Raw genomic sequence first — 56711 nt, forward strand, 5'->3', positions numbered from 1 at the left:
TGCATATCGACGACCAAACCTTCACCCTGGCCGTGGCCCCTACCCATTGCTACAGCGTCGCTGAAGCGGTCGACAGCCAACCGGCCCGCGCCTGGGGCCTGAGTGCGCAGCTGTATGCACTGCGCCGCCTGGGTGACGGCGGCTTCGGTGACACCCTGGCATTGGAGCACCTGGCCCGCAGCGCCGCCGAACGCGGCGCCGATGCCTTGGCCATCAGCCCGATGCATGCGATGTTCAGCGCCGACACCGAGCGCTACAGCCCCTACTCACCTTCCAGCCGCCTGTTCCTCAACAGCCTGTATGCCTCGCCCGCCTGCATCCTTGGCGAGCGCGAAGTGCGCAACGCCATCGAGGCACTGGACCTTACGGATGAGCTGCACGCCCTGGAACAGCTCACCTTGATCGACTGGCCCACCGCCGCCCGCGCCAAGCAGCGCCTGTTGCGTGCCTTGTATGAAGATTTCCGCCACGGCCAGCACCCGCAACACGCCGACTTCCTGAGCTTTCGCCAGGCCGGCGGCGAAGCCCTGGAGAACCACTGTCGCTTTGAAGCCGTGCAAGCCTTGCGTGCCGCCGCCGGTGAAGACCTCGACTGGCGCCACTGGCCCGAAGCATGGCGCTCGCCTCAGAGCCCGGCGCTGACGCAATTTGCCGCCGACCATACGAATGAGATCGGCTATTTTGCCTTCTGCCAATGGCTGATCGCACGCAGCCTGGAGCGCGCGCAACAAGCCGCGCGTGGCAGCGGCATGGGCATCGGCCTGATCGCAGACCTGGCGGTCGGTGCCGATGGCGGCGGCAGCCAGGCGTGGAGCCGGCAGGACGAGCTACTCGCCAACCTTACCGTCGGCGCGCCACCGGACATTCTCAACCGCGCGGGTCAAGGCTGGGGCATCTCGGCGTTTTCCCCTGAAGGTCTCAAGCGCAACGGCTTTCGCGCCTTTATCGAAATGCTGCGGGCCAACTTCGCCCACGCCGGCGGCCTGCGCATTGACCATGTGATGGGCCTGCAACGCCTGTGGGTCATCCCCATGGACGCTACGCCGCGCGAAGGCGCGTATTTGTACTACCCGGTGGATGACCTGCTGCGCCTGCTGGCGCTGGAATCCCACCGCCACCAGGCCATCGTGCTCGGTGAAGACCTGGGCACCGTGCCCGATGGCCTGCGCGAAAAACTCAGCGGCCGCTCGATCCTGGGCATGCGCGTCTTACTCTTTGAACAAAACCACGACGGCCACTTCAAGCCGATCCTCGACTGGCCGGACAACGCCCTGGCTACCACCAGCACCCACGACTTGCCAACCCTCAACGGCTGGTGGCACAGCCGCGATATCGAATGGAATATCCAGCTGGGCCTGATCGATGCGCCGACCGTGGAGCAATGGAGCGAACACCGCCTGCGCGAACGCCAGGCGCTGCGCCAGGCCTTGAGCCAGGACCCGCAGAACTTCGTCGATGAAATCCGCAATGACACCGACCATATGCTCGACGCCAGCGTGCGCTACCTGGGCCACACCCGCGCGCCGTTGGTGCTGTTGCCGCTGGAAGACGCGCTGGGCATCGAGGAACAAGCCAACCTGCCCGGCACCACCGACACCCACCCCAATTGGCGCCGCCGCCTGCCGGGTGAAGCCGCCAGCCTGCTCGACAACGACAGCGCCGCCCGCCGCCTGGAGCTGCTGGCCGTGGCGCGCAACCAGGCCCATGAGCGTGACCGATGAACGCATTACCCCTGCGCGCGACCCAGCGCCTGCAATTTCACAAAGGCTTCACCCTGGATGATGCCGTGCCCCTGGTGCCCTACTTCGCCCAACTGGGCATCAGCCACCTGTATGCCTCGCCGCTGCTGGCCGCCCGCGCCGGTTCCATGCACGGCTACGATGTGGTTGACCCGACCCGCGTCAACCCCGAACTTGGCGGCGAGCCGGCCTTGCACAGGCTGGTTGCGGCACTGCGTGAGCATGGGATGGGGCTGATCCTCGATATCGTCTCCAACCATATGGCCGTCGGCGGTGCAGACAACCCGTGGTGGCTGGACCTCTTGGAATGGGGCCGCCTGAGTCCCTACAGTGAGTTTTTCGATATCCAGTGGCACTCGCCGGACCCGCTGCTCAAGGGCCAATTGCTGATGCCGTTTCTGGGCAGCGACTACGGTGAAGCGCTGCAAAGCGGCAACCTGGCGCTCAAGTTCGATGCCGTGCAGGGCGGTTTTTACGTCGAGCATTACGAGCACCGCTTCCCGATTTGCCCGCGTGACTACGCCATGATTCTGGGCGGCGATGAATTGTTGAAGCCCCTGGCCGAGCGTTTCAGCGCCCTTGCCTGCCAGGATGACGCCTACACCGAAGCCGGCTGGCTCAAACACGTGCTGGCCGAACGGGCCACCGAAGCCTCGGTGCTGCACGCCATCGAACGCCAGCTGGCCGAATTTGATGGGCGCCAGCCGGACGGCTTCAATCACTTGCACGCCTTGCTGGAACAACAGGTTTATCGGCTGGCCAGTTGGCGCACCGCAGCGGACGATATCAACTGGCGGCGCTTCTTCGACGTCAACGAACTCGGCGGCCTGCGCGTAGAACGCAGCGCCGTGTTCGAAGCCACCCACGGCAAGATTTTCGAGCTGATCAGCCAAGGGCTGGTAGACGGCTTGCGCATCGACCATATCGACGGGTTGGCTGACCCACGCGGGTATTGCCGCAAGTTGCGCAGGCGCGTGGATTCCCTTTCGCCCAACCGGCATTTGCCGATCTTCGTAGAAAAAATCCTCGGTGAAGGCGAAACCCTGCGCGAAGACTGGCAGGTAGACGGCACCACCGGCTATGAATTCATGAACCAGCTGTCGCTGTTGCAGCACGACCCAACAGGCTTTGCGCCGTTGGCGGAGCTGTGGACGCGCTACAGCGAACGGCCTGCTGCCTTTATCGAAGAAGCCTGGCTGGCCCGCCAGCAGATTCTCAACGGTTCCCTGGCCGGTGACTTCGAGAGTGTGGCCCAGGCCCTGCTGCAAGTGGCTCGCGACGACGTGATGACCCGCGACCTGACCCTGGGCGCAATCCGCCGTGCCTTGCAGGAGCTGATCGTGCACTTCCCGGTGTACCGCACCTACATCAGTGCCCGTGGGCGCAGCGCCCATGATGATGTGTTTTTCCTGCAAGCCTTGGCCGGTGCTCGCAGCACCTTGGGCGAAGGCGACTGGCCGGTGCTCGACCACCTGGAAAAATGGCTGGGCGGCCAGCCGTGGCGCAACCGCCCGGTCGGGCGTGAACGCAAGATGCTCAAGCATGCCTGCGTGCGCTTCCAGCAGCTCACGTCGCCGGCGGCGGCCAAGGCCGTGGAAGACACCGCCTTCTACCGCTCGGCGGTGCTGCTGTCGCGTAACGATGTGGGCTTCAGCACCGAACAGTTCAGTGCACCGCTGGCGGACTTTCATGCGGCCAATCAACAGCGCCTGCAGACCTTCCCCGACAACCTGCTGGCCACCGCCACTCACGACCACAAGCGCGGCGAAGACACGCGAGCGCGCCTGGCAGTACTGAGTGAATGCGCACCTTGGTACGTCGAACAAGTCGAGCATTGGCGCCGCCTCGCCGCACCGTTGCGCGACGATGCACACAGCCCGTCGGCGGGCGATGAACTGATCCTTTACCAAGTGCTGCTCGGCAGTTGGCCGCTGGATAGCAACCCGGACATGCAGGGTTACCAGCAACGCCTGTGGCAATGGCAGCAAAAAGCCCTGCGCGAAGCCAAGTTGCAAAGCAGTTGGAGCGCGCCCAACGAAGCCTATGAACAGGCGGTCGATGCCTTCCTGTCACGCCTGTTGCTCAGCGATGCCGGCACCCCGTTACGCAAGGCCATCGGCAGCGCCGCCCAGGCCATCGCCCCGGCGGGCGCACTGAACGGCCTGGCGCAATCCTTGCTTCGTATCACCGTGCCGGGTGTACCGGATTTGTACCAGGGCGATGAGTTCTGGGACTTCAGCCTGGTAGACCCGGACAACCGCCGCCCGGTGGACTTCAACGCACGGCAACAGGCGTTGAACACACCGCCGGACGTCGGCGAGCTGTTGTCCCATTGGCGCGACGGGCGTATCAAACAGGCGCTGATTGCCCAAGTGCTGGCCGTGCGCAAGGCCAACGCCGAACGCTTCCAACGCGGCAGCTACACGCCGCTGGAAGTGGTAGGCAAGCACGCCGATCACGTCGTCGCATTTTGCCGCACGTATCAAGGCAAACACCTGCTGGTGGTGGTGCCACGCTGGCCCCATCGCCTGCTGGAAAACGGTGAACAACCCCATATCAATGCGCAGGTTTGGGGCGATACGCGGGTGAAATTACCGTTCGCCACCACAACACAAAACTGGAAGGGACTTTTTCATACAGGCGCAGTCACACCAAACAAGGAGCTGTTGATCAGCGCTGCCCTGGGGGATTTCCCGGTCAATGTCTTTATCAATCCCGATGATCAAGAAAGCTGAAAATTTTCTGTGAGGAGTATTGTGATGAGTACTGAAGACAAACGCATACGCGAGTTGGCGCATCAGATCTGGGAATCCGAAGGCAAGCCCCACGGTGAAGATGCACGCCACTGGGAGATGGCGCGCAAATTAGCCGAAGCCGAAGCGCTGACCCCAAGCAAACCCAAAGCTGCGGCCAAACCCAAGACCGCTCCCAAGCCTGCGCCAAAAGCCAAGCCGCCGGCCCCGGCGGCCAGCAAGCCCGCACCGCCAGCGGCCAAAAAGCCTGCGGCGCCGAAAAAGCCCAAGCCTTAACAGCCCACGCGCCTCCTGCCGACACTGTCGCCAGGAGGCCCTTTTTACTTTTCAGTGCGCCAGCTGAGCAACCGTCGGCACGGTAGCGCTCGGCCCGAAAAAAGACCCTTGCAGGAGCAATTTAATGAGCAAACCCGATAACAACCCAGCCACGCCGGAAAACGAGCCGTCGCGGATTCGTGAAGGTTTGCCCTTCCCTCTAGGCGCCACCTGGGATGGCCTGGGTGTCAACTTTGCGCTGTTCTCAGCCAATGCCACCAAGGTCGAGCTGTGCCTGTTCGATGATACCGGCGAGGTCGAGCTTGAACGTATCGAACTGCCCGAATACACCGACGAAATCTTCCACGGCTACCTGCCCGACGCCCATCCCGGGCTGATTTACGGCTACCGCGTGTACGGTGCGTATGACCCGGCCAATGGTCACCGCTTCAACCACAACAAATTGCTGATCGACCCGTATGCCAAACAGCTGGTGGGTGAACTCAAATGGTCCGAGGCACTGTTCGGCTACACCATCGGCCACCCGGACGACGACCTCAGTTTTGACGAGCGCGACAGCGCGCCCTTTGTGCCCAAGTGCAAGGTCATCGACCCTGCGCACACCTGGGGCAACGACCAGCCGGTACGGGTGCCATGGGACCGCACGATCATCTACGAAACCCACCTGCGCGGCATCAGCATGCGCCACCCTTCGGTGGGCGAGTCAGTGCGCGGCACCTGTGCCGGGCTGATGGAAGATGACGTGCTCAAGCATATTCGCCAGCTCGGCGTATCGTCCGTCGAGCTGCTGCCGGTGCATGCCTTCGTCAACGACCAGCACCTGCTGCAAAAAGGCATGACCAACTATTGGGGCTACAACAGCATCGCGTTCTTTGCGCCTGACCCGCGTTACCTGGCCAGCGGCAAGATCGCCGAGTTCAAGGAGATGGTCGCGCACCTGCATGAGCAGAAGCTCGAGGTGATCCTTGATGTGGTCTACAACCATACCGCCGAGGGCAACGAGCGCGGCCCTACCCTGTCGATGCGCGGCATCGACAACGCCTCGTACTACCGGCTGATGCCCGACGACAAGCGCTTCTACATCAACGATTCCGGCACCGGCAATACCCTGGACTTGAGCCACCCCTGCGTGCTGCAAATGGTCACCGACTCCCTGCGCTACTGGGCCACCGAAATGCACGTGGACGGCTTCCGCTTTGACCTGGCGACCATTCTGGGGCGCTACCGCGACGGTTTCGACGAGCGCCACAGCTTCCTTGTGGCCTGCCGCCAGGACCCGGTGCTGCGCCAGCTGAAAATGATTGCCGAACCCTGGGACTGTGGCCCCGGCGGCTACCAAGTGGGCAACTTCCCACCCGGCTGGGTGGAATGGAACGACCGCTTCCGCGACACCGTGCGCGCCTTCTGGAAAGGCGATGACGGCCAGTTGGCGGACTTTGCCGGGCGCATGACCGCCTCGGGCGAGATGTTCAACCACCGTGGGCGCAGGCCTTACAGTTCGGTGAACTTCATCACTGCCCACGATGGTTTCACCCTGCACGATCTGGTGTCGTACAACGACAAGCACAACGAGGCCAACGACGAAAACAACCAGGACGGCAGCAACAACAACCTGTCCTGGAACCACGGCGTCGAAGGCCCCACCGAAGACCCGGAAATCAACACCCTGCGCCTGCGCCAGATGCGCAATTTCTTCGCCACGCTGCTGCTGGCCCAAGGCACACCGATGATCGTGGCCGGTGACGAGTTCGCGCGCACCCAGCACGGCAACAACAATGCCTATTGCCAGGACAGCGAGATCGGCTGGGTTAACTGGGACCTGGACGACGACGGCAAGGCACTGCTCAAGTTCGTCAAACGCCTGATCAAATTGCGCCTGGCCTACCCGATTCTGCGCCGTGGGCGTTTCCTGGTGGGCGACTACAACGAAGATCTCGGCGTAAAAGACGTCACCTGGCTGGCGCCGGATGGCAACGAGATGAGCACCGAACAGTGGCAAGACAGCCATGGCCGCTGCCTGGGCATGCTGATGGATGGCCGCGCCCAGGAAACCGGGATTCGTCGCGCTGGGGGTGATGCGACCCTGTTGCTGGTGGTCAATGCCCACCACGACATGGTGAATTTCCGCCTGCCGCCGGTGCCCCAGGGTGAATTCTGGACCTGCATGCTCGATACCAACGCCCCCGCAGTGCGCGGTCAGGAGCGTTTTGACTTCGAGCACGAGTACGCGGTGACCGGACGCTCACTGCTGCTGTTCGAATTGCAACGCGACGACGAGGTGTGAGATGGCTCTGCATGGATTCCTTCAAGGCAACCGCAGCTACGCCGACACGCAGGCGCTGGGCGTTGCACTGAAGAAGCTTCAGGAAGAAGGCCTGGACCAACTGCCATTGCCCGGCAGCGGCCAGACGTTGGAACGCTTCAGCCGGCTGGCGCAGGTGGCAGGTCATGACCTGCGCCTGTGCAAGCTGTTCGAAGGCCACACCGATGCCCTGGCGATCATCGCCGAGCTCGACAGCCCCTTGCCGCCCGTGGGCAGTGTTTGGGGCATGTGGGCCGCCGAACCGCCGACGGCCAAGGTACGCGTGCGCCGCGACGGCCAGCGCTTGATCGTCGATGGGCGTAAAGCCTGGTGTTCCGGTGCAGCGGTGGTCAGCCATGGTTTGCTGACCGCCTGGGACGAAGACGACAGCCAACAGTTGGTGGCGGTCGAGATGGACCAGCCCGGCGTCACCGTCACCCACGAAGGCTGGAAAGCCGTGGGCATGGCGGCCACCGGCAGTGTCGAAATCATCTTTGATGAGGCCCGCGGCATCGCGGTTGGCGAGCCGGGCGACTACCTGTCACGGCCTGGCTTCTGGCACGGCGGCGTCGGTATCGCCGCGTGCTGGTATGGCGGTGCGCAACGTCTGGCTGAGGTGCTGCGTGCGCATTGCAGCCAGCGTCCCGAACAGCATGCGCTGGCGCACTTGGGCGCGGTCGACAGCGTGCTCAACAGCGCCGCCTGTGTACTGCGCGACGGTGCTGAGCAGATTGACCGCCACCCTCGCGCCAATGCGCGGCAACTGGCCCAACAGGCACGGGCGTGCGTCGAGGATACCGTCGAGCAGGTCATTCATCACGTCGGGCGCGCGGTGGGTGCCGGGCCTTACTGCAAAGATCCGCATTTCGCCCAATTGATGGCGGACTTACCCGTATATGTACGTCAAAGCCACGCCGAGCGTGACCTGGCGGCGCTGGGAAAGCTGGTTGCGGACGACCCCACAGGTAGGTGGCTGTTATGAAACTCAACCCGATCGTTGGCCAGGGCACGCCGTTGCATCAATGGCAGGGTTCAGCCCATATGGCCCAATTGCCGCAAATCAGTGTCGAGCAGTTGGTGCCTGCGGGGCATCGCGCCGTTATTATTGCTCCGCACCCGGACGACGAAGTGCTGGGCTGCGGCGGCCTGCTGCAAGGCCTGGCCTTGCTGGACCGGCAGATCCAACTGATTTCCGTCACCGACGGCAGCGCCAGCCACCCAGGCTCCAGGCGCTGGCCGGTCGAGCGCTTGAGCATCGTGCGCCCGCAGGAGTCGGCCCAGGCCCTGCACCGTCTCGGCCTGCCATTGCACAGTTTGCAGTGGCTGCGCGCAGGCTTTGCCGACAGCCAGGTGGCGGCCCGTGAAGATGAGTTGAGCGCGTTCATAGAGCGGTATCTCAAGCCCACCGATGTGGTGTTCACCACCTGGCGCGAAGACGGGCATTGCGACCATGAAGCCGTTGGCCGCGCCAGCGCCAAAGCGGCGCAGGCGGTAGGTGCGACCCTGTACGAACTGCCCGTTTGGACCTGGCATTGGGCAACGCCCGAAGACAGCCAGGTGCCATGGCAACGAGCGCGCAAAATCGTGCTGACACCTGAAGCGGTGGCGCGCAAACGGCATGCCATTCACGCCTTTGCCAGCCAACTTGAAGGCGACCCGCAAGTGGGTCTGGCACCGGTGCTGGCACCCTATGTGGTGGAGCGTTTGCTGCAACCTTTTGAAGTGGTGTTTGTATGAGTGTGGCCACACCCTATTTTGATCAACTGTTCGCCGGTAATGACGACCCTTGGGCCTTTCGCCAGCGCTGGTACGAACAGCGTAAACGCGCACTCACCCTGGCGGTGCTGACACGGCCCCGCTATCGCTCGATTTTTGAACCCGGCTGCGCCAACGGCGAGCTGAGTGCCGAATTGGCGCCGCGCTGCGAGCGCCTGGTGTGTTGCGACACGGCCGCCGCTGCCGTGGCGCTGGCGCAAACCCGATTGCGGGGGTTCAGCCACGCCCAGGTTCATCAAAGCCGTTTGCCTGAGGAATGGCCGCCCGGCCAGTTCGAACTGATTGTGTTGAGCGAACTCTGCTACTACCTCGATGCCGAGGATTTACAGCGCTTGATCGACTGTGCCCTCAACGCACTGACCGACAACGGCCAACTGCTCGCGTGCCACTGGCGCCCGCGCATCGATGGCTGCCCGCAAACGGCCGAACAGGTGCACGAAATGCTCGCGCAACGCCTGGGCATGGCCCACCTCGTCCAGCATCACGACAGTGACTTTCTACTCGACCTGTGGAGCCGTGACGGCACCTCGGTCGCCACCCATGAGGGCTTGCGATGATCGGCATTCTGATCCCGGTGCATAACGAAGAAGCGCTGCTGGGCGAGTGCCTCAAAGCCGCGATGATTGCCGCCAGCCACCCTGATTTGCTGGGTGAGCCTGTGCAGATCCTGGCCGTGCTCGACAGCTGCAGCGATGGCAGTGCGGCGATTGCCCAGGCGTATCCGGTGCAGTGTTTACACGTGCAGGCACGTAACGTCGGGCAGGTGCGCGGAGTGGGTGCGCGGCACTTGTTAAACCAGGGCGCGCGCTGGATTTCGTGCACCGACGCCGACAGCCGTGTCGCCCCCGACTGGTTGGTGGCGCAACTGGCCTTGGGCGCCGATGCTGTGTGCGGCACAGTGACGGTGGACGACTGGAGCGAAGGCTTCTGCGTGGCAGCCCAAATCCGCTACACCCAAGCCTATGAGGCTCGCGACGGCCATCGCCATATTCACGGTGCCAACCTGGGCGTGAGTGCCGGGGCGTATGTGCAGTCCGGCGGATTCGAACCGTTGGCCTGCCACGAAGATGTGCAACTGGTGCGCAACCTGGAGCGCTGCGGCGCTTCAATCGCCTGGAGTCATACGCCACAGGTAATTACCAGCGCACGCCTGGACTGCCGTGCCCAAGGCGGTTTTGGTGATTACTTGAAGAGTTTGATGCAGGCCACCTGAATATTTCGACCCTGCACGATGTAAAAACGCCGAATCCTTGACTATGCTGAAATCGCCTTGCTGGTCATCCAGGGTTGGATGGCCGCAGTTCATCGCAGCGGAGCCTGTGCTGAGTACAAAAGCGTCGTCCCGTCAACGGGGTACGACCCGGCATCATTCGACAAGGACGTGACACCGATGAAATCTGCCTCATTAAGTGAGGGCCGTCGCGGCCCTGCGCAAATCTGGAACAGTGCGCCACAGTTGGCGCAAATCCCCTTTATCAAGCCCTCCTCCCTGGTGCCACGCGGCGCGCGCGTGGTGGTCATCGCGCCTCACCCCGGCGATGAGGTGTTGGCGTGTGGCGGATTATTGCAACTGCTCAGCACCCTCGACCACCCACTGCAACTGATCTCGATCACCGATGGCAGCGCCAGCCACCCAGGCTCGAATGCCTGGCCGGCAAGCCGCCTGAGTGTGATCCGCCCGCAGGAAAGCGCTGAAGCGCTGCGGCGCCTGGGGATGCCGCTGCACAGCCTTAAGTGGATTCGCGGCGGCTTTTGCGACGACGCCCTGGCCGCCCGCGAGCAGCCCATGAGCCAGTTCATTGCGCGCTATCTGCAACCGGGCGACGTGGTGTTTACCACTTGGCGCCACGACGGCAAGGACGACCATGACGCCGTCGGCCGAGCCAGCGCCAAAGCCTGCCAGCTCACCGGCGCGCGCCTGTATGAACTGCCGATATGGGCCTGGCATTGGCCGCTGCGTGAAGGCTCGGTGATCCCCTGGCATCGCGCGCGCAAGGTGCGCCTGGACAGTTGGAGCGTTGCGCGCAAGCTTCACGCCGCCCATGCGTATGCCAGCCAATTGGTCGGCGACCCGGAGATCGGCCTGGCGCCCATGCTTGCCCAGGAGTTGCTGGAGCGGATGCGTGAGCCCTATGAGATCGTGTTTGCCTAGGCCAGCACTCGCCTGTACCTGTCAGTTCTCACAGTAGCACCCGGCTCACTCTGCGACTAAGGTGCAAAAAGCCTGCACAGCTTGATGTGCAGTCGAGAAAGCCATGCCAACCCCTTGCATTCGCCGGTGTTTTCGTAGAACAGGCAACCCGTCGTGCCTGCTCCGTATCGCGCTCTACCTTCCCATGGCTTGAACCGCACCTGATTGCTCAGGTGCGGGAACTTCCTTCGGACAAGGAGCCGTCATGCGCACACTGCCAGTTTTTCTGACTTACCTGGGTATCACGTTGATGGCGGTGTGGCCGCTGCCGTCGCTTGGCGCCTGCACGATCAACATTACCGCCGGCAATGACACCTCGACCTGCAACAGCGGCGCCGCGCCGGGCTTTACCGACACCGCCGGCAACAACACGCTGAACCTCAGCGGCAGCGGCTCCCTCAACGGTGATGTCACCTTGGGGGCCGGCAACGATCTGGTTGACATCAACGGTGCGACAGCGGCAATCAATGGGATGCTGCACCAGGGCGACGGTGCGAATACGTTTCGTCTGACGCTGGGCGCGGTCACGGGGTCCATTACCCAGGGCGATGGTGTGGATCTGGTGCAGATCAACGGTGGGCACGCGGGGGCGATCATCCAGGGCGGGGGCATTGACAGTTTTGTCATGCGCGATGGCACTGTCGAGTCACTGGCCCAAGGCGACGGCCATGACACATTCGTTATGAGTGGTGGCACCATCAAGGGCGCCTTTGAAGACGGCGATCAAGCATTGATGACCGGCGGCACCATCGGCCGGGTCGACATGAAACTCGATAACAACGTCTTCGATATGCGCGGCGGCACCATCGTCGGCAACCTTGTCACAGGGCTTGGCAGGGACACCATTCTCGTCTCGGGCACCAGCACCATCGGCGGCAACATCAGCACCAGCGCCGGCGTGGATTTGATCCAGGTCAGCGGTGGCAGGGTCAACGGCCAAATCCTCACGAGCTTCGGCGCCGATCAGTTCATTTGGACCGACGGGGGAACAATCAACGGGGCAATTCTCATGGGTGCCGATGATGATTCTGCCCTGCTGAAAAACCTCCGCGAAACCTTGCTGGCCGCCACCCCCCAACTGGACGGCGGCGCGGGTAACGACACCCTCACCTTTGACGCAACGCAAACCAGCGTCCCGAGCCGCTACACCGGCTGGGAGCGGGTGTCTATGGTCAATGGGTCGGCCCTGACACTCGGTGGCACATTCGTATTGGGAGGCAGCGATACCGGTACCGGCGCAATGAGCATTGATGCAACGAGCAGATTGATCGTCACAACGGGCACTCTCGCGCCCTTCACGTCCGGACAATTGGCAACCTTGAACAACGCCGGTCTGATCGATATGAGTACCGACAGTTCCAGCACGACCGACAGCTTGACGGTCAACGGCAATTACATCGGCACGGGCGGTCGGCTGGCGCTGCAAACGATGTTGGGCGCGGATAACTCACCCAGCGACAAACTGGTGGTCAGCCAAGGCACCCTGCTGGGCGCCACGGCGATCAGCATCACCAACCTGGGCGGTGCAGGTGCGCTGACCGTGAAGGATGGCATTGAGGTGGTACAGGCAACCCAGGGCGCAACCAGCAGCGTCGGTGCGTTCTCGCTGGCTGGCCCCGTGTCTGCTGGTGCGTTTGACTATCACTTGTTCAGAGGGGGCGTGACCGCGGGTACGGAACAGAATTACTACCTGCGCTCCACCGTGCCGGCGCAGCCCACGCCGGATGCGGTGATTACCCCGCCCACCCCAGCGCCTGGCACCCCAGCATTGCCGCCCAATCCAGGCAACACCGCAATCCCCCTTTACCGCGCCGAAGTGCCGGTGTACGCCGTGCTGTTTCAAGCTGCCGAGCAAATCGTGCAAGGCATGCTGGGGACTTACCACGAGCGCGTGGGCGATCAGCGCCAGCAGCAACAAACCGGGGTATTCCCCACGGGTTGGGCCAGGGTGTACGGCGGCAACAGTCGCCAGAGTTTCGCGGGAACGGTCAGCCCGACACTGGACAGTTCGCTGTCGGCCTTCCAGGTGGGCAGCGACCTGTACGCCACCACCACGGACAGCGGCCAGACTCACCGGCTTGGCTTCTTTGTGGGCCACAGCCGCCTGCAAGGCGACGTCAAGGGTTTCAACGCTGGCTTCCAAGACAAGGACGCAGGCCGCCTGACCTTGCGCGGCGACAGCCTGGGCGCCTACTGGACACTGATCGGCGCCAACCGCGCCTATCTGGACCTGGTGGTAATGGGCACCCGCTTCACCGGCAACAACGAGTCCGACCGGGGCATCAAGATGAAAACCAAAGGCAGCAATGCATTGGCGTCCGCCGAAGCGGGCTGGCCTTTTACTGTGAGTGCCCAATGGAAACTGGAGCCACAAGCCCAGCTCATCGTCGACCGCACGCGGCTGGACAGCCAGAACGACCGAATCTCCGCCGTCTCCTACGACGCTGACACGCATGTCACCACCCGCCTGGGTGCCCGCTTGCGTGGCAGCTATGAGGTGAGTGGTATGCCCCTGCAGCCATACGTGCGTGCCAACGTCTGGCATGCCCGCGCCGGCACCAACACCGTAAGGTTCGATGATGCTACCGACATAAACACCGAGCAAAAGTCGACCACGCTGGACCTCAACGTCGGCGCCACCTTGACCGTTGCCCAAGGCATCAGCCTGTACGGCCAACTGGGCTACAACCGCAACCTGGACAGCAATGCCCTCAACGGCCGCCAAGGCACGCTGGGGCTTCGAATGGATTTCTGATCCGCGTATGTGTATCGCACTGTATCCAGGGCCCGTTGCGATACACAACGTTTAACCCATGGCACTTGCTGAAACACAGCCGATACAGCACGACGTTCAACTGAGCACCCGGCACACATCAAGCCCCAGGAGGCTCGCCATGCACGCTCAGTTGAAACGCCACCCACTTTTCCTGGCTTTTGCCCTGTTGCCATTCGTGGCCATGGGCATGGCCCATGCCGAGATGCCCGAACCGCAAACCCCGGCACCGCAGCATCAATCGGCGTTCGGGACGCTCAAGCACATCAAGGCCGGCCTGCTGGACGTGGCCTACGCCGAGGTCGGCCCGGCCAATGGCCAAGTGGTGATCCTGTTGCATGGCTGGCCCTACGATATCGACAGCTACGCCAACGTCGCACCGCTGTTGGCCGCCAAGGGCTACCGCGTGTTGGTCCCCTATGCGCGGGGTTATGGCGACACGCGTTTTCTGTCGGATAAAACCTTGCGTAACGGTGAACCGGCGGCGCTGGCTCAGGACGTGATCGATTTCATGGATGCGCTGAAGATCAATCAAGCGGTGCTGGGCGGTTACGACTGGGGCGCGCGCTCAGCAGATATCGTCTCGGCGCTGTGGCCGGAACGGGTCAAGGCATTGGTGTCAGTCAGTGGCTACCTGATCGGCAACCAGGCCGCCGGTAAGAACCCGCTGCCACCCAAAGCTGAGTTGCAGTGGTGGTACCAGTTCTACTTCGCCACCGAACGCGGCGCCGCCGGCTACCAGAAAAACACCCACGATTTCGCCAAGCTGATCTGGCAGACCGCCTCGCCGAAGTGGGCCTTTGACGAGGCCACCTTCGAACGCAGCGCCAAAGGCCTGGACAACCCCGATCACGTGGCCATCACCGTCTTCAACTACCGCTGGCGCCTGGGCCTGGTACAGGGCGAAGCGCAATACGCTGCCCTGGAGCAAACACTTGCGCAGTCGCCGAGCATTGGCGTGCCGACTATCACGCTTGAAGGCGACGCCAACGGTGCGCCGCATCCATTACCCGAGGACTACGCCAAACGCTTTACCGGCAAGTACCAGTTCCGTCTGGTGAGCGGCGGCATCGGCCATAACCTGCCGCAAGAAGCGCCGGCGGCGTTTGCCAAGGCCATAGTGGACGCCGATCACCTGTGAAGCGACGTGAACTGCGTAGCAGCCGTGCCTAAAGTCGCCCAAAGGAATGCCGATACGCTTCTGGCGCCGCCCTTTGGCGTTCCTTTTGCGAGCCGTCATGGCACGCCGCATGCTTTGTTCCTGGCTCGACCACATGGAGTAAGAGTGAATGCCCGAACGCGCCCGCTTCCTGGAGCACTACCGCAAAGCCGACCGCATCATGCTGGCGTTGATCTGGCTGATGTTTTTATTCTCCCTGGGCCTGGCCTTCTGGCACGACACCTGGCTGCAAGCGGTGATCGTCGGCGGCGGCGCCAGCGTGGTGCTCACCCTGCTCTATCGCGCCCTCGGTGGCACCCGTTTGATGCGTTGTTTGCTGGGCGCCGGCCTGATGGTCATGGCGGCGCTGCAGATTAACCAGGCGCAGGGCTTGATCGAAGCGCACTTCGGTATCTTTGCGCTGCTGGCGGTGCTGACGTTTTACCGCGACTGGCTGCCGATCCTCGTCGCGGCGGTGACCATCGCCGTCCACCACGTGGTGTTTCACGCGTTGCAACATCAGGGTTTCCCGGTATTTGTAATGGACCATCATGGCGGTTGGAACATGGTGTTCGTGCACGCCTTCTACGTTGTGATGGAGACGGTCGCCTTGCTCTACCTCGCCATTCATAGCCAGGCCGAGGCGGTCGAAAGCCAGGAGATGCTGGAAAAAATGCTCGCCGTGACCTCCCAGCTCACCGTTGAAACCGCCCAGGGTGAAGGCAAGGTGCATGTGTCCCTGGCCAAGCGTTTCGACCACTTCCTGCAGCAGATCACCCACCTGATCGATGGCGTGACCCGTGACTCCCACGGTCTCGGCCAACTCGGCCAGGCATTGGCCAGCGCCAGCGGCACCCTGGAAACCGGCGCACGCCATCAGTTGACGGAAATCAACCAGATGACCGGCTCCATGCAGCGCATGGAAGACGCCACGGCCCATATCACCCAGCACGTCGAACACGCGGTGGAACACGCAGGCCAGGCCCGCGAACAGATCGTGCGCGGCCAGCAAAGCGTCGGCCGTGCCCAACATGAAATCACCCAACTGGCCTCACGCATCGACGGCACCAACCACACCGTACAAGGCCTGGCCACCCAGGCCGAGCAGATCGGCTCGGTACTCGAAGTGATCAGCAGCATCGCCAACCAGACCAACCTGCTGGCGCTCAACGCCGCCATCGAAGCCGCCCGCGCCGGCGAGCAAGGCCGGGGTTTTGCGGTGGTCGCCGATGAGGTCCGCAGCCTGGCGCAACGCACTGCCGTCTCCACCCAGGAAATCAAACAGATCATCGAAGGCCTGCAACACGGCAGCCGCCAGGCCGTCGAGGCAATGCACGACAGCCAGGCAGGTGTAGCGCGTTGTGTGGAGGACAGCCAACTGGCGGTGGACATGTTGCAGGCCGTGGGCGCCGACATCGCGCATATCGACGAGCTGAACGGGCGAATCGTGATGACCACCCGCGAACAAACCTCGGCCAACCTGGAGATCGTCGGGCGCCTGCAGTCCGTGCAGAACATTGCACAAAACACCGCGGATGATGTGGAAACCCTCGCGCGCAGCAGTGAGCAGTTGCCGCCGATTGCGGTAAGGCTGGATGCGTTGGGGCGCAGGTTTCACCCCTGAAAAACGCCTCAACGTGAGGATGGCTCAGCCTGGCAAAATCCCCAGGTTTTTAGCCCGCATGCGCGCCAAGGCATACACGGTGCGCGTGCGAGGTATCGGTGCCCCGATGCGATCAGCCACTGAAACAAGCGTGCCAAGGATGGCCTCGATCTCCACCGGTTTGTGCCCCTCAACGTCTTGCAGCATCGAGGTTTTCACCTTGCCGAGCTTGCGGGTGATCGCAATGCGTTGCGCGGAATCAATCTGGGGCGCGATGCCCAGTGTGCGTCCCAAATCCAGCAACTCATCCATCATGCCGATGAACAGTGCGTGCAGGAATGGGTCGTCGATCAACTCATCGGTTGCGCAGCCCACCAACAGGCTGACCGGGTTGAAGCAGGCATTGCCCAGCAGCTTCAACCATATTTCTTCGCGCACATTGGCGTGGGCGTGGGCATCAAAACCTGCCTCACGAAAAGCCTCGGTGGTTGCATCTACGCGCGCGCTATTACCACCGGCCGGCTCACCGAACACCATTCGGCTTCCGGACATGTGCTTGATCACACCGGGACTCAGCACGGTACATGAGGCAAATACAACGCAACCGACAACGGCTGCAACGGGCACAGCCTTTTCTATCACGCCACCGGGGTCGACAGCCTCAAGACGCATACCCGCCAAAGCGCCTGCCGACTGCAGGAAATACCACCAGGGTAAGCCGTTGAGTGCAGGAATAACCAGGGTTTGCGGGCCAATCAATGCCTTGGCCTGTTCCACCACACTGGGCAATGCCGGCGCCTTGACGGCAAATATGACCATCTCCTGAATGCCAAGCTCTTCAGGTGCGCAGGTCGCTTTCAGTGGGGCAACCAACACCTCATCGCCCGTGTGCAGCTTCAGCCCATGCTCGCCAATGGCGGCGAGTGTTTCGCCACGCGCGATCACGCTGACGTCGTGGCCGGCGGCGAACAATTTGCACGCTAGGAAACCACCGATTGCTCCAGCACCTACGACCGTGACGCGCATGGGTAAACCTCACTGAGGGAGTGGAACAGAATACTGGCTAAACAGGCCGGAACAAGCCCGTCTCATTGAAAAACAGCCGCACTTGGCTCAAACCCATCAGCCAAGGCAAACATAGCCTCTGTGGCGAGCGGGCTTGCCCCGCGCTGGGTGGCGAAGCCACCCCACTTCAGGCAACGCGGTTAGTCAGTTAGCAAGGCAGGGGCTGCTACGCAGCCCAACGCAGGGCAAGCCTGCTCGCCACAGGTTACTTTTGCAGCGCATCCAGCTTGCGTTTCAGTCGCCTCAGGTTGCTGTTGACGATCAGCTTGTGCGCCGGCCCAACCGGCAACATGTACAGACGCCCAAAGGTGTTATGGGTGAGCACCGATGAGGTGATCGTAAACACCCGCTCACTGATCGACAGGCAAATCATCACATCCAGGTGCCGGTCGCGCTCGGTCAGCACCAACACGTCCGGGGCGCTGTGTTCTACCAGGAAAAAATCCAGTCGCTCGCCCGCTTGTACGCTGATTCGCGGCGAGCCCGAGAACCCACCGATGCGTTTCACACCGAACAACGAAGAAATCCGGTCGCGGATTCGAAAGGCCAACCGCATGAACATGCCAGGTTCGGCGGTCATGATGTTCCACGCCGCCAGTGCAGTGATATCAACGGGCAACACAACCGACCTGCGGTCGTAGTAATCAAGCGCTGTCGGTGCACCCAGCGTGTGAACAATGTTCGTGGTAACCAACTGATTTTCTCCCTGAAAAACGCGGTTTGTGATGAAACAGGGCGATGCCTGAAGGGCGCAGGTTATTTTGCACCGCAACTCAAGTAAAGCGCGGGACAGGCTGGGTATCGTGGTAAGCCAAGATAAACCTGACCTCACGGGCTGCCTTCTTGATTGTGCCCCACGCGCGTTGGGGTTCACGTGCTAATTGCTCAAGCGCCTCAACTGCATTTATCCTCAACGCTTCCATCCGCCCCCACCCAGAGCCGCCATGGACCTCGCCACCCTCGCCCTATTCTTGCCCGCCTGCTTCGCCCTGAACATGGCGCCCGGCCCCAACAACCTGCTGTCCGTGAGCAACTCCACGCACTATGGCTATCGCACTTCTTGCCTTGCGGGTATTGGCCGTTTGCTGGCCTTTGCCGGCATGATCGCCCTCGCCTCTGCCGGCTTGGCGGTGGTGCTGCAGACTTCGGAGCTGTTGTTCTACGGGATCAAGATTCTCGGTGCGGCGTATCTGTTTTATCTGGCGTTCCAGTTGTGGCGGGCTAATCCGCAGAAAGAAGCTGAATCAGCCACGCACAAAGTGGGATTGTGGGCCTTGGCACGTCAGGAGTTCCTGGTGGCGGCTGGCAACCCGAAAGCCATCCTGATCTTCACCGCGTTCCTCCCGCAATTCGTGGTACCCGGCCAACCGATCACCCCCCAATTCGCGCTGCTGGGTGGGATGTTCCTGGGTTTAGAATGGATAGCGATCAGCGCCTATGCCTACATGGGCACGCACATGCGCCGCTGGTTTGCCGAACCCAGCGGCAAGCGCCTATTCAATCGCTGCTGTGCCGGGTTGTTGTCGGCGGCGGCGACGGTGTTGTTGATGGCGCGCAGGGCGTGAGGACAAGCCTGCGCACTCAACGAACAGGGAAAACGCGACATGACCCGAATCGAACTCGCCGACTTTTACCAAGGCTACATCGACTGCCTCAACCGCCAGGACTGGGAGCACCTGGGCCACTTCGTCCACCCGCAGGTGACCTACAACGCCACCACCGTCGGCCTGGCAGGCTACCGCGCGATGCTGGAACGCGACTTTCGTGAGATCCCGGACCTGGTGTTTCGCATCCAGCTGCTGGTAGCCGACCCGCCTACCATCGCCAGCCGGTTGAATTTCAACGTCAGCCCCAAAGGTGAGTTCTTCGAGCTGCCGATCAACGGCAGGACCGTGGCCTTCGATGAAAACGTATTCTACGAGTGCTGCGACGGGAAAATTGCGCAGGTCTGGTCGGTCATCGACAAAGCCGCGATAGCCCAACAGCTGACACCCGATAAACCTTGCTCGACCGTCTAGACTCTCTACACCCAACCACCCCGTGGAGACCCAAGATGAACAAAAACACCCTCTGCCTCTGGTACAACGGCACCGCCCTGGAGGCGGCCACTTTCTACGCCCGGACGTTTCCGAACAGCGCTGTGACGGCCGTGCATCACGCCCCTGGCGACTTTCCGGCGGGCAAGCAAGGCGATGTGTTAACCGTCGACTTCAGCGTGCTGGGCATTCCCTGCCTGGGCCTGAATGGTGGCCCGGCGTTCCCGCACAGCGAGGCGTTTTCGTTTCAGGTGGCGACGGACGACCAGGCCGAAACCGACCGCTATTGGAATGCCATTATCGACAACGGCGGCCAGGCCAGCGCTTGCGGCTGGTGCAAGGACAAATGGGGCGTGTCCTGGCAGATCACCCCGCGCGTCTTGTCTGCGGCGGTGACGCATGCCGACCCGGCCATCGCCAAGCGTGCGTTCGATGCGATGATGACCATGACCAAGATCGACGTGGCCGCCATCGAAGCTGCGATAGCTGGGCGTTGAACGCAACACAGACCAGTGTGGGAGCGGGCTTGCTCGCGAATGCAATCTTTCAGACAGGCAGATATTGACTGACCCACCGCTTTCGCGAGCAAGCCCGCTCCCACACCCGCCCGCAGTCTGGCATTCTTGCGGCCTCAGTCGTCGAACACGAGTCTCAGGCCCATGAACCATGGCGTAAAACTTGAACCGCGCACCATCCCGGTCCCAAGCTCGATCAGCGCCCCAGCCCAGGCGACACTCCAGCGCCTGGTCGGGGCTGATGGCGTGCCGTTGAACGCACTGCACAGCATGCCCGCGCCGCACGACCACGATGGCTGGCGCCAGCTGCAAGCCGTCGTCGACCAGAACTACACCAGCGCCAATGCCGGACAGGCGGACGGCCTGCGCGCCAGCCTGCACACCATCACAGTAGAAAGCGCCACCGTGCACGTGGCCACACCGCCGGGCTACACGCCCTTTGCCTACATCGATCTGCACGGCGGCGCACTGGTGTTCGGTGGCGGCGAAAACTGCCGTATTGCCGCCGGCAAGCAGGCCGACCTGCACAACCTGATGTGCTACGGCATTGATTACCGCATGCCGCCTGATCACCCGTACCCGGCGGCGCTGGATGACTGCGTGGCCACCTACCGCCATGTACTCAAGCACCATGCGCCTGAGCACATCGTGATTGGCGGCCGTTCGGCAGGCGGTAACCTGGCGGCGGCAATGGTCTTGCGCGCCCGTGACGAAGGGTTGCCAATGCCAGCGGCGCTGGTGCTGCTCTCGCCGGAGGTCGACCTGACCGAATCCGGCGATAGTTTCCATGTCAACCGAGACGTCGACGTGGTTCTGCCCATGCCGCTGATGAGCACCAACCTGCTGTATGCCAACGGCGCGGATTTGTCCCACCCGTACCTGTCGCCCCTGTTTGGTGATTTGGCCGGCTTCCCGCCGACCTTCCTGCAAAGCGGTACACGGGATCTGTTCCTGTCCAACACCGTGCGCATGCACCGCGCCTTGCGCCAGGCGCAGGTGCCGGCGCTGCTGCATGTGTTCGAGGCCATGCCCCATGGCGGCTTCATGGGCGCACCGGAAGATGCGGAACTGGCAGCCGAGGTCGCCGCATTTGTGCGCGAGCACCTTCGGCGGAGTTGACATATTCAGTCACATCCCCTGAAGATGGAGATCTTATTCAGGGTGTGCCAGCGCATGTCAGCAACGTCTTTCGTTAACCTTTGTGCCATTGGCTTGATTGCCAAGGCGCAAGGTTGCGTGGCGCACGCCCTAAAATCGAAGAAACAGTCGCTCATGTGACCGGGGCGCGCTGTCCCGTCAGATGAGCTGACAGGACATTGAGCGCGGCGGCCCCCTCCTCCTCCTTCTGCACAATCCCTCTGCCCTTCTGACGGTGACTTTAGCGGTCAACCATCAGGAGAAAGTGCATGTCATCGTTTCAAGGTATCTGGGTTCCCATAGTCACGCCGTTTCAGGATGGCGCCATCGACTTTATCGGCCTGCACCGGCTGGTCGGTCACCTGCTGGAAAAACACGTCGCCGGGATCATGGTCTGCACCACCACGGGCGAAGCCGCGTCGTTGAGCCGTCAGGAGCAGCTCGCCGTGCTCGATGCCGTGCTGCAATGGGTGCCCGCGCAGCAGGTGGTGATGGGCCTGGCGGGCAACAACCAGATAGAACTGCTGCACTTTCAAAGCGAAATTCTCAAGCGCCCGGTAGCCGGTCTGCTGGTGCCCGCGCCCAGCTATATCCGCCCTTCCCAGGCTGGCCTTGAGGCGTTTTTCCGCACGTTGGCGGATGCCTCCAGCGTGCCGATTGTGCTCTACGACATTCCCTACCGCACCGGCGTGACCTTTGAGCAGGCCACGTTGTTGAGCATCGTCAAACACCCGCGAATCAGCGCGATCAAAGATTGTGGCGGCAACCTGGCCAATACCCTGGCGTTGCTGGCCAGTGGTGACGTGAATGTGTTGTGCGGCGAAGACGTCCAGATTTTTAACGCGCTGTGCCTGGGCGCCAGTGGCGCGATTGCGGCCTCGGCGCATCTGCATACCGAGGCCTTTGTGGCGCTGTGCCAGCAAGTACGCGATAACCAATTGGCCGAGGCCAGGACGACGTTTTTCACGTTATTGCCGCTGATCAACACGATGTTCATAGAGCCCAACCCGGCGCCGGTGAAGGCTGGGTTGGCGTTGCAGGGCTTGATCGGCAGCGAACTGCGCGCGCCGATGCAAGCTGCCAGTGCGCGCGTACAACAGGCGTTGGGCGCGCTGCTGTAAACGCCCTGTCGGGTTCATGCGCCAAAAAAAGACATCCAACGGACCGCCCGGTTGCGACCGGCGCGATCCCGGCCTATGTTCCAAGGCACGCCTTTACTTTGCTGCACCACCTCTGTCTGCTCGCAACCAAGGTGAATTCATGCCCAGCCTCCCACGTCCCGCCGTGCTCGAACTGATCGGCAACACGCCGCTGGTCAAGGTCAGCCGTTTCGATACTGGCCCTTGCACGCTGTTTCTCAAGTTGGAATCGCAAAACCCCGGTGGCTCGATCAAGGACCGTATCGGCCTGGCCATGATCGACGCCGCCGAACGTGACGGCCGCCTGCAACCAGGCGGCACCATTATCGAAGCCACCGCCGGCAACACCGGCCTGGGCCTGGCGCTGGTCGGCCGGGCCAAAGGCTACCGTGTGGTGCTGGTGGTGCCCGACAAGATGTCGACTGAAAAGGTCTTGCACCTCAAGGCCATGGGCGCCGAAGTACACATCACCCGTTCCGATGTCGGCAAGGGCCATCCCGAGTACTACCAGGATGTGGCCGCGCGCCTGGCCAAAGACATTCCCGGTTCATTCTTCGCCGACCAGTTCAACAACCCCGCCAACCCGCTGGCCCACGAAACCAGCACCGCCCCGGAAATCTGGGCGCAAACCCAGCATGATCTGGACGCGATTGTGGTCGGTGTCGGCTCGGCCGGCACCCTCACCGGGCTTACGCGCTTCTTCAAACGCGTGCAGCCCGAACTGGAAATGGTGCTGGCCGACCCGGTGGGCTCGGTGATGGCCGAATACAGCCGCAGCGGCAACATGGAAACGCCCGGCTCCTGGGCCGTGGAAGGCATCGGCGAAGACTTTATCCCCTCGATTGCCGACCTCTCCAGTGTGCGCCATGCCTACTCCATCAGCGATGAAGAAAGCTTCGACCACGCCCGTCAGTTACTCAAGGCCGAAGGCATCCTCGGCGGCTCATCCACCGGCACCCTGCTTGCCGCCGCACTGCGTTACTGCCGCGAACAAACCGAGCCAAAACGTGTGGTCACCTTCGTCTGCGACACCGGTACGCGCTACTTGTCCAAGGTCTACAACGACCAATGGATGAACGACGCGGGCCTGTTGCAATACAAACACTACGGCGACCTGCGCGACCTGATCGCGCGGCGCTTCGAAGACGGCCGGGTGATCAGCGTGAGCCCCGACGACAGCTTGCTCACCGCCTTCCAGCGCATGCGCCTGGCGGATGTCTCGCAGCTACCGGTGCTGGTGGACGGCCGTGAATTGGTCGGCGTCATCGACGAATCCGACATCCTGCTGGGCCTGCATCAGGACGCCACACACTTTTCCATGGTGGTGGCAGACGCCATGAGCAAAACCTTGCAAACCCTGGCCCCCAGCGCCAGCCTGGCCCAATTGCAGGCGGAACTGGATCGCGGCCTGGTCGCGATTATTGCCGACACATCCGGCTTCCATGGCCTGATCACCCGCGTCGACCTGCTTAACCACCTACGGAGATCCCTTGCATGAGCCTGCCCGATAAAAGCGCGTTTGCCACCCGTGTGATCCACGCCGGGCAATCCCCCGACCCAACCACGGGCGCGCTGATGCCGCCGATCTACGCCAACTCCACCTATTTGCAAGACAGCCCCGGCGTACACAAGGGGTTTGATTACGGGCGCTCCCACAACCCCACGCGGTTTGCCCTCGAGCGCTGCGTGGCCGACCTGGAGGGCGGCAGTGCGGCGTTTGCGTTTGCTTCGGGGCTGGCGGCGATTTCCACTGTGCTGGAACTGCTGGATGCCGGTGCGCATATTGTCTCCGGCAACGACCTGTATGGCGGCACGTTCCGGCTGTTCGACAAGGTGCGTCAACGCAGTGCCGGGCACCGTTTCAGCTTTGTCGATTTAAGCGACCTGTCGGCCTTTGAAGCCTCACTGCAGAGCGACACACGCATGGTCTGGGTCGAGACCCCGAGCAACCCGCTGCTGAGCCTCACCGACCTCAGCGCCATTGCGCGTATCTGTCGCGATCGCGGCATCATCTGCGTGGCCGATAACACCTTCGCCAGCCCATGGATCCAGCGCCCACTGGAGCTGGGCTTCGACATCGTGGTGCACTCCACCACCAAATACCTCAACGGCCACTCCGACGTGATCGGCGGTATCGCCATCGTCGGCCACAACCCGGAACTCGCCGAGCGCCTGGGCTTTTTGCAAAACTCGGTCGGCGCGATTGCCGGCCCGTTCGATGCGTTCCTGACCCTGCGCGGGGTAAAAACCCTGGCACTGCGCATGGAGCGCCATTGCAGCAACGCACTGGACCTGGCCACCTGGCTGGAACAGCAGCCGCAAGTGTCGCGGGTGTACTACCCAGGCCTGGCCTCGCACCCGCAGCACGCACTGGCGCGCAAGCAGATGCGCGGGTTTGGCGGGATGATTTCGGTGGATTTGAACAGTGACCTGGCGGGTGCCACACGTTTTCTGGAAAACGTGAAAATTTTCGCGTTGGCCGAAAGCCTCGGCGGCGTGGAAAGCCTGATCGAACACCCGGCGATCATGACCCATGCAAGCATTCCTGCGGCGACGCGGGCGCAGTTGGGGATCGGCGATGGGTTGGTGCGGTTGTCGGTGGGGGTTGAGGATGTGGAAGATTTGAGAGCCGATCTGGCTCAGGCGCTGGCCCTGATCTAGACGCCTGTGGGAGCTGGCTTGCCTGCGATACAGACACCTCGGTGTATCAGTTGCACCGCGGTGATGCTATCGCAGGCAAGCCAGCTCCCACACAAGCCAGCTTTCACAAGGGGGATTGTGTCAGGCTGAAGTGACGTTGGCCCGCGCCGAGTGCAGTTTTTTATAGCTCTCAATCAAGCGCAAATGCCGATCCAGGCCTTCCAGCTTCATGCTGGTCGGGGTCAAGCCATAAAACCGCACACTGCCATCGACCGAACCCATCACCGCATCCATCCGCTCGTTACCGAACATTCGGCGGAAGTTGGCCTCGTAATCGGCGAGGTCCAGGTCGTCGTCCAACTGCATCTCCAACACTGCGTTCACAGCCTGGTAGAACAGGCCGCGTTCAGCGGTGTTGTCGTTGTATTGCAGGAACATCTCCACGCACTCCTTGGCCTCCTCATATTGCTGCAAGGCCAGGAAGATCAGCAGTTTCAACTCCAGGATGGTCAACTGGCCCCACGCCGTGTTGTCGTCGAACTCAATGCCGATCAAGGTGGTGATGTCGGTGTAATCGTCCAGCTCGCTTTCGATCAGACGCTCGACCAACGCCTGCAGCGCCTCCTCATCAAGGCTGTGCAGGTTGAGGATATCGGCACGGAAAAACAGCGCCTTGTTGGTGTTGTCCCAGATCAGGTCGTCCACCGGGTAGATTTCCGAGTAGTCCGGCACCAGGATCCGGCAAGCCGTGGCGCCGAGGTGTTCGTACACCGCCATATAGGACTCTTTGCCCATGCCTTCGAGAATGCCGAACAGGGTGGCGGCTTCTTCGGCGTTGGAATTTTCACCTTCGCCCGAGAAGTCCCACTCGACGAACTCATAGTCCGACTGCGCACTGAAGAAGCGCCACGACACCACGCCGCTTGAGTCAATAAAGTGCTCGACAAAGTTGTTCGGCTCGGTCACCGCCTGCCCTTCAAAGGTCGGCTGCGGCAGGTCATTCAAACCTTCAAAACTGCGGCCCTGGAGCAGTTCGGTGAGGCTGCGTTCCAGCGCCACTTCCATGCTTGGGTGTGCGCCGAACGAGGCGAATACGCCGCCGGTGCGAGGGTTCATCAGGGTGACGCACATCACCGGGAACTCGCCGCCCAGGGATGCGTCCTTGACCAGCACCGGGAAGCCCTGGGCCTCCAGGCCTTCGATACCCGCGACAATGCCGGGGTATTTGGCCAGCACTTCTGCGGGCACGTCCGGCAAGGCGAACTCGCCTTCGATGATTTCGCGCTTCACGGCGCGCTCGAAGATCTCCGACAGGCACTGCACCTGGGCTTCAGCCAAGGTATTGCCCGCGCTCATGCCGTTGCTGAGGTAGAGGTTTTCGATCAGGTTGGACGGGAAATACACCACTTCGCCGTCGGACTGGCGCACGAACGGCAGCGCAACAATCCCGCGTTCTTCATTGCCCGAGTTGGTGTCGAACAGGTGCGAGCCACGCAGCTCGCCCTCACGGTTGTAGACCTTCAGGCAGTAGGCATCGAGGATTTCACTCGGCAGCTCGTCCTTGGGCCCAGGCTGGAACCAGCGTTCGTCCGGGTAATGCACGAACGGCGCGTTGGCCAGCTCCTCACCCCAGAACTGGTCGTTGTAGAAGAAGTTGCAGTTAAGCCGCTCGATAAACTCGCCCAGGGCAGACGCCAATGCGCCTTCCTTGGTTGCGCCCTTGCCGTTGGTGAAACACATCGGCGAGTGTGCGTCGCGGATATGCAACGACCACACGTTGGGCACGATATTGCGCCACGAGGCGATTTCAATCTTCATGCCCAGGCCGGCGAGAATGCCGGACATATTGGCGATGGTCTGCTCCAGCGGCAGGTCCTTGCCGGCGATGTAGGTGCCCGCCTCGGAGGTGGAATTGGGCATCAACAATGCCTGCGCATCCGCGTCGAGGTTTTCCACTTCCTCGATCACAAATTCCGGCCCGGCCTGCACGACTTTCTTCACGGTGCAGCGGTCGATGGAACGCAGGATGCCCTGGCGGTCCTTGTCGGAGATGTCCGCTGGCAACTCGACCTGGATCTTGAAGATCTGGTTGTAGCGGTTTTCCGGATCAACGATGTTGTTCTGTGACAGGCGAATATTCTCGGTGGGAATATTGCGTGTTGCGCAGTACAGCTTCACAAAGTACGCCGCGCACAACGCCGACGAAGCCAGGAAGTAATCGAACGGACCCGGGGCCGAACCGTCGCCTTTGTAGCGAATCGGCTGGTCGGCAATCACCGTGAAGTCATCGAACTTGGCTTCAAGCCGAAGGTTGTCGAGAAAGTTGACCTTAATTTCCATGCGGGCACACCAGAATAACGAGCTAAACAAATTGGCCGCCATTATGAAGATTTTCGCCGGGAAGTCTCAGGGTTTTGCGAATCGGCTGCCGATCGGTGCTAACGTCCACCCACCACACTTTGAGCCATCGGCCCATGTCCATTACCGATAACCTCCTCGCCTTTACCTTCGCCGCCACCCTGCTCACGCTCACGCCGGGGCTGGATACCGCGCTGGTGCTGCGCACCGCCACAGTCGAAGGCAAACGCCAGGCGCTGCACGCCACCTTCGGCATCAACGCCGGTTGCTTGCTGTGGGGCGCGGCCGTGGCGTTTGGCCTGGGCGCTTTGATTGCAGTGTCGGAGCTGGCGTACAACCTGCTCAAATATTGCGGCGCGGCTTATCTCGCGTGGCTGGGCCTGAACATGTTGGTGCGCCCACGCCGCTCACTGTCACCCGCCAAAGCCGAGGGCAAACCGGGCGGCAACTGGTTCCTCAAGGGCATGCTGGGCAATGTGCTGAATCCCAAAGTGGGCATCTTCTACGTGTCCTTCCTGCCGCAATTCATCCCCCAAGGCCAGCCGCTGATTGCCTGGACCTTTGGCCTGGTCAGCATTCATGTGCTGCTGGGCCTGCTGTGGTCACTGCTGCTGATTGGCGCCACCCGACCGCTGTCCGGTTTCCTGCGCAGGGAAAAGGTGATCCGGTGGATGGACCGCACCACCGGCATGATCTTCGTGTTGTTCGCCGCGCGCTTGGCATTGAGCAAGCGCTGAACCTTAGCCGAGGCGGATCGACAGTTCGATATCATCGGCAAACGGCACCGACAGATAGCCGTTCCCAGGTTCGCGCACGTGCGCCAGGTATTCAGGGCAGTAGTTGGTGTTGTCAGCCACCACCAGCGCGCCCGGCCGCAGGTGCTTCTCTACCAGGTTCAACACATCGCCATACAGCGACTTGGCGCCATCGAGCAGCAGCAGGTCGACCGTTTGCGGCAGGTTTGCAGCCAATGAGACCAGCGCGTCGCCTTCGCGCACCTCGATCAGGTCGCTGACGCCGCCTTCGATGAAATGTTCGCGCGCCAGGGCAATCTTTGACGGTTCGAATTCGCTGCCGATCAACACGCCGCCGCCGTTGTCGCGCAGCGCGGCAGCCAGGAACAAGGTGGACAACCCGAACGAGGTGCCGAACTCGACAATAGCTTTTGCATGGCTGCTGCGGGCCAGCATATAGAGCAGGTTGCCGGTGTCACGCGATACAGGCAGCCACAGATCCTTGAGCATCGTGTAAAGCTCAAGGTACTCGGTTTTGCTGTACATCAGGCGGTTGCGCTCTTGCGGCGATACAGTATCGATGAGCGGGCTGGTCGCCGCATTGGCTTGGGCGTAGAGGCGTTCGATCAGGGCTGCAAGAGGCGCGGTGGTCAGGGTGGTCATGATTGATTTCCGTCGAATGGGGACTAAGATGCGATTAATTCGTCGCATTAAAAGTATGCGAGTGATTCATCGCCTTCGCTATTCGCGTTCGCCCAGCGCTCGGAACCCGAAATGACCACCCGCCAGACGCCCCGTATTGCCTCGCGCAAACAGCCACAACAAGCACGCTCGACCGAGTTGGTGGCGGCGATTCTCGAAGCCGCTATTCAGGTTTTGGCCAAGGAAGGCGCTACGCGTTTCACCACCGCGCGGGTCGCGGAAAAAGCCGGCGTGAGTGTCGGTTCGGTGTATCAATATTTCCCCAACAAGGCCGCGATCCTGTTTCGATTGCAGAGCGATGAGTGGCAGCAGACCACCCAAATGCTGCGCGACATCCTCGAAAAAACCGAAATAGCGCCGCTGACCCGCCTGCGCACACTGGTGCATGCATTTATTCATTCCGAGTGCGAAGAGGCGCTGATGCGCGGTGCGCTCCACGACGCGGCGCCGCTGTACCGCGATGCACCGGAAGCCGTGCAAGTGCGCGCGGCCGGCCGGCAAGCCTTTGAGACCTTCATGCACGAGTTGCTGCCCGAGGTGCCCGACGCAACCCGCGCACTGGCGTGTGACCTGATCCGCAGCACGCTGGGTTGCGTGGGCAAGGACTTTTCCTTCAGCCCGCGCACCGCTGCCGAAATCGAGGTGTATGCCAATGGCATGGCCGCTATGTTCAGTGCTTATGTGAATACACTCAATCGGCCCTGATTGCTTACGAAGCCGTAGCGCAAGGTTCACACGGCGATTGAAGGCACCAGCGCTCGATGGGAGTATCGGCGACTGTGGGAGCTGGCTTGCCTGCGATGGCGGTGGGTCAGTAACAGATTTATGCACTGATAGACCGCTATCGCAGGCAAGCCAGCTCCCACTTTGGATCGATGTGCATCGTGCAAATGAGCTTCGAACAATAGACCTGTTTAAGCACGCCCAATCGCTGCTATGTTTCGCGCCTGATCCAGCTAAAGGATGTGCCATGGAACCGCTAGCCACAAACGCCGCGTTGTTGATCATCGACATGCAGCAAGGCATGAATGACCCCACGCTGGGGCGCCGCAATAACCCCGACGCCGAGGTGCAGATACAGCACCTGCAGCGTGCATGGCGGCAGTCCAATCGCCCCGTGGTGCATGTAAGGCACATGTCCCGCAGCGAAGGCTCGGTGTTTTGGCCGGGCCAACCGGGCTGTGAGTTCCAGCCGGCACTGGCACCGCTCAAGCATGAGCATGTGGTGGAAAAAAACGTCCCGGATGCGTTCGCCGCCACCGGCCTGGAGCGTTGGCTGCATGTGCGTGGGATCCGGCAATTGGTGATCGTTGGGGTGATCACCAACAACTCTGTCGAGTCTACGGCGCGCTCCGGCGGCAACCTGGGTTTTGAGGTAACAGTGGCGGCGGACGCCTGCTACACCTTTGATCAAGCCGATTTATCGGGCCGCCTCTGGCCTGCCGAGGATGTGCATGCACTGTCGCTGAGCAACCTGGCGATGGATTACGCCAGGGTCACAGCCACTGCCGATATCCTGGCCATGCTTTAAAAAACGCCTGCCTGCGCGAGCATGTCGATAAGCCCTTCTGGCCATACCGTGTCTGCCGTCGAATGCAGCTCCTCGGTGGACCACCAATGGTGATCCGCCATGACCTGGGCTTCTTGCACTGTCCATTCGTCTCGCGACAGGTGCTCGTTTTGCGCCTGCACAACAAAGTACTGCTCAATGGCCAACACCGTTTCACCACTGGGTAGCATCAGCTCAAATCGGCGATCTGCTACCGGCGCTTGTACGTCACTGACCACAATGCCGGTCTCTTCGCGCAGCTCACGGATCGCAGCGGTGTGAAAGGTTTCCCCGGCTTCAACACCGCCGCCGGGCGTCGCCCAGTAATTCCTGCCGGCCAGTGCCCCGTCCTTGTGGACGAACCGGAACAGCAGCACTTTTCGAGCCGGGCTGATCACCAAAAGGCGTGCCGCCTTGCGCTCACGCATTGTCTCTCGTCCTTTCACCAAGCCGCTCTACCAGTCTTACCAGATAACCATCCGGGTCCTGCACCAGAAACTCGCGCTGCCCAACCTCGACCTCGCCTGCCCGGTACCACACGTCTTTGCAGGCCTTGAACACGGGATAGGCCGCCCTCTCCAGCCGTTGAATAACCGGATGTACCGCCACGACATCAATTTGCAGGTTCATGCCGCGCCCGAATGGCCGTTCCAACGCCCCCGTGAGCCATTGACTGGCGAGTGGGTCGACTTGTTCAAGCATCACCTGGGCTCCGTCCAGGTCAAGATACGCGAAGCCGTCTTCCAGGCGCTGATAAGCCACCGTGAACCCCAGACAACCGACCCAGAACTCAAGGCTGCAGTTCAGGTCGGTCACCATCAATTCCGGGACCAGATTATTTCTATGCATCATCCAGCTTCCATGGCGGATTTGAGTAACTGCGCGATCGTGTTGCGCAACTCACCGTGTTGATCTTCAGCGTAAGGTATGGCGGTTTTCCAGTCGTAGAACCACACCGGCATCTTGCGTTTGCCCTCCGGCTCCGAGGCGTAACGCGGGAAAATATGGCAATGCAACTCCGGTTCCGAGTTGCCCAGAATCTCGTAGTTCATGCGCAGGGCACCGGTAGCCGCCAGCACGGCATCGCCAAGGCGCGCCATATCGAGCAGGTAGATTGCACGCGCCTCGGCATCCAGATCATTGAGGCTGGCAACCACCGGGTCGGGCAACAACAAACAATAGCCCGGCAAGAACTGCACATCGCCCATCACCGCCCAGCCTGAGGCCATGCGGCAAATAACCTTATCGTTGGCGCCGTTGCGGGCCAGCGCTACACGTTCCGTGATCAGTGGCATGCATTGTCCTTAATGAGAAGATGTCGACGGCATCTTAACTGTGATAACACTGTGGGGCTCAGCACTTCCAACCTGGCGACCCCCTATGCGAATCACCTGCCTTCATACCGCAGCCAGCAACATTGCCGTCTTCGACGCAGCCGCACAAGCACTGGGAATCGCACCCGCCGTTTTGCAGCATGAAGTGCGTACCGACCTTCTGGCTGCGGCGGAAGAAATGGGTAATCTCACGCCTGAAATTGCGGCCTCAACCGCCAACGCATTACTTTCACTCGCTCAACACGCTGACGTCGTGGTACTCACCTGCTCGACGTTGGGGCCATCGGTTGATGAGCTTGACGAGTGTACCCAGTCATCCATCCTCAGGGCGGACCAAGCCCTCGCTCTCACAGCCGTTCAAGCAGGCGGCAAGGTTGTGGTGTTATGCGCCGTCGAAACCACCCTCGCCCCCACCTCGAGCCTGTTCCACCGCGCAGCGTTGCACTCAGACGCAACCGTTGACGTGCAGCTGGTTCCAGGCGCCTGGGCGCTGTTCAAGGCGGGCGATATTGATGGCTACCTGTCGACCATCGCCAGGGCGGCCGATCAGGCCTATATCGATGGCGCATCCGTGATTGCGCTGGCCCAAGCCTCCATGGCCGGGGCCGCTGCTCTCGTGACGGCAGGGCCGACGCCGCTGACCAGCGCGACCGGCGGCCTGAAGGCTGCCTTGAAGGCAATCAAGGGTTAATCCAAGTGCGCCTTCCGGCAGGTTAATTTCTCAGGACAAAATCAATTGTTGTTGTACACAAAATAAAGCTAAAGCTTTATAACCCTCGGGCCGAGACAGTCAGTGATATCAAATCGCCTCTTCGCCCAGTGGTCGTCTCGATGAAAATAAAAAACAAGCTCGTTCTCGCGTTCGTCTCTGTCGCCTTTATCCCGGTTAGCCTGGTTGCAGTTATCTCCGTCATGAACACGCGGACTCAGGCGGTCGATCAGTTTATTGATGGCAGCACCCGCGAAATACGTCAGATCGATGGCAATATCCGGCAATTCTTCGACGGCACCTTGCAGAACGTCGATCAAATGTCCGCTGATCCTGTATACACTTCAGTGAACACTCTAAAAGATTATCAGCCTGCAAACGCCGCGAGTCAGCCAATGCCCGCCCAGGCGCAGCAGGTAATCGACCAGTTTGCCCGTTTTGGCGCCACCCACCCTTCCGCTGCGATTCTGTCCATTGGCCTCGAAGACGGCACCTACGCCAAATGGCCCGATGACCCACAACTGGCCAAATACGACCCGCGCACCCGCCCCTGGTACAAGGCTGCCATGGCCAGCCCCAACAAGACCGTGCGCACACCCGCTTACTACTACGACAAGGATGATGTGGCGCTGGTGGGCACCGCACGTGCGCTGCTCGATAGCAGCGGCAAGGCCAAGGGCGTGTTCGTGGTCAGCGTGTCGCTGAAGAACCTCACCGAATTGCTCAAGAGCATCAAGCTGGGTGAAAGCGGCTACGTGATGTTGATCGAAGACGGCGTGGTGCTGGTCGACCCGCGCAACGCCGCGCACAACTTCAAGCCGCTCAAGGACCTCGGCGCGCCGTATGCGCACTTGGCCGAGACGCCCCAGGGCTCAACCGAGGTGGTCATCGACGGCGTGCGCTACATGGCCAACGTGTGGACCTCGCCGGGCCTGGGCTGGCGGTATGTGGGGCTGATCGAATACAGCGAAGTCATGGCAGCGGCGACGCGCATGACCTACCTGACCACGGCAATCGTGGCCGTGCTGGTGCTGATCTTCGGGCTGATCGCCGCGGCGTTTTCCAAGGTGATCGTCAAACCGATCGGCCAGGTCAGTACCGGCTTGCAGTCCATCGCCCAGGGTGAAGGCGATTTGCGCCATGAGCTGCAAGTACAGGGCAAGGATGAAACTGCCGAGCTGGCGGGCTGGTTCAATAAATTCCTCGCCGCAATCCGTCAGCTGATCCAGCATATTGGCGCGGCCTCCACCAATCTTCAGGACGCGTCACGGGTCAACAGCGAAGTGGCACACAACATGAACGAAGCCGCCGGGCGCCAGCGTGAGGCGGTGGAATTGGTGTCTACCGCGTTCAATGAAATGGTCGCCACCGCCAACGAAGTCGCACGCTCGTGCAGCGGCGCGGCGGAGTCGGCCGAGAACGGCCATCGCCGTGTGGCCGAAGGCAAACAGCAGATCGAAGTCACCACCGATAACGTCAACCGCCTGGGCCGCCGCCTGACCGAGTCATCCCAGGCCATGGTCGAGCTGGAAGCCGGCAGCCGCAGCATCAACCAGATCCTCGGCACTATTCGCGCCATCGCCGAGCAGACCAACCTGCTGGCCCTCAACGCCGCCATCGAAGCCGCCCGCGCCGGTGATCAGGGCCGTGGTTTTGCCGTGGTGGCCGACGAAGTGCGCGCACTGGCCAAGCGCACCTCCGACTCCACCGGCGAGATCGAGCAGTTGCTCGGCACCCTCGGCAGCAAGACCGAAGAAGTCACCCAGAAGATGAGCAGTTGCCTGGACCTGTCCCGCGCCAGCGTGTCGTCCATCGAAAACGCGCGGGACAGTTTCGAGGGCATCCAGTTGTCGGTAAACGAGATCCGCGACCAGAACCTGCAGATTTCCGCCGCCGCCGAGGAACAACACAGCGTGGCCGAAGAAATCAACCGCCATATCCAGCAGATCTATGACGAGGCAAGGTTGGTGGAGAGCCTGGCCAATGCTGCGCAGGATGATTCGGGGCGGTTATCGAGCCTGTCGCAGGAGCTGAATGGCTTGGTCGGGCGTTTTAAATCCTGATGTGCGCAGCGTAGGTAAAGTGAGCCTGAGTGCCAAATTACCTATCTATACCTGCTGTCTATACCTGCTGTGAAACCATCCAGTCGATAAAGGTTTGCAGTCGCACGCTGAAGGGCTCGCCCACGGCACTCGGGTTTCGCGCCTCGAACAGGAAATACGCGATCTGGATGCGCATCGCGGGGTGATGCTGTACGAACAAGGCAACGTGCTCTTCGAGGGTGTACGGCCAGGGCGCGTCGGGGCCGCGCAATATGTTGGTCGCTCGAATCAGCTTGCGAGCCGCTTCGCGTTGCAGCCGCAGGCGCTCGGTTGGGGTATTGGCCTGATGGATGAGGTTGAGATAGCCGCTCAACACGGATTCAAAATCACCATTCAACGCCAGGGCGATTTCGCGCGAAGGCTGGAAGCGTTCAAAGCGCAGCGAAAGATCCTCGCCCCACACACAACGGCAATGATGCTTGAGCCAGAAACCCCATTTATTTGCATTTTCGGGCGCCAGTACTTCGGCGCGGTGGCCGATATCGAAGTCAATCTTGGTGACCACCGGGTGGCGTTGCTCCAGCGCCTGGCGCAGCGTTTCCAAGTGTGCCAATACCTGTGCATCCGGCGGTTCGAGCAGAATCAGGCTAAGGTCCAGGTCCGACTCACCTGGGCGGGCTTCGCCCCTGGCGACACTGCCATACACATAAATGCCGTCCAGCCCGGACTGGGAGAGGCTGGCGATAACATCCGCCAGCAGCGGCTCAAACTCAGGCTGGAAGGCGGCATTGCCCAGCGTCAGCACACAGCCCTGGGCATCCACACCGGTCACCGTACTCATGGGTGATGCACCTCGATCACCAGGCCTTCCGCCTCACTCGGCACACAGAAATGGCGGGTGATCAGGTCAAACTCGGCGTCGGTGGCGGCGAAATCATGCTCGCCCTGGGCATTGCGCGCCTGTAAACGGCTGCGGCAGGTGGCGTCATCCAGCTCCAGATAGTGCAGGCAGTGCGGCGCTCGCGCAGCCTGGGCCAAGCTCAGCAGCCACTCGCGATTAGCCAGCGTATTGGCCGGGAAGTCCAACACAACGCTGATGCCCGATCGCAGCACGTTGATCACCAACGGCCCGAGCACACCTCGAATACGCTGGGCGCAGCTCACGTAATCGGCAATCGAGAGGACTTCACCGGGGTAAAGGGTGGCGAGCCAATGGTCTTCGCTCAACAGGATGGCGGCGTGTTCAGCGGCCAAAGTGTTGGCCAGGGTGGATTTGCCGGAGGCGATCTTGCCGCACAGCAGGTGCAGGGTTGGCATGGACACGGTTCCTTTTGTCAGGCCCTGAAGCATGCCAGTTTTCAGGGCTCTGCATAATGAGAACCTATTCTGTAACAGTGAATGGGCACCCTGGTTTCGACAAATTAACGACAAGGGATGGTTATGATTCGTGATGCATTGCCCAAGGACGCCAAGCACATCGCTCAGGTGCATGTGAGCAGTTGGCAACAGGCTTATGTAGACCTGATGCCAGCAGATTTTCTGGCCTCGCTGAGCACAACACTGCCGCAGAAAGAGGCTAACTGGGCGCGCTTGATTGAAAGCCAAGACGCTGGCGTATTAGTCGCCGAAGTGGATGGCAACGTTATCGGCTGGCTGTCGCTGGGCCTTTGCCGGGATACGGACACGCCCGAGGTCGCATCGGGAGAGGTCATGGCTATCTACGTGTTGGCGGACTACTGGGGTCACGGCATCGGCGCGCAATTGTGGCAGGCGGGTTTCCAACGTTTGGTTGAACAGGGTTATAAACGCATTTCCTTATGGGTTTTAGCCGCCAACCAAAGAGCCGTACGTTTCTATACACGCTTTGGCGGCACTGAAGACCCAGGTAGCCGTCGCACGCTGGTGCGCGGTGGCGTGACGCTGGAAGAGGTGCGCTATGTGTGGACCCGTTAAAGCCCTCTCAAACCCTGAAATAATATTTCGACACGAATTGCGCTGAACTATCCGCCAGGCTCTACGCTCCTTCCCTATGCGCTGCCCCGCCCCGGGGCGTTGGATAAAACAAGGAGCCGCGACCCTATGACCACCCTTCCCGCCTACCCACTCGTCAGGCCTGGCCCGCTGCACTCGACCCTGTTGGCCGGCACCGTGCCGCTGTTTCTCGGTGCGTTGCTCAGTGACATCGCCTACGGCCAGACCTATCAGATCCAATGGGCCAACTTCGCGTCCTGGCTGATCGCCGGTGCCTTGGTGTTTTGTGGCTTTGCATTGTTGTTCGCGCTGGTCAACCTGGTGCGCGCCGAGCATAAAGGCGGACGCCCCGCCGCGTACTTCCTGCTGTTACTGATCACCTGGGGACTCGGGCTGGTCAACGCCTTCCAACATGCCAAGGACGCCTACGCCATGATGCCTGTTGGCCTGGTACTGTCGGTGATCGTGACGGTTCTGGCGATTTTTGCCACATGGGTCGGCCTGACCAACCTGCGCTCGGGAGCTGCCAAATGAACCCACTCAATACGCTGACCTTACTGAGCGCAGCGCTGTTGCTGAGCGCGTGTGGCGACGCCGGCGACAAAACCCAGGCACGCGGTCCCGATCCCAAACTGCCCGAGCAACAAAGCAGCCTGCTGCCGAGCATGAAGATTGCCGAGCCGACACCCTGGGGCGAGCAAAAACCCACGGTGCCGCAAGGCTACAGCGTCACGGCCATCGCCACCGACCTGGCCATTCCTCGGCAAACCCTGGTGCTGCCCAATGGCGATATCCTCGTCGCCGAAGGCCGTGGCGGCAGTGCGGCCAAGCTCAAGCCCAAGGATGTAATCGCCAGCGTGATCAAGGCTCAGGGCAACACCAAGGTCAAGGGTGGCAACCGCATCACGTTGCTGCGCGATGCCGACGGTGACGGCAACTACGAGCTCAAGACCGTGTTTGCCGACAACCTCAACGCGCCCTATGGCCTGGCTTTCGCCGACGGCAAGCTGTACGTGGCCAACCAGGATGCCCTGGTGCGCTTCGACTATACCGACGGCCAGACCCAAGCCAGCGGCGCGCCGACCAAAATCACCGACCTGCCGGCGCAGATCAACCATCACTGGACCAAATCCCTGGCCATCAGCGAAGACGGGCGCCAGCTCTATGTGGGCATTGGCTCCAACAGCAACATCACCGAGCGCGGCATGGAAGTGGAGATCGACCGCGCCATGGTCTGGCAGATCGACGCAGCCAGCGGCGCGCACAAGCCCTACGCCACCGGCCTGCGCAACCCGACCGCACTGACCATTCAGCCGGGCTCGGGGCAATTGTGGACGGTGGTCAACGAACGCGATGAACTCGGCCCCGACCTGGTGCCGGACTACCTCACCTCAGTGCGCGAAGGCGCCTTCTACGGCTGGCCCTACAGCTACTGGGGCCAGAACGTCGACCCCCGCGCGCAACCGCAGAACCCACTGAAAGTGGCGGCCGCGATCAAGCCGGATTACAGCCTGGGCTCGCACGTTGCGGCACTGGGCGTGGATTTTTCGATACCGGCCATGGGTGAACAATTCGCCGACGGCGTGTTTGTCGGCGAACACGGCAGCTGGAACCGCGACAACCCGGTGGGCTACAAGGTGATCTTCGTACCGTTCAGCAACGGCAAGCCGGCTGGCGAACCGATTGATTTCGCCACCGGTTTCCGTGGCGACGACGGAAAGACCCGTGGCCGCCCGGTGGGCGTGACGGTCGACCCCAAAGGTGCGCTGATCATTGCTGACGACTTGGCCAACACCGTTTGGCGGGTGACACGCAATCGGTAACCGCCGTTGAACCTTGTCACTGTGGCGAGGGAGCTTGCTCCCGCTGGGCTGCGAAGCGGCCCCTGCTCTTTGCTTCAAGAGCATGGGACTGCTACGCAGTCCAACGGGAGCAAGCGCCCTCGCCACAGGGGACGGGTTTACAGGTCAGTGATTTCCTTATGCCGCGGCACCAGCGCCTTCATCACGCTCCACGCGACCAGGTACGCCAAGGCACAAATCGCAAACATGATCATATAGCCGGTGTGAATGTCGTTGATGGACTTGTAGTAGTCGAACACCCAGCCACCGATCTTGGTCATCACCACACCGCCCAGGCCGCCCGCCATACCGCCGATGCCGACCACCGACGCCACGGTTTTTTGCGGGAACATATCCGACACGGTGGTGAAGATATTGCACGACCACGCCTGGTGCGCCGAGGCGCCCACGCCGATCAACAACACCGGCACCCAGAAGCTCAGGTAACCGAACGGTTGCGCCAACAGCACCACCAGAGGGAACAGCGCGATCACCAGCATGGCTTTCATGCGGCCGTCATACGGGGCATCACCGCGCGCCATAAAGTAGCTGGGGAACCAGCCGCCGCCGATACTGCCGACCATGGTCATGCTGTACAGCACGGCCAACGGCATCACGATATCCGCGCCTTTCATGTTGTATTGCGCCGACAGGTACGTGGGCAGCCAGAACAGGAAAAACCACCACACGCCGTCGGTCATGAACTTGCCGAAGGCGAACGCCCAGGTCTGGCGGTAGGTCAGCAGCTTGAACCACGAGACTTTTTTCGGCGTCGCCCCCACAGGCTCAGGCGCGAAAGGCTGTACGGTCTGGTCACTGCGAATGTAGGCGAGTTCTTCGGCGGACAAGCGCTTTTGCTGCTCCGGTTTCTCATAGAGCATCGACCACACCGCCACCCACACAAACCCGAGCATGCCGATCACGATAAACGCGGCTTCCCAGCCCCACATGCCGGCAATCAGCGGCACACAGATCGGCGCGAGGATTGCACCCACGTTGGCGCCGGAGTTGAAGATGCCGGTGGCCAGGGAGCGTTCTTTTTTCGGGAAATATTCCGCAGTAGCCTTGATCGCGATGGGGAAGTTGCCCGCCTCGCCAATCGCCAGCACGGCGCGGGAGAGCATAAAGCCAGCAATCGATACCGGAATCACCGCCAGGCCGATGGCGGCGCTGAGCGAGGCAATCCCCGCGCCCATCGGCACCGAGAACGCATGCATGATCGCGCCGGTGGACCAGATGGCAATCGCCACCACATAGGCCGCCTTGGTGCCGATCTTGTCGACAAACCGCCCGGCAAACAGCATGGCAATCGCATAAACGAACTGGAACACCGCAGCGATGTTGGCGTAATCGGTGTTGCTCCAGCCAAATTGCGTCGACAGTTGCGGCGCCAAGAGGCTGAGCACCTGGCGGTCGAGGTAATTGACGGTGGTGGCAAAGAACAACATCGCGCAGATGGTCCAGCGATAGTTGCCGACTGCCTGGCCGACGCGGTGGGCGTTGATGGGCTCATTCAAATTCATGGCATCACTTTTTATTTTTGTTAGATAGGACATATGTAACGTCATATGTCGTCGTACAACTGCGACTTTTATAGCCGGGCGCCTTGGCGGTGTCAATCTGAAAGATTGCCGTTTCTTCAGGTATTACTTGGGCGTATAAACAATCAGTTCAAAGCGGTTGTAGGATGACAAACGCGAAACACCCGGCTAGGCGCCTTGCCCGGTACATCGTCGAGCAGGCCGTAGGGCTGCATGCCTAGCTTTTCCAACACACGGATCGAAGCCGCATGATCGGGTCGCACCAGACCGAAAACCTCCGGCAGATTCAGTGTTTGGAAGGCCAGCGCCAGCGCATCCCGACCCAGCTCGGTGGCGTAGCCCTGCCCCCACGCCTCCACGGCGAAGCGATAACCCAGGTTGATGCGCCGCTCGGTCAGGTAATTAAGCGGCGCTATGCCGCCAAAGCCAATGAGGTGCCCAGGCTGCTCCTTACGGGCGATCGCCCACCAGCCATAACCCTGGGCGGCCCACTGTTCGAGCCAATGGTTGAGCACACGCTGGGCGTGCTCCAGGCTGGCCATCGGCCCTGCGGGGTTGAACATATTTGTCTGCGGGTCACCGAAGATCGCGAACAATCGCTGCACATCGTTGGCTTCGGGCTTGCGGTAGATCAGGCGTGAGAGGGTGTCAGGCATGCGCATAATTCCTTGTTGATGCCATGAAGTTCAACGCATCAGCAAAAAAACGCAAATAGAGGTGAATTATTTCATGTCGGCTTGTATCTGAACTGACAGAGCGGTGCCATCGCAACGATGGCACCTCCCCTGTTCAGTTTTAGAGTGACCCGCATGAAATTACGTAAGAAAAGCGTCAAACCCATCGGTTTGAAAGACATCACCATCGTCGACGATACCAAGGTGCGCAAGGCGATCACCGCCGCCGCACTGGGTAACGCCATGGAGTGGTTCGACTTTGGTGTCTACGGGTTCGTCGCCTATGTGCTCGGCAAGGTGTTCTTCCCCGACGCCTCGCCCAGCGTACAAATGATCGCTGCCTTGGGTACCTTCTCCGTGCCCTTCCTGATTCGCCCGCTGGGCGGCCTGTTCTTCGGTGCCCTGGGTGACAAATACGGGCGGCAGAAAGTATTGGCCGCCACCATCGTGATCATGTCCCTGAGCACCTTCGCCATCGGCCTGATCCCCGGCTACGCCTCGATAGGCATCTGGGCGCCGATCCTGCTGCTGTTGTGCAAAATGGCCCAGGGCTTCTCGGTGGGCGGTGAATACACCGGCGCCTCGATCTTTGTCGCCGAATATGCGCCGGACCGTAAACGCGGGTTCCTTGGCAGCTGGCTGGACTTCGGCTCCATCGCCGGTTTTGTGCTCGGTGCCGGCGTCGTGGTACTGATCTCGACGATCCTCGGTGAAGCCGACTTCGAGGCCTGGGGCTGGCGCCTGCCGTTCTTCCTCGCCCTGCCCCTGGGCATCATCGGCCTGTACCTGCGTCACGCGCTGGAAGAAACCCCGGCCTTCCAGCAGCACATGGACAAACTCGAACAAGGCGACCGCCAGGGCCTGACCCACGGCCCCAAAGTCTCGTTCAAGGAAGTCGCGACCCAGCATTGGCGCAGCCTGCTGACCTGCATCGGTATCGTCGCGGCCACCAACGTGACGTACTACATGCTGCTCACGTATATGCCCAGCTACCTGTCGCACAACCTGCATTACAAAGAAAACAGCGGCGTACTGATCATCATCGCGATCATGGTCGGCATGCTGTTCGTGCAACCGTTCATTGGTTTTGTGAGTGACAAGATCGGCCGAAAACCCTTCATCATCGCCGGCAGCGTGGGCCTGCTGTTCCTGTCCATTCCGGCGTTCATGCTGATCACCAGCGGCAAGATCGGCCTGATCTTCGCCGGCCTGCTGATCCTGGCGGTGGTCCTCAACTTCTTTATCGGCGTGATGGCCTCGACCCTGCCGGCTATGTTCCCCACGCACCTGCGCTACAGCGCGCTGGCCAGTGCGTTCAACGTCTCGGTATTGATCGCCGGTGTCACCCCCACCGCCGTGGCGTGGCTGGTGGAAAGCACCAACGACCTGTTCATGCCCGCCTACTACCTGATGGTGTTTGCCGTGGTCGGCTTGATCACGGGCCTGACCATGAAGGAAACCGCCAACAAGCCACTGCGCGGCGCCGCGCCTGCGGCCTCGGACATGGCAGAAGCCAAGGAAATACTGCAAGAGCACCACGACAATATCGAGCAGAAGATCGAAGACATCGACACTCAGATTGCCGAACTGGAAGCCAAGCGCCAGAACCTGGTGCAGCAGCACCCACGCATCAACTGACTACTGACCTGGTGTGGCGGCCCCTGCCGCCATGCCTTTGGAGTGCCTGAACATGGTTCCAAGCGTCACCGCAGCACACTCGCTACTCAGCGCCGACGAACGCGCTGCCATCGCCGAAATAGAAGCCACTACCAGCATCCTGCAACTGGTTACCCGCCTGACCGGCATGCGCTTTGCCGGCATCGCCAAATTCACTGACCTTGAGTGGGTCGTCTGCTCGGTGCACGACACGGCCGATATGGGCATTCATGTCGACGACGTGCTCGACCTCGAAACCACACTGTGCAGTGAGTTCTGCATCAACCCGCAGACCCTGTTCATCCCGCAGATCAGCCACAACGGCCGCTTCGCCGCGCGCCCGGTGGTCAAGCAGTTCGCCATCGAAAGCTACGCCGGTGCGCCGATATTCCTGCCTGATGGGCGCCTGTTCGGCGCATTGTGCGCGCTGGATTCACGCGCGATGCTGTTTGAAGACCCCAACCTGCCGGAAACCCTGAGCCTGTTTGCGCGGCTGATCGGCTGTATTTTTTTCGCTAACTTGAGCTCGGTTGATCAGTGAGCTTGCCGCGCAAGGCGGCCATGTCGCGCTTGGGCGGCACACCGAACAGCCGGCTGTACTCACGACTGAACTGTGACGGGCTTTCATAACCCACCTTGAACGCCGCACTGGACACGTCTTGATGTTCGTTGAGCATCAAGCGCCGCGCTTCATTCAAGCGCAGCCATTTCTGATACTGCAAAGGGCTCATCGCGGTCAGGTGACGAAAGTGATGATGAAAGGTGGCAGCGCTCATCTGCACCCGCGCCGCCAACTCCTCCACCCGCAACGGTGCGGTGTAGTTGAGCTTCAGCCAATCGATCGCCTTGGCGATCCGATAGCCCTGCCCGTCAACGGCGCAGATCCTGCGCAGGCGCCCGGCCTGGTCGGTGTTTAACAGCCGGTAGTGGATTTCACGCTGAATCAACGGCGCGAGTACCGGGATCGCCTCGGGTTCGTCCAGCAAAGCGACCAAGCGTGCGAACGCTGCCAGCATGCCTTCGGTGACCGTGCCGATTCCCACCCCTTTCATCACTGCCCGCTCCCGAGTGGGCGGCAACTCACTCTGGGCGATCAGCTCGGCGAGGATGCGCAGGTCCAGTTTGTAGGTCAGGCCCAGGCAGGGCCGGGTCGGGCTGGCAACCAGCACTTCGGAGTTGGCCGGGATATCCAAAGACGTCAGCAGAAACCGCGTCGGGTCATAGGGGTAGCCTTCACCGCCAACCCACAGTTGTTTTTCACCCTGGGCGACCAGCACGACGCACGGCTCGACCATGCACACCACCGGCGCTGCCGGCTGCTCACGCCGATAAAAGCCCAGGCCCGGGACTGGCATGGGGTAATCGCCGGGCGCCGTGACCTGCGCGTTGATCGCCTGGATCAAGGCGTCCAGGGGCAATGGATTAATCGTCATAAAAGGCTCTTTTAACGCGTGACCGAACTGTACCGCGCACACCAAGCAAGTGTCACCGACAACCCACAAGACTCAGAGGATCAGGCAAGTAATCCACTGGAACGCACTACAGAACGCCGGTCCATGCCGGGAAAATGCGCGGACCAACCTTATCCGGGATCACGCCATGAAAAGCCTTTTGCTCGCCCTGAGCGTGCTGCTGACGTCTTTTTCTTCATTGGGAGCCGATATGTCCAACGGTGCTGACAACTTCTACAAAAGCGACAAAGTGACGGTGCAAAACGTCACCTTCAACAACCAGTACGGCATGGCGGTGGCGGGCCATTTGTTCATGCCGAAAAACCTCGCCCCCGGCGCAAAAAACCCAGCCCTTGTGGTTGGGCACCCGATGGGCGCCGTCAAAGAGCAGAGCGCAGACCTCTACGCCACCAAAATGGCCGAACAAGGCTTCGTCACCTTGTCTCTGGACTTGTCATTCTGGGGCGATAGCGCAGGCTCACCACGCAATGCGGTGCTGCCCGACCTCTACGTCGAGGACTTCAGCGCTGCCGTGGATTTCCTCGGTACCCGCCCGCAAGTTGATCGCGAGCGCATCGGTGTGATCGGTATTTGCGGCAGTGGCAGCTTCGCCATTGCCGCCGCGAAGATTGACCCACGCTTTAAGGCAATCGCTACCGTGAGCATGTACGACATGGGTGCGGCCAACCGCAATGGCCTCAAACATAGCGTGACGCTGGCGCAACGTCAGCAACTGCTGCGCCAGGCCGCCAACCAGCGTTATGTGGAATTCCAGGGCGGCGAGACCGTCTACACCGGCGGCACGCCAGCCACCCTCACCGGCGATGCGGTGGGTGATGAGTTTTACGATTTCTACCGTACGGCGCGCGGCGAATTCACACCTGTCGGCGGCTCACCGCAAACCACCACGCGGCCGACCCTGACCAGTAATGTGAAGTTCCTGAACTTCTACCCCTTCAACGATATCGAGACGCTATCCCCTCGCCCGCTGTTATTGATCGCCGGCGCCGACGCGCACTCACGTGAATTCAGTGAAGACGCCTACCAACGCGCGGCCGAGCCCAAGGAACTGCTGATTATCCCGGGCGCAGGCCATGTCGATCTTTACGACCGGGTCGATCTGATCCCTTTCGACAGACTCGCCACTTTCTTCAAAGGCCACTTGAAATAATGCCCGATAAATCACAGATGCATAGCTGGGCCGCGGTGTTTGCGATGTCGTTGGCGGCGTTCGCACTGGTGGCCTCTGAGTTCATGCCGGTAAGCCTGCTGACGCCGTTGGCCGCCGACCTGCAGATTTCCGAAGGCCAGGCCGGCCAAGGCATCTCGGTGTCCGGTCTGTTCGCCTTGCTCACCAGCCTGGTCATCGCTGCCGTCGCTGCGCGGGTTGAGCGCAAGCGTCTGCTGTTGGCGTTGACCGTCCTGATGATCCTGTCTGGAACCGTGGTGGCGCTGGCGCCGAACTACCTGACGTTCATGCTCGGTCGCGCGCTGATCGGCGTGGCCATCGGCGGTTTCTGGTCGCTGTCGGCGGCGACCGCCATGCGCCTGGTGCCCACGGCCCAAGTACCGCGCGCGTTGGCGATCGTGAATGGCGGCAACGCACTGGCGACGGTGATCGCGGCGCCCTTGGGCAGTTTTCTCGGCGCACTGATCGGTTGGCGTGGCGCATTTTTCTGCGTCGTGCCGGTGGCGGTAGCGGCTGGCCTATGGCTGCTGTTCAGCTTGCCCGCGATCAAGGTGCAAGGCCAGGCCAAGACTGGCAACGTGCTGCGCTTGTTCAAACAGACGCCTGTGGCCCTGGGCATGCTCGCCATCAGCGGCTTTTTCATGGGCCAGTTCATGCTGTTCACTTACCTGCGTCCGTTTCTGGAAAGCGCCACGCGGGTCAGTACCTCCACACTCTCGTTGCTGCTGTTGGTGCTCGGCCTGGCCGGGCTGGCGGGCACTGTGCTGATAGAGCGCGTGCTGAAAAACCGCCTGTATCCTGTGCTGATTGCCATTCCATTGATCATGGCGGTGATCGCCGTGGCTCTGGTGGCCTTCGGCGGCTCGCCGGTCACCACAGCCGTGTTACTCGGTTGCTGGGGTTTCGTGGCAACCGCCGCGCCGGTGGGTTGGTGGACCTGGTTGGCGCACGTGTTGCCGGACGATGCCGAGGCCGGCGGTGGATTAATGGTGGCAATCATTCAATTGGCGATTACTGCCGGTGCCACTGTCGGTGGCGTGGCGTTCGACCACAGCGGTTATCAGGCCACCTTTGAACTGAGCGCAGCCACGCTGGGGGTTGCCGCGCTGCTGGCAGGCCTGGCCGCGCGGCACTCAGCGCCGGGGTTGATGGCCAGCCGCCCTACCTGAAAAACTGACTCGGCGTCTTGCCAAACTGTTTCTTGAACATGCTGGTAAAGGCGCTCGGGCTCTCGTAGCCCAGTTCGATGGCAACATCGATAATCTTCTGCCCCACCGCAATCCGCTCCAGCGCCAGCAGCAAGCGCGCCTGCTGGCGCCATTGGCCAAAGGTCAACCCGGTTTCCTTGCGAAACAGACGCTGGATGGTCTTCTGGTCCAGCTCAAGGCGCCCACTCCAATCCTCCACCGTCGACGCATCCCCGGGATCCTGCTGCAGCGCCAGGCAAATCCGGTTGATACGCGGGTCGCCCGGTTGTGGCAACGACAGCGGCAAGGCCGGCAGAATCGCCAGCTCATCGAGGATCAGGTGCATGATCCGCGCATCGCGTGAGTCCTCGGCATACGGCGGTTTCAAACTCACCGACGCCTTGATCAGCTCACTGAGCAACGGTGAAACGCTCACCGCCTTGGTCTCGGTCGGCAGGTTCGGGAACGCATCGGGGCGCACAAACACACTGCGCATTTTCAACGGGCCGACACAGCGCAGCGAGTGGACTTGCCCGCAAGGCATCCAGAAGCCACGATTGGACGGCACCGTCCATTGGTTGTGCGCCGAGTGCACCACCATCACGCCCTCGATGGCGTAGAGTAACTGGTGCTTTTCGTGGCTATGCTCGGGGATCACCCAGTTTTCGGGGTAATCGGTAGCGGAACTGATGACAGCCCAGTCGCCTGCGTCGATTTCCTGCAAAAATTCATTCAGTGGTTTGATCATTTCGCCCTTTTTGCGACAGTTGCCTCCCGAATTTCGTGAGACAGGCATTGGCACCGAATTTAGCATAACCGCCGAAACAATTAGAAATGGGTGCCGGGCTCAAGTACTCGCCACCTCAGTTTGCTGCCCTGTATGGAATGCCTGCATGACGACCGTTACCGCGTCACCCGCCGCTGCAACCACTACACCCCAAGTGAGCCCCTTGGTCATGCGCGTCCTCGGCGCCTGCGCCTTGGCCCACCTGATCAATGACCTGATCCAGGCCGTGCTGCCCTCGATCTACCCGATGCTCAAAGCCAACTACGGGCTGAGCTTTACCCAGGTGGGCCTGATCACCCTGACCTTCCAATTGACCGCCTCGCTGCTGCAACCCTGGATCGGCTACCACACCGACCGCCACCCCAAGCCCTGGCTGTTGCCGGCCGGCATGGTGTGCACCTTGATCGGCATTCTGATGCTGGCGTTTGTCGGCACCTTCCCGGCCATTTTGCTGGCGGCGGCCCTGGTGGGCGTCGGCTCGTCGACCTTTCACCCGGAAACCTCGCGCGTCGCACGCCTGGCCTCCGGTGGGCGTTATGGCCTGGCGCAATCGACCTTCCAGGTCGGCGGCAACACCGGCAGCGCCTTCGGCCCATTGCTGGCGGCGGCGATCATCATTCCTTACGGCCAGAGCCATATCGCCTGGTTCGGGCTGTTCGCCGTGTTTGCGATTCTGGTGCTGTACGGCCTGAGCCGCTGGTACCGCAACCACCTCAACCTGTTCAAGCTCAAGCAAGGCGGCAAGGCCACTCATGGCCTGTCCAAAGGCCGCGTGACCTTTGCCCTGGTGGTGCTGGCGCTGCTGGTGTTCTCCAAATACTTCTACATGACCAGCCTGACCAGCTACTTCACGTTCTACCTGATCGAGAAGTTCCAGCTGTCGGTGGCCAGTTCGCAGATGTACCTGTTCCTGTTCCTTGGCGCGGTGGCGGTGGGCACCTTCGCCGGTGGCCCGATTGGCGACAAGATCGGGCGCAAGAAAGTCATCTGGTTCTCGATCCTCGGCGCGGCGCCCTTCACCCTGGCCCTGCCCTACGTCGACCTGTTCTGGACCGCCGTACTCAGCGTGGTCATCGGCTTTATCATCGCCTCGGCCTTCTCGGCCATCGTGGTCTTCGCCCAGGAACTGGTGCCGGGCAATGTGGGCATGATCGCCGGTATCTTCTTCGGCCTGATGTTCGGCTTCAGCGGCATTGGTGCTGCGCTGCTGGGCTTGCTCGCTGACAACCACGGCATTGAGTACGTTTATAAGATCTGCTCGTTCCTGCCACTGGCGGGCATCCTGACGATATTGCTGCCTTCGACCAAAGGCGTCTGACCCGCCGATTATCGGCTGGCCGTGTGCTATTAGCCGGAATGCTCTGAAAAACCTGCGTGTGCGCTTACAATCCCGATTTTCAAGCGCACACCCAGGCAGCCCGGCACGACATGACGCTCGACCCTCCTACGATTCTGATTCTGACCATCGCGCTGGCCGCCGCTGCCGCGTTGTATCTGGCCATTGAATGGCGCAGCGTACGCGAGGCTTCCCTGCTGTTCTGGGCTGCAGGTTTTGCGACCATCAGCGTCGGCTCCACCCTGGCGTTGCTGCGCGGCAGTGGCCTGTTAATGATCGGCATCTGGTTCGCCAACGGCTTGCTGGTGACTGCGCACTTTCTGTTCCTGCTCGGCGTGGCGCGTTTTACCCAGGCGCGCCTTTCACCGCTATGGCTGTTGATGCTGCTGGTGTGGCTGGGAATGCTGATGCTTCCAGCCGAGCTCCCATGGTCCAAAGCCATGCTGGCGGTGCAGTCGCTGCTGGTGGCAGCGCCGACTCTGCGCGCCAGCTTTTTGCTGCGCCCGCACGGCAAATCACTCAGCATCGGCGCGGTGCAGTTGCGCTATGTGCTGCTGATCCATGGCGCGTTTTATGTAGCCAAAGCGTTGTCAGTGATGATCCCCGGCACACTGATTGACCTGGCTGCCTTCAAGGGCGAAATCATCCAGGTGTCCCTGGTGGAAGGTGCGATGGCGATCATGTTGATCGCGCTGTCGATGACCGGCTCCGAACGCTACCGCCGCGAGCAGCACATCGCGCGGCTGGCGGCCCGCGACCCACTCACTGCGCTCTTCAACCGCCGCGCCCTTGACCTGCAAGCGCCCCGCCTGTTGGCGCAAGTCTCGTCGGCCCAGCCAGGCGCCGTGCTGTTGATCGATATCGACAACTTCAAAGGGGTCAACGACCTCTACGGCCATACCGCCGGCGACCGTTTGCTCATCGCCCTCAGCGAGATGATCCGCAGCGTCGTACCCCAAAGTGCGTTAGCTGCGCGCCTGGGTGGGGACGAGTTTTTGATTCTACTGAACAACACCTCGACCCAGCAGATTGTCGAGCTGGGCAGCCGCTTGCGTGAACAGTTCCAGCAAGTCGCCGCTGAAACCTTTACCACGCCGGCGCCGGTGACCTTGAGCATCGGCGCCAACCTGTTCGACCAACCACCGGCAAGCCTGGCCGCGCTGATCGAACAAGGCGACACCACGCTCTACGAAACCAAGCGTGGCGGGCGCGACAGCATTCGTCTGGTGGACCAGACCGGCACGTTCGGCTAAAGGTCGTAATGCACCGCTACGCTGCGCCCGGTCTTCACCGACTCCAATGCACTATCGGCCAGGTGCAAGGCATACAGGCCATCACGCACGCTGGTCGGTAGCTCTCGGCCAGCGTTCAGCGCGTCAATAAACTGTGTTAGCTCATTGCGATAAGCATCCGCGTAACGCTCGAGGAAAAAGTGCTGCAACGGCTCCAGCGCTTCGGTGTGGTCGGCACTCCAATGGCGCAACGTGCTGGGGCGGTGGTTGTCGGTGAGCAGCACGCCCGTGGCGCCGGACACTTCCACGCGCTGGTCATAGCCGTACACCGCCTGGCGACAGCAGTTGATGTGGCATTGCTTGCCGGAGGCCGTGCGCAGCAGCACCATCACACTGTCGTAGTCGTCGATGTCGGCCAGGCTCGGGTCCACCAAGCGGCTGGCGAAGGCACTGACTTGCACCGGCTCCTCGCCGAGCAGGTGGCGGGCGGTGTCGAAGTCATGGATGGTCATGTCGCGCAGGATGCCACCGGAGTGTTCCAGGTAGTCACGCGGCGCCAGGCCGGGGTCGCGACTGGTGATGATCACCTGGCGCACCGCGCCGATCTGGCCGGCGTCCAGCGCCTGGCGCAGACGCAGCATGTCGGGGTCAAAACGTCGGTTGAAACCGAGCATCACCTTGCCGCCCAGGCGTTCGACGGCCTGGGCGGCGCTGCGAGCCTTGGCGATATCCAGGTCGATGGGCTTTTCGCACAGTACCGCCTTGCCTGCGGCCACCGCTGCCAGCAGCAAGTCGATATGAGTGTCGGTGGGCGTGCCGATCACCACGGCATCAATGTCTTGGCGGGCAAGCACGGCGGCGCAGTCATAGGCCGCTTCGCAGCCCAATTGTGTGCTGAGCGCATCGACACCTTCGCGCCAGGGGTCGGCCACCAGCACCAGCGTGGCGTTGGGGTGAGCGGCGACGTTGGCGGCGTGGATCCTGGCGATGCGCCCGGCACCTAAAACGGCAATACGTAGCATGGTCGAACTCCTGGCGTTGTTATTGAGGGAGCTTCAGTCCGGCAGGTTGAACGGTGTCACGATCTGCACCTGTGACGGCGCAATCGGCCCGGTTTTCCATAGCCGGTGGTGTTGCAGGATGTGCAAAAACACGCTGCGGGCATCGATCTGCAGGTTGTGGTCGATGATCGCGGCGACTTTTTCTTCCAGCAGCAGCTGGCGATTTTCTTCGTCCAGGTCATGGCCGATAAACACTTCCAGCGGGCGCTCGAGCGCGGTGAAGGCATCGACAATCGCGCGGTTACCGCCGCCGACGCTGTACACCGCCTTGAGTTCGGGGTGTTGCTTGAGGGCCTGGGTGACGCGCTCAAACGTGCGGTCGTACACGCCATAGCCGCCGCTGATATCCAGCACCCGCAGGTGCGGGGCACGCCCACGCAGCCAGGCGCGAAAGCCCATCTCGCGCTCTTCTTCGCCACGGAACAGTTCGCTGCCGATCACCACCGCTACGTCCTGGGGTTGCGCCGGCAGCCAGCGCGACATCAGGTAGGCCGCGGTTTGGCCGGCGGTGCGGTTGTCCATGCCTACATAACCGATGCGCTCGCTTTGCGGCAGGTCGGTGACCAGGGTTACCACGGGAATGCCGGCCGCGATCAGCTGCTTGACGGCCTGATTCACCGCCGGCTCATCCGCCGCTTTAAGCACCACGCCCTGGCTGCCGGTGTCGAGGCAGCGCAGTAATTGGTCATGCATGGCCTGGGGTTCGATTTCTTCAAACAGGTGAAAACGCGGCGCGATGCGAAACGGCGCCAAGCTGCCCAATTGCGCGGTGATCGCCGCCTGCACCGCCGCGCTGAAGCGCTGGGGTGTGTGCATGATCACATCGACGTGAAACGTGCGCCCCACCGCCAGACCGTTTTTTTCCTGGGCCTCCAACTCATCCAGCGCCTGCTCGATGCGCCGGGTGGTCTGCGCATGCACGCTGCCGCGCTGGTGCAACACGCGGTCGACCGTGGCTTTGCTCACGCCGGCCTGGGTCGCGAGCTGCTTGATGGAGAAGTGTTTTGCGCGTTCGAGCATGCGGTTCGCCTGAGGTGTTTTTGAGGTCTTTTTTGGGCGTTACTGAGGTTTTGCAATGCTAGTCTCAGTTTTGCCCGGCGTCGAGCCGGGTCGATAAAACAACAACAATTTCAGGAGAACCGCATGCCTCACACCGATCTCGCTAGCGCATTCAACGGCCAATATTTTGTTGTCACCGGCAGCACTCAGGGGCTGGGCGCTGCCGTGGCACATACCCTGGCGCAGCGTGGCGCTGCCGGGCTGATCGTCTGCGGGCGCCGCCGCGCCGAGGGCGAAGAGCAGGTCCGGCAACTGGCACAGCTCGATTGCCAGGCATTTTTTGTCGAGGCCGACCTGGAAAACGTCGAGGATTGCCGTGCGATCATCGACGCAGCACGCACCCACTTCGGCACCTTGCACGGGCTGGTGAACTGCGCCGGCATGTCGGATCGCGGCACTATTCTCGACACCTCGCCCGAGCTGTTTGACCGGCTGTTTGCGGTGAACGTGCGGGCGCCGTTTTTTCTGATGCAGGAAGCACTCAAGCTGATGATCAGCACCGGCGTGGAAGGCGCGGTGGTGAATATCCAGAGCATCACCGGGCATGGCGGGCAATCGTTTTTGAGCGCCTATGCGGCGTCCAAGGGCGCGCTGGCGATTTTGACCAAGAACGTGGCGTTCAGCGCATTGCGTAATCGCATCCGCGTGAATGGCCTGAATATCGGCTGGATGGACACGCCTCACGAGGATCAGATCCAGCGCCAATACCACGGCGCGCAGGACGGCTGGCTGGCCGAGGCCGAGCGCGCGCAGCCGTTCGGGCGGCTGCTCAAGCCCGAAGAAGTGGCGCAAAGCGTGGCGTTTTTGCTCTCGCGTGAAGCCGGGATGATGACCGGCTCGGTGATCGACCTAGAGCAAGGCGTGGTCGGCTGCACCGACAGCGGCAGCCCGCAACCGCACCAGGCACTGAGCCTGCCGGGAGGTGTGTGATGTCGGCGTTCGTGACCGGCGCGGCGGTGCGCCTGGCGGATTTCAGCCGTATTTGCGCCCAACGGACCAACGCCGAGGACTACCCGCTGTGTGCCGAGGTGGTGAGCAATGTGCCGATCTATCAGGCCGGCACTTTACGCAACAGCGAGCGCTTGCGCGTCATGGATGAGCTGCATCACCTGTTCCGCGACGGGCCTGGGGTGATGGTGGTGCGCCAGGCCTATGAAGACCTGGCGGTGGTCGATCGCCATAGCCAGGTATTCGAGGCGATCTTTGCCCATGAGGCTGCGCAAGGCGTGGCCGCCGACCATTTTGCCCAGGCCGGCAGCAACGGGCGCATCTGGAATTCGCTGCAGAAAGCCGCGCTGCAGTCGCCGGAATCGTTTGCCGAGTACTACGCCAACCCGCTGCTCGGTTTGATCGCCGAAGCGTGGCTAGGCCCGAGCTTTCAGATGACGGCGCAAGTCAACGTGGTCCACCCTGGCGGGCAAGCACAGCAGCCGCACCGTGACTATCACCTGGGCTTTCAGACCACTGAGGTGGTTGAACGCTTTCCGCTGCCGCTGCATCTGTTGTCGCAATACTTGACGCTGCAAGGCGCGGTAGCCCATTCGGATATGCCGCTGGAAAGCGGGCCGACCCAACTGCTGCCCTTCTCCCAGCAATACCCGCTGGGTTACCTGGCCTGGCGCCGCGCGGAGTTTATCGACTACTTCCAGCAGCACGCCGTGCAACTGCCGCTGAACAAGGGCGACCTGCTGTTCTTCAACCCGGCGCTGTTCCACGCGGCGGGCAGCAACCGCACGACACATCACCGGCGCATGGCCAACTTGCTGCAAATTTCCTCGGCATTCGGCAAACCCATGGAAGCCCTCGACCGCGACCGCATGATGCTCGCGGTGTACCCGGTGCTGCTGGCCAACCCTGCGTTGAATGCCGAAGCGGTGATCGCCTGTACGGCCGACAGTTACGCCTTCCCCACCAACCTTGACACCGACCCGCCCTTGCACGGGCTCGCCCCGCAAACCGGGCAACAATTAATGCAACAAGCCCTCAACGAACGCTGGCCCTCTGCGCACTTCGCCGCTGCCGTGGCGCAGCTGCGGGCCAAGCGCCAGGCGTGAATCACACTGCTTTTACAGCAACAAAAAGAACGGAGCACCACCATGAAGAAGCAACTTCTCGCAGCACTGCTGACCCTCGCTGTTACGCCCTGGGCCTGGGCGGATATTCGTATCGGCGTGAGCATCGCCCAGGTCGACGATGTGTTCCTCGCACAGATGCGTGACTACATGGCCGCCCACGCCAAGGAGCTGCCCGGCGTGACTTTGCAATTTGAAGACGCACAGGGCGATGTGGTGCGCCAGCTCAATCAGGTGCAGAACTTTACCGCCCAGGGCATGGACGCGATTATCGTCAACGCGGTGGACACGGCGGCCACGCAGAAAATGACCGTCAATGCCCAGCAGGCCAAGATCCCGCTGGTGTACGTCAACCGCCGCCCGGAGTTCCAGGACGTGCCGCCGGGCGTGGGTTATGTTGGCTCGGATGAGATCAAGGCCGGGGAAATCCAGATGCGCTACCTGGCAGAGAAAATGGGCGGCAAGGGCAACCTAGCGATCATGCTCGGGCTGTTGTCCAACAACGCCACGCACAACCGCACGCTGGGGGTGAAGACGGTGCTCAAGGATTACCCGGACATCAAGATTGTCGAGGAGCAAAGCGCCGAATGGCAGCGCGGCAAGGCGATTGACCTGATGAGCAACTGGATTGTGTCCGGACGCAAAATCGATGCCGTGGCGGCGAATGCCGATGAAATGGCGATTGGCGCCGCCATGGCGATCAGCCAGGCGGGCATGCAACCGGGCAAGGATATCCTGGTGGCCGGCAGCGATGGCGGCGCAGCGGGGCTGGACGCGGTGAAGAAGGGCCAGTTGCTGGTGACGGTGTATCAGGACAACAAAGGCCAGGCCGTCGGCTCGATTGATCTGGCGGTGAAGATGGTCAAGAAGGAACCCTATGTGGCTGAGCTGACCATTCCTTATCAGCAGATCACCAAAGACAATTACCAGGCGTTTCTGAACCCTTAATCCCTTGCCTATGGCCAGGTTTTCTTGTGGCGAGCGGGCTTGTTGTGGCGAGCGGGCTTGCCACAATAAGTTTGCTCAGCCAGGGGGGATTTCATCTCAGCCTCAAGACCACCAGGGCACCGAGCCCGAAGAGGCAGGCCACGCCCACTGCATAGGCCAGCGTGCGCCAGGGTTGCAGCCCTGCCAGATACGTCACCGTGTGCGCCAATCGAGCCAGGGTAAACAGGCCAAAGAGCCAACCCGTGACACCCTGGGAACTCCCCAGCGCCACACATAATCCGCCCAACACAAAAAACAGCGGGATGTTTTCCAGGTCATTGGCCCACGCCCTTTGCGCCCTCACGACGTGCGGCAATTCTTGTGGCTGCGCCATGCGGCTGAAGAACGCCGCATCTTCAAGGTTGGTGAACGCCCGCCGCCGAATCCGCCAAAAACCCTGATAGCAGGAAATCGCAAACATTTTCAGGCACAGCACCAGCACACAGCCTGCGTAGATAGCCAGCAGGTCATTCATCGCGCAACCCATTGACGACGATATAAAGCAACGGCCCCACCGAAACAAACACCGCCGTCAGCGCAAAATACGGCAGCACAGACACGACTGACCGCCCGCGACCACGCGCATCCCGATACATCCACACACACGCCAGCACCGCCATCAGGTACAGGTCCATCACTACCTGCGCGGTGTCCGGACGCGACATCAATTGCCGCCCGAAGGCCAGCAGCGATTGCTCGGCGGTGAGCATCGTCACCAGTGTATAGAGTGAAAATCCAACTAACCCGACCAGGGCAATAGAGGGTCTGTGCATGGTCTCGTCCTTGAAGTGAATGAAGCTCACGATAGTGATAAGGTCTTGGCCCTCGCAATGACCTCACAGGTTATGAACCCGCCATGGACACTACTGCCGGCGACCAGCTGCGCCAACTGCGTCGCCACGCCAAGCTGAGCCAGCTGGACCTGGCGCTGATCACCGGCGTTTCGCAACGCCACCTCAGTTACATCGAAACCGGCCGCGCCAAGCCGAGCCCGGGCACGTTGCACAATTTACTGACCGCGCTGGATGTGCCGCTTGAGCAGTGCAATCGCGTGTTCCTCGCCGCCGGCTACGCGCCACGCTACACCGCCACCCCGCTCGCCTCACCGGCCATGGCCGCGATTCGCGAAGCCGTCAGCCATGTGTTGCACGCCAATAACCCGGCCCCGGCGATTCTGCTCGACAGCCAATGGCAAGTGCTGGCGGCGAATGCGAGTACCGGCGTTCTGTTTGAATTGTTGGGGCTTGAACCGGATGCGGCAGACGGGCTGAACCTGCTGACCACGCTGCTGCAAACCGGCGGCTTGGGCGACCACCTGATCAACGCCGAAGAGATCCGCACGCTTGCCTGGCAACGCGCCAGCCGTGAGGCGTTGGGCAATCCTGAATTGGCGGTTTTATTAGCCAGCCTGCCGACGCCCACCCACACCGAACCATCCGGCCACATGCCGCCCTTGGTGCTGACGCGCATCCGCTCACCCCAGGGCGAGCTGAGCTTTCTGTCGACCTTCACCACGTTCGGCATGCCCCAGGACATCACCCTCACGTCGCTGCGTATCGAGCATCTGATTCCGGCTGACGAGCCGACGTGGCAAGTCATGCGCGCCGCCTATGCGGAGCATGCCGCGCTGGTTTTGTGAAATATCTGTCCGTAGACTGCCGCCATACCTCCCACTTGAAGGCGGCGAAAAAAACGTGATGCAAGTTACCGAAGTCTCCATTGCCCAACTGCGCGCGGCGCTTGAAACCGGCCAGACCACTGCCGTTGAACTGGTAAACGCCTACCTGGCGCGGATCGATGCCTATGACGGCCCGCAGACCGCCACCGCCTTGAACGCCGTGGTAGTGCGCAACCCCGAAGCCCTTAAAGAAGCCGAAGCGTCCGATGCGCGCCGGGCCAGGGGCGAAACGTTGGGGCCATTGGACGGCATTCCCTATACCGCCAAGGACAGCTACCTGGTCAAGGGCCTTACGGCCGCATCCGGCAGCCCGGCCTTTGCCAAGCTGGTTGCGCAGCGCGACGCCTTCACCATCGAACGCTTGCGAGCGGGCGGCGCCATCTGCCTGGGCAAGACCAATATGCCGCCGATGGCCAATGGCGGGATGCAGCGGGGTGTGTATGGCCGTGCCGAAAGC

At 61.4% G+C, this 56711-nt stretch carries 55 protein-coding genes (2 of these 55 running past the window's edge); 38 read left to right on the top strand and 17 right to left on the bottom strand.

Going from position 1 to position 56711, the window contains the following annotated elements; all coding sequences use genetic code 11:
- The 12 genes from malQ to HBO23_RS34050 all read left to right on the top strand — a co-directional run.
- Nucleotides 1-1721: the 3' portion of a 4-alpha-glucanotransferase gene (malQ, locus tag HBO23_RS08270; RefSeq protein WP_099549667.1), read on the top strand. The gene continues 364 nt to the left of window position 1, outside the view; only the last 1721 of its 2085 coding nucleotides appear in the window; its start codon lies off the left edge, out of view; its stop codon occupies nt 1719-1721.
- On the top strand, nt 1718-4474 hold the full coding sequence (locus HBO23_RS08275; RefSeq protein WP_170037607.1) for a malto-oligosyltrehalose synthase: 2757 nt from the start codon (nt 1718-1720) through the stop codon (nt 4472-4474). Before malQ ends, HBO23_RS08275 begins: the two co-directional genes overlap by 4 nt.
- Nucleotides 4475-4498: 24 nt before the next feature.
- Nucleotides 4499-4768, top strand: a complete 270-nt coding sequence (locus HBO23_RS08280; RefSeq protein ID WP_017138916.1) for a DUF2934 domain-containing protein — start codon at nt 4499-4501, stop codon at nt 4766-4768.
- 124 nt (nt 4769-4892) lie between these two features.
- Nucleotides 4893-7052, top strand: coding sequence for a glycogen debranching protein GlgX (gene glgX, locus HBO23_RS08285; protein WP_170037610.1), 2160 nt, complete (start codon nt 4893-4895; stop codon nt 7050-7052).
- 1 nt (nt 7053) lies between these two features.
- A complete protein-coding gene (locus HBO23_RS08290; protein WP_170037613.1) occupies nt 7054-8052 on the top strand; it encodes an acyl-CoA dehydrogenase family protein in 999 nt (332 codons plus the stop codon).
- Nucleotides 8049-8807: a PIG-L family deacetylase gene (locus HBO23_RS08295; RefSeq protein ID WP_099549663.1), complete on the top strand. Its 759-nt coding sequence runs from the start codon at nt 8049-8051 to the stop codon at nt 8805-8807. The genes HBO23_RS08290 and HBO23_RS08295 overlap by 4 nt, the downstream gene beginning before the upstream one ends.
- Entirely contained in the window at nt 8804-9403 is a 600-nt protein-coding gene (locus HBO23_RS08300; protein ID WP_099549662.1) for an SAM-dependent methyltransferase, read from the top strand. The genes HBO23_RS08295 and HBO23_RS08300 overlap by 4 nt, the downstream gene beginning before the upstream one ends.
- On the top strand, nt 9400-10059 hold the full coding sequence (locus HBO23_RS08305; protein ID WP_170037617.1) for a glycosyltransferase family 2 protein: 660 nt from the start codon (nt 9400-9402) through the stop codon (nt 10057-10059). Before HBO23_RS08300 ends, HBO23_RS08305 begins: the two co-directional genes overlap by 4 nt.
- A gap of 177 nt (nt 10060-10236) precedes the next feature.
- Nucleotides 10237-10998: a PIG-L family deacetylase gene (locus tag HBO23_RS08310; protein ID WP_017138922.1), complete on the top strand. Its 762-nt coding sequence runs from the start codon at nt 10237-10239 to the stop codon at nt 10996-10998.
- Nucleotides 10999-11242: 244 nt separating this feature from the next.
- The gene (locus HBO23_RS08315; protein WP_170037620.1) at nt 11243-13792 is read left to right on the top strand and encodes an autotransporter outer membrane beta-barrel domain-containing protein; all 2550 of its coding nucleotides are present in this window, start codon (nt 11243-11245) and stop codon (nt 13790-13792) included.
- A gap of 139 nt (nt 13793-13931) precedes the next feature.
- Nucleotides 13932-14951: an alpha/beta hydrolase gene (locus HBO23_RS08320; protein ID WP_170037623.1), complete on the top strand. Its 1020-nt coding sequence runs from the start codon at nt 13932-13934 to the stop codon at nt 14949-14951.
- Nucleotides 14952-15099: 148 nt separating this feature from the next.
- Complete coding sequence (locus tag HBO23_RS34050; RefSeq protein WP_170037626.1) at nt 15100-16593, top strand: methyl-accepting chemotaxis protein; 1494 nt, start codon at nt 15100-15102, stop codon at nt 16591-16593.
- 24 nt (nt 16594-16617) lie between these two features.
- Here the strand turns inward: HBO23_RS34050 and HBO23_RS08330 are convergent, their stop codons facing one another.
- Both HBO23_RS08330 and HBO23_RS08335 read right to left on the bottom strand, forming a co-directional pair.
- Nucleotides 16618-17598, bottom strand: coding sequence for a 2-dehydropantoate 2-reductase (locus HBO23_RS08330; RefSeq protein WP_099549658.1), 981 nt, complete (start codon nt 17596-17598; stop codon nt 16618-16620).
- Nucleotides 17599-17842: 244 nt separating this feature from the next.
- On the bottom strand, nt 17843-18331 hold the full coding sequence (locus HBO23_RS08335; RefSeq protein WP_170037629.1) for a DUF2867 domain-containing protein: 489 nt from the start codon (nt 18329-18331) through the stop codon (nt 17843-17845).
- A gap of 250 nt (nt 18332-18581) precedes the next feature.
- Between HBO23_RS08335 and HBO23_RS08340 the strand changes: the two genes are divergently transcribed.
- From HBO23_RS08340 to HBO23_RS08370, 7 genes are all read left to right on the top strand, one after another.
- Nucleotides 18582-19202: a LysE family translocator gene (locus tag HBO23_RS08340; RefSeq protein WP_170037632.1), complete on the top strand. Its 621-nt coding sequence runs from the start codon at nt 18582-18584 to the stop codon at nt 19200-19202.
- Between the two features lie 39 nt (nt 19203-19241).
- Nucleotides 19242-19655 (top strand): ester cyclase, encoded by a 414-nt coding sequence (locus HBO23_RS08345; RefSeq protein WP_170037635.1) that lies wholly within the window; start codon nt 19242-19244, stop codon nt 19653-19655.
- Between the two features lie 35 nt (nt 19656-19690).
- On the top strand, nt 19691-20170 hold the full coding sequence (locus HBO23_RS08350) for a VOC family protein (protein ID WP_017138934.1): 480 nt from the start codon (nt 19691-19693) through the stop codon (nt 20168-20170).
- 162 nt (nt 20171-20332) lie between these two features.
- Entirely contained in the window at nt 20333-21307 is a 975-nt protein-coding gene (locus tag HBO23_RS08355; RefSeq protein WP_170037638.1) for an alpha/beta hydrolase, read from the top strand.
- Between the two features lie 287 nt (nt 21308-21594).
- Nucleotides 21595-22446 carry a 4-hydroxy-tetrahydrodipicolinate synthase gene (gene dapA / locus HBO23_RS08360; protein ID WP_170037641.1) on the top strand — a complete coding sequence of 284 codons (852 nt, stop codon included), beginning with the start codon at nt 21595-21597 and terminating at the stop codon, nt 22444-22446.
- A gap of 139 nt (nt 22447-22585) precedes the next feature.
- On the top strand, nt 22586-23962 hold the full coding sequence (locus tag HBO23_RS08365) for a cystathionine beta-synthase (RefSeq protein WP_170037644.1): 1377 nt from the start codon (nt 22586-22588) through the stop codon (nt 23960-23962).
- Nucleotides 23959-25125, top strand: a complete 1167-nt coding sequence (locus HBO23_RS08370; RefSeq protein WP_099549649.1) for a cystathionine gamma-synthase — start codon at nt 23959-23961, stop codon at nt 25123-25125. The genes HBO23_RS08365 and HBO23_RS08370 overlap by 4 nt, the downstream gene beginning before the upstream one ends.
- A 120-nt stretch (nt 25126-25245) precedes the next feature.
- Here HBO23_RS08370 and HBO23_RS08375 read toward each other — a convergent pair whose 3' ends face one another.
- Nucleotides 25246-27444, bottom strand: a complete 2199-nt coding sequence (locus HBO23_RS08375; protein WP_169986243.1) for an OsmC domain/YcaO domain-containing protein — start codon at nt 27442-27444, stop codon at nt 25246-25248.
- Nucleotides 27445-27578: 134 nt separating this feature from the next.
- On the opposite strand from HBO23_RS08375, the gene HBO23_RS08380 reads away from it, so the two are divergent.
- Nucleotides 27579-28199, top strand: a complete 621-nt coding sequence (locus HBO23_RS08380; RefSeq protein ID WP_017138939.1) for a LysE family translocator — start codon at nt 27579-27581, stop codon at nt 28197-28199.
- Between the two features lie 3 nt (nt 28200-28202).
- Here HBO23_RS08380 and HBO23_RS08385 read toward each other — a convergent pair whose 3' ends face one another.
- Nucleotides 28203-28859 (bottom strand): class I SAM-dependent methyltransferase, encoded by a 657-nt coding sequence (locus tag HBO23_RS08385; RefSeq protein ID WP_170037647.1) that lies wholly within the window; start codon nt 28857-28859, stop codon nt 28203-28205.
- A 111-nt stretch (nt 28860-28970) separates the two neighbouring features.
- Between HBO23_RS08385 and HBO23_RS08390 the strand changes: the two genes are divergently transcribed.
- Both HBO23_RS08390 and HBO23_RS08395 read left to right on the top strand, forming a co-directional pair.
- Nucleotides 28971-29603: a TetR family transcriptional regulator gene (locus tag HBO23_RS08390; protein WP_170037650.1), complete on the top strand. Its 633-nt coding sequence runs from the start codon at nt 28971-28973 to the stop codon at nt 29601-29603.
- 265 nt (nt 29604-29868) lie between these two features.
- Nucleotides 29869-30429 carry a cysteine hydrolase family protein gene (locus HBO23_RS08395; protein WP_017138942.1) on the top strand — a complete coding sequence of 187 codons (561 nt, stop codon included), beginning with the start codon at nt 29869-29871 and terminating at the stop codon, nt 30427-30429.
- On the opposite strand, the gene HBO23_RS08400 is transcribed toward HBO23_RS08395, so the two are convergent.
- From HBO23_RS08400 to HBO23_RS08410, 3 genes are read right to left on the bottom strand one after another with little or no spacing between them, the layout of a single operon-like run.
- Entirely contained in the window at nt 30426-30875 is a 450-nt protein-coding gene (locus tag HBO23_RS08400) for an NUDIX domain-containing protein (RefSeq protein WP_138451234.1), read from the bottom strand. The two genes, HBO23_RS08395 and HBO23_RS08400, sit on opposite strands and share 4 nt — an antisense overlap.
- Entirely contained in the window at nt 30868-31299 is a 432-nt protein-coding gene (locus HBO23_RS08405; RefSeq protein ID WP_170037653.1) for a VOC family protein, read from the bottom strand. The genes HBO23_RS08400 and HBO23_RS08405 overlap by 8 nt, the downstream gene beginning before the upstream one ends.
- Complete coding sequence (locus tag HBO23_RS08410) at nt 31296-31742, bottom strand: HIT domain-containing protein (protein WP_170037656.1); 447 nt, start codon at nt 31740-31742, stop codon at nt 31296-31298. Before HBO23_RS08410 ends, HBO23_RS08405 begins: the two co-directional genes overlap by 4 nt.
- 85 nt (nt 31743-31827) lie before the next feature.
- On the opposite strand from HBO23_RS08410, the gene HBO23_RS08415 reads away from it, so the two are divergent.
- Together HBO23_RS08415 and HBO23_RS08420 are read left to right on the top strand one after the other, a co-directional pair.
- Nucleotides 31828-32472: an aspartate/glutamate racemase family protein gene (locus HBO23_RS08415; RefSeq protein ID WP_170037659.1), complete on the top strand. Its 645-nt coding sequence runs from the start codon at nt 31828-31830 to the stop codon at nt 32470-32472.
- A gap of 140 nt (nt 32473-32612) precedes the next feature.
- Nucleotides 32613-34553, top strand: coding sequence for a methyl-accepting chemotaxis protein (locus tag HBO23_RS08420; protein WP_169986249.1), 1941 nt, complete (start codon nt 32613-32615; stop codon nt 34551-34553).
- A 58-nt stretch (nt 34554-34611) separates the two neighbouring features.
- Here HBO23_RS08420 and HBO23_RS08425 read toward each other — a convergent pair whose 3' ends face one another.
- Both HBO23_RS08425 and HBO23_RS08430 read right to left on the bottom strand, forming a co-directional pair.
- Nucleotides 34612-35373, bottom strand: a complete 762-nt coding sequence (locus HBO23_RS08425; RefSeq protein WP_170037662.1) for a nucleotidyltransferase domain-containing protein — start codon at nt 35371-35373, stop codon at nt 34612-34614.
- Nucleotides 35370-35849, bottom strand: a complete 480-nt coding sequence (locus HBO23_RS08430) for an ATP-binding protein (protein WP_170037665.1) — start codon at nt 35847-35849, stop codon at nt 35370-35372. The genes HBO23_RS08425 and HBO23_RS08430 overlap by 4 nt, the downstream gene beginning before the upstream one ends.
- Before the next feature lie 123 nt (nt 35850-35972).
- Here HBO23_RS08430 and HBO23_RS08435 point away from each other — a divergent pair, with 123 nt between their 5' ends.
- From HBO23_RS08435 to HBO23_RS08445, 3 genes are all read left to right on the top strand, one after another.
- The gene (locus HBO23_RS08435) at nt 35973-36485 is read left to right on the top strand and encodes a GNAT family N-acetyltransferase (protein ID WP_017138949.1); all 513 of its coding nucleotides are present in this window, start codon (nt 35973-35975) and stop codon (nt 36483-36485) included.
- A 126-nt stretch (nt 36486-36611) separates the two neighbouring features.
- Nucleotides 36612-37037 carry a DUF2231 domain-containing protein gene (locus HBO23_RS08440; RefSeq protein ID WP_170037668.1) on the top strand — a complete coding sequence of 142 codons (426 nt, stop codon included), beginning with the start codon at nt 36612-36614 and terminating at the stop codon, nt 37035-37037.
- On the top strand, nt 37034-38326 hold the full coding sequence (locus HBO23_RS08445; protein WP_170037671.1) for a sorbosone dehydrogenase family protein: 1293 nt from the start codon (nt 37034-37036) through the stop codon (nt 38324-38326). Before HBO23_RS08440 ends, HBO23_RS08445 begins: the two co-directional genes overlap by 4 nt.
- Nucleotides 38327-38463: 137 nt before the next feature.
- Here the strand turns inward: HBO23_RS08445 and HBO23_RS08450 are convergent, their stop codons facing one another.
- Both HBO23_RS08450 and HBO23_RS08455 read right to left on the bottom strand, forming a co-directional pair.
- A complete protein-coding gene (locus HBO23_RS08450; protein WP_099549644.1) occupies nt 38464-39867 on the bottom strand; it encodes an MFS transporter in 1404 nt (467 codons plus the stop codon).
- A 143-nt stretch (nt 39868-40010) separates the two neighbouring features.
- Nucleotides 40011-40541, bottom strand: coding sequence for a GNAT family N-acetyltransferase (locus HBO23_RS08455; RefSeq protein WP_017138952.1), 531 nt, complete (start codon nt 40539-40541; stop codon nt 40011-40013).
- Between the two features lie 153 nt (nt 40542-40694).
- Between HBO23_RS08455 and proP the strand changes: the two genes are divergently transcribed.
- Together proP and HBO23_RS08465 are read left to right on the top strand one after the other, a co-directional pair.
- A complete protein-coding gene (proP, locus tag HBO23_RS08460) occupies nt 40695-42197 on the top strand; it encodes a glycine betaine/L-proline transporter ProP (RefSeq protein WP_017138953.1) in 1503 nt (500 codons plus the stop codon).
- Nucleotides 42198-42249: 52 nt separating this feature from the next.
- A complete protein-coding gene (locus tag HBO23_RS08465) occupies nt 42250-42756 on the top strand; it encodes a GAF domain-containing protein (RefSeq protein WP_017138954.1) in 507 nt (168 codons plus the stop codon).
- On the opposite strand, the gene HBO23_RS08470 is transcribed toward HBO23_RS08465, so the two are convergent.
- Nucleotides 42731-43648 carry an AraC family transcriptional regulator gene (locus tag HBO23_RS08470; protein ID WP_170037674.1) on the bottom strand — a complete coding sequence of 306 codons (918 nt, stop codon included), beginning with the start codon at nt 43646-43648 and terminating at the stop codon, nt 42731-42733. The genes HBO23_RS08465 and HBO23_RS08470 overlap by 26 nt on opposite strands.
- Nucleotides 43649-43814: 166 nt before the next feature.
- Here HBO23_RS08470 and HBO23_RS08475 point away from each other — a divergent pair, with 166 nt between their 5' ends.
- Both HBO23_RS08475 and HBO23_RS08480 read left to right on the top strand, forming a co-directional pair.
- Entirely contained in the window at nt 43815-44837 is a 1023-nt protein-coding gene (locus HBO23_RS08475; RefSeq protein WP_099549642.1) for an alpha/beta hydrolase, read from the top strand.
- Nucleotides 44837-46024 carry an MFS transporter gene (locus HBO23_RS08480; RefSeq protein WP_170037677.1) on the top strand — a complete coding sequence of 396 codons (1188 nt, stop codon included), beginning with the start codon at nt 44837-44839 and terminating at the stop codon, nt 46022-46024. The genes HBO23_RS08475 and HBO23_RS08480 overlap by 1 nt, the downstream gene beginning before the upstream one ends.
- Here the strand turns inward: HBO23_RS08480 and HBO23_RS08485 are convergent.
- Nucleotides 46017-46838, bottom strand: coding sequence for a helix-turn-helix transcriptional regulator (locus tag HBO23_RS08485; RefSeq protein WP_065931628.1), 822 nt, complete (start codon nt 46836-46838; stop codon nt 46017-46019). The genes HBO23_RS08480 and HBO23_RS08485 overlap by 8 nt on opposite strands.
- 97 nt (nt 46839-46935) lie before the next feature.
- Here HBO23_RS08485 and HBO23_RS08490 point away from each other — a divergent pair, with 97 nt between their 5' ends.
- The gene (locus HBO23_RS08490; RefSeq protein WP_017138958.1) at nt 46936-48147 is read left to right on the top strand and encodes an MFS transporter; all 1212 of its coding nucleotides are present in this window, start codon (nt 46936-46938) and stop codon (nt 48145-48147) included.
- Between the two features lie 110 nt (nt 48148-48257).
- A complete protein-coding gene (locus HBO23_RS08495) occupies nt 48258-49418 on the top strand; it encodes a GGDEF domain-containing protein (RefSeq protein ID WP_017138959.1) in 1161 nt (386 codons plus the stop codon).
- Here HBO23_RS08495 and iolG read toward each other — a convergent pair.
- The gene (gene iolG, locus HBO23_RS08500; RefSeq protein WP_099549640.1) at nt 49415-50419 is read right to left on the bottom strand and encodes an inositol 2-dehydrogenase; all 1005 of its coding nucleotides are present in this window, start codon (nt 50417-50419) and stop codon (nt 49415-49417) included. The two genes, HBO23_RS08495 and iolG, sit on opposite strands and share 4 nt — an antisense overlap.
- 33 nt (nt 50420-50452) lie before the next feature.
- The gene (locus HBO23_RS08505; RefSeq protein ID WP_099549639.1) at nt 50453-51478 is read right to left on the bottom strand and encodes a LacI family DNA-binding transcriptional regulator; all 1026 of its coding nucleotides are present in this window, start codon (nt 51476-51478) and stop codon (nt 50453-50455) included.
- A 123-nt stretch (nt 51479-51601) separates the two neighbouring features.
- Here HBO23_RS08505 and HBO23_RS08510 point away from each other — a divergent pair, with 123 nt between their 5' ends.
- From HBO23_RS08510 to HBO23_RS08520, 3 genes are read left to right on the top strand one after another with little or no spacing between them, the layout of a single operon-like run.
- A complete protein-coding gene (locus tag HBO23_RS08510; protein WP_017138961.1) occupies nt 51602-52447 on the top strand; it encodes an SDR family oxidoreductase in 846 nt (281 codons plus the stop codon).
- The gene (locus tag HBO23_RS08515) at nt 52447-53571 is read left to right on the top strand and encodes a phytanoyl-CoA dioxygenase family protein (protein WP_170037680.1); all 1125 of its coding nucleotides are present in this window, start codon (nt 52447-52449) and stop codon (nt 53569-53571) included. The genes HBO23_RS08510 and HBO23_RS08515 overlap by 1 nt, the downstream gene beginning before the upstream one ends.
- A 42-nt stretch (nt 53572-53613) precedes the next feature.
- Nucleotides 53614-54537 carry a sugar ABC transporter substrate-binding protein gene (locus HBO23_RS08520; RefSeq protein WP_017138963.1) on the top strand — a complete coding sequence of 308 codons (924 nt, stop codon included), beginning with the start codon at nt 53614-53616 and terminating at the stop codon, nt 54535-54537.
- Nucleotides 54538-54628: 91 nt separating this feature from the next.
- On the opposite strand, the gene HBO23_RS08525 is transcribed toward HBO23_RS08520, so the two are convergent.
- Both HBO23_RS08525 and HBO23_RS08530 read right to left on the bottom strand, forming a co-directional pair.
- Entirely contained in the window at nt 54629-55051 is a 423-nt protein-coding gene (locus HBO23_RS08525; protein ID WP_099549637.1) for an MAPEG family protein, read from the bottom strand.
- The gene (locus tag HBO23_RS08530; RefSeq protein WP_170037683.1) at nt 55044-55349 is read right to left on the bottom strand and encodes a DUF2834 domain-containing protein; all 306 of its coding nucleotides are present in this window, start codon (nt 55347-55349) and stop codon (nt 55044-55046) included. The genes HBO23_RS08525 and HBO23_RS08530 overlap by 8 nt, the downstream gene beginning before the upstream one ends.
- 83 nt (nt 55350-55432) lie before the next feature.
- Between HBO23_RS08530 and HBO23_RS08535 the strand changes: the two genes are divergently transcribed.
- Entirely contained in the window at nt 55433-56215 is a 783-nt protein-coding gene (locus HBO23_RS08535) for a helix-turn-helix domain-containing protein (protein WP_170037686.1), read from the top strand.
- Nucleotides 56216-56270: 55 nt separating this feature from the next.
- Nucleotides 56271-56711, top strand: the start of a protein-coding gene (locus HBO23_RS08540; RefSeq protein WP_170037690.1) for an amidase. It continues 1260 nt past the right edge of the window; only the first 441 of its 1701 coding nucleotides appear in the window; its start codon is at nt 56271-56273; its stop codon lies beyond the right edge, outside the window.

This window comes from Pseudomonas sp. WS 5532 (assembly GCF_012985445.1).
Classification (GTDB): Bacteria; Pseudomonadota; Gammaproteobacteria; order Pseudomonadales; family Pseudomonadaceae; genus Aquipseudomonas; species Aquipseudomonas edaphica.

Bases quoted from the DNA above. Each gene is read 5' to 3' on its own strand.
- HBO23_RS08275 (WP_170037607.1), top strand. From the start codon at position 1,718: ATGAACGCATTACCCCTGCGCGCGACCCAGCGCCTGCAATTTCACAAA.
- HBO23_RS08280 (WP_017138916.1), top strand. From the start codon at position 4,499: ATGAGTACTGAAGACAAACGCATACGCGAGTTGGCGCATCAGATCTGG.
- glgX (WP_170037610.1), top strand. From the start codon at position 4,893: ATGAGCAAACCCGATAACAACCCAGCCACGCCGGAAAACGAGCCGTCG.
- HBO23_RS08290 (WP_170037613.1), top strand. From the start codon at position 7,054: ATGGCTCTGCATGGATTCCTTCAAGGCAACCGCAGCTACGCCGACACG.
- HBO23_RS08295 (WP_099549663.1), top strand. From the start codon at position 8,049: ATGAAACTCAACCCGATCGTTGGCCAGGGCACGCCGTTGCATCAATGG.
- HBO23_RS08300 (WP_099549662.1), top strand. From the start codon at position 8,804: ATGAGTGTGGCCACACCCTATTTTGATCAACTGTTCGCCGGTAATGAC.
- HBO23_RS08305 (WP_170037617.1), top strand. From the start codon at position 9,400: ATGATCGGCATTCTGATCCCGGTGCATAACGAAGAAGCGCTGCTGGGC.
- HBO23_RS08310 (WP_017138922.1), top strand. From the start codon at position 10,237: ATGAAATCTGCCTCATTAAGTGAGGGCCGTCGCGGCCCTGCGCAAATC.
- HBO23_RS08315 (WP_170037620.1), top strand. From the start codon at position 11,243: ATGCGCACACTGCCAGTTTTTCTGACTTACCTGGGTATCACGTTGATG.
- HBO23_RS08320 (WP_170037623.1), top strand. From the start codon at position 13,932: ATGCACGCTCAGTTGAAACGCCACCCACTTTTCCTGGCTTTTGCCCTG.
- HBO23_RS34050 (WP_170037626.1), top strand. From the start codon at position 15,100: ATGCCCGAACGCGCCCGCTTCCTGGAGCACTACCGCAAAGCCGACCGC.
- HBO23_RS08330 (WP_099549658.1), bottom strand. From the start codon at position 17,598: ATGCGCGTCACGGTCGTAGGTGCTGGAGCAATCGGTGGTTTCCTAGCG.
- HBO23_RS08340 (WP_170037632.1), top strand. From the start codon at position 18,582: ATGGACCTCGCCACCCTCGCCCTATTCTTGCCCGCCTGCTTCGCCCTG.
- HBO23_RS08345 (WP_170037635.1), top strand. From the start codon at position 19,242: ATGACCCGAATCGAACTCGCCGACTTTTACCAAGGCTACATCGACTGC.
- HBO23_RS08350 (WP_017138934.1), top strand. From the start codon at position 19,691: ATGAACAAAAACACCCTCTGCCTCTGGTACAACGGCACCGCCCTGGAG.
- HBO23_RS08355 (WP_170037638.1), top strand. From the start codon at position 20,333: ATGAACCATGGCGTAAAACTTGAACCGCGCACCATCCCGGTCCCAAGC.
- dapA (WP_170037641.1), top strand. From the start codon at position 21,595: ATGTCATCGTTTCAAGGTATCTGGGTTCCCATAGTCACGCCGTTTCAG.
- HBO23_RS08365 (WP_170037644.1), top strand. From the start codon at position 22,586: ATGCCCAGCCTCCCACGTCCCGCCGTGCTCGAACTGATCGGCAACACG.
- HBO23_RS08370 (WP_099549649.1), top strand. From the start codon at position 23,959: ATGAGCCTGCCCGATAAAAGCGCGTTTGCCACCCGTGTGATCCACGCC.
- HBO23_RS08375 (WP_169986243.1), bottom strand. From the start codon at position 27,444: ATGGAAATTAAGGTCAACTTTCTCGACAACCTTCGGCTTGAAGCCAAG.
- HBO23_RS08380 (WP_017138939.1), top strand. From the start codon at position 27,579: ATGTCCATTACCGATAACCTCCTCGCCTTTACCTTCGCCGCCACCCTG.
- HBO23_RS08385 (WP_170037647.1), bottom strand. From the start codon at position 28,859: ATGACCACCCTGACCACCGCGCCTCTTGCAGCCCTGATCGAACGCCTC.
- HBO23_RS08390 (WP_170037650.1), top strand. From the start codon at position 28,971: ATGACCACCCGCCAGACGCCCCGTATTGCCTCGCGCAAACAGCCACAA.
- HBO23_RS08395 (WP_017138942.1), top strand. From the start codon at position 29,869: ATGGAACCGCTAGCCACAAACGCCGCGTTGTTGATCATCGACATGCAG.
- HBO23_RS08400 (WP_138451234.1), bottom strand. From the start codon at position 30,875: ATGCGTGAGCGCAAGGCGGCACGCCTTTTGGTGATCAGCCCGGCTCGA.
- HBO23_RS08405 (WP_170037653.1), bottom strand. From the start codon at position 31,299: ATGATGCATAGAAATAATCTGGTCCCGGAATTGATGGTGACCGACCTG.
- HBO23_RS08410 (WP_170037656.1), bottom strand. From the start codon at position 31,742: ATGCCACTGATCACGGAACGTGTAGCGCTGGCCCGCAACGGCGCCAAC.
- HBO23_RS08415 (WP_170037659.1), top strand. From the start codon at position 31,828: ATGCGAATCACCTGCCTTCATACCGCAGCCAGCAACATTGCCGTCTTC.
- HBO23_RS08420 (WP_169986249.1), top strand. From the start codon at position 32,613: ATGAAAATAAAAAACAAGCTCGTTCTCGCGTTCGTCTCTGTCGCCTTT.
- HBO23_RS08425 (WP_170037662.1), bottom strand. From the start codon at position 35,373: ATGAGTACGGTGACCGGTGTGGATGCCCAGGGCTGTGTGCTGACGCTG.
- HBO23_RS08430 (WP_170037665.1), bottom strand. From the start codon at position 35,849: ATGCCAACCCTGCACCTGCTGTGCGGCAAGATCGCCTCCGGCAAATCC.
- HBO23_RS08435 (WP_017138949.1), top strand. From the start codon at position 35,973: ATGATTCGTGATGCATTGCCCAAGGACGCCAAGCACATCGCTCAGGTG.
- HBO23_RS08440 (WP_170037668.1), top strand. From the start codon at position 36,612: ATGACCACCCTTCCCGCCTACCCACTCGTCAGGCCTGGCCCGCTGCAC.
- HBO23_RS08445 (WP_170037671.1), top strand. From the start codon at position 37,034: ATGAACCCACTCAATACGCTGACCTTACTGAGCGCAGCGCTGTTGCTG.
- HBO23_RS08450 (WP_099549644.1), bottom strand. From the start codon at position 39,867: ATGAATTTGAATGAGCCCATCAACGCCCACCGCGTCGGCCAGGCAGTC.
- HBO23_RS08455 (WP_017138952.1), bottom strand. From the start codon at position 40,541: ATGCCTGACACCCTCTCACGCCTGATCTACCGCAAGCCCGAAGCCAAC.
- proP (WP_017138953.1), top strand. From the start codon at position 40,695: ATGAAATTACGTAAGAAAAGCGTCAAACCCATCGGTTTGAAAGACATC.
- HBO23_RS08465 (WP_017138954.1), top strand. From the start codon at position 42,250: ATGGTTCCAAGCGTCACCGCAGCACACTCGCTACTCAGCGCCGACGAA.
- HBO23_RS08470 (WP_170037674.1), bottom strand. From the start codon at position 43,648: ATGACGATTAATCCATTGCCCCTGGACGCCTTGATCCAGGCGATCAAC.
- HBO23_RS08475 (WP_099549642.1), top strand. From the start codon at position 43,815: ATGAAAAGCCTTTTGCTCGCCCTGAGCGTGCTGCTGACGTCTTTTTCT.
- HBO23_RS08480 (WP_170037677.1), top strand. From the start codon at position 44,837: ATGCCCGATAAATCACAGATGCATAGCTGGGCCGCGGTGTTTGCGATG.
- HBO23_RS08485 (WP_065931628.1), bottom strand. From the start codon at position 46,838: ATGCCTGTCTCACGAAATTCGGGAGGCAACTGTCGCAAAAAGGGCGAA.
- HBO23_RS08490 (WP_017138958.1), top strand. From the start codon at position 46,936: ATGACGACCGTTACCGCGTCACCCGCCGCTGCAACCACTACACCCCAA.
- HBO23_RS08495 (WP_017138959.1), top strand. From the start codon at position 48,258: ATGACGCTCGACCCTCCTACGATTCTGATTCTGACCATCGCGCTGGCC.
- iolG (WP_099549640.1), bottom strand. From the start codon at position 50,419: ATGCTACGTATTGCCGTTTTAGGTGCCGGGCGCATCGCCAGGATCCAC.
- HBO23_RS08505 (WP_099549639.1), bottom strand. From the start codon at position 51,478: ATGCTCGAACGCGCAAAACACTTCTCCATCAAGCAGCTCGCGACCCAG.
- HBO23_RS08510 (WP_017138961.1), top strand. From the start codon at position 51,602: ATGCCTCACACCGATCTCGCTAGCGCATTCAACGGCCAATATTTTGTT.
- HBO23_RS08515 (WP_170037680.1), top strand. From the start codon at position 52,447: ATGTCGGCGTTCGTGACCGGCGCGGCGGTGCGCCTGGCGGATTTCAGC.
- HBO23_RS08520 (WP_017138963.1), top strand. From the start codon at position 53,614: ATGAAGAAGCAACTTCTCGCAGCACTGCTGACCCTCGCTGTTACGCCC.
- HBO23_RS08525 (WP_099549637.1), bottom strand. From the start codon at position 55,051: ATGAATGACCTGCTGGCTATCTACGCAGGCTGTGTGCTGGTGCTGTGC.
- HBO23_RS08530 (WP_170037683.1), bottom strand. From the start codon at position 55,349: ATGCACAGACCCTCTATTGCCCTGGTCGGGTTAGTTGGATTTTCACTC.
- HBO23_RS08535 (WP_170037686.1), top strand. From the start codon at position 55,433: ATGGACACTACTGCCGGCGACCAGCTGCGCCAACTGCGTCGCCACGCC.